We start from the raw sequence: 57671 nt of genomic DNA, 5'->3' as shown, positions 1-57671 counted from the left end.
GCCTGTTGCGCGCCGGACAGCTCGCGAGCTTCGTGCCGGTGCCGGTCATCAAGGGCATGCTCGCGTCGATCGGGCTGCTGCTGATCGTCAAGCAGGTGCCGCTGGCCGCCGGTCTTTCCGCGTCCGCGTCCGCAGCTTCCACCACTTCCGCGGCTTCGAACGCCTCGCTCGCCACGCCCTTCGGCACCGTGCTCGTGCCCGCGCTCGTGCTGGCCGCCGTCTGCGTGATCCTACTGTTCGTCTGGGAATCGCCGCGCGCGAAACGCTATGCGTTCGTGCGCATCGTGCCGGGACCGCTCGCGGTCGTGGCGCTCGGCATCGCGGCGACACTCGCCCTCGACGCCTTCGCGCCCGCGTTCGCCTTGCCCGGCGAGCAACGCGTGGCGCTCGACGCGCTGCAATCGTTCGACACGCTCGCGGGCGCGCTGGCGTTCCCGGACTTCACGCAACTCGTCGATGCCGACGTCTGGCGCGTGGCGCTCACGCTCGCCGTGGTCGCGAGCCTCGAAACGCTGCTGAGCCTCGAAGCCGTCGAGCAGATGGACCCGCAACGCCGCCGCGCGTCGCCCGACCGCGAATTGAAGGCGCAAGGCGTGGGCAATATCGTGGCGGGCGCGCTCGGCGGCTTGCCGATCACTGCCGTGATCGTGCGCAGCTCCGCGAATCTGAATGCAGGCGCCCGCACGCGGCTCGCGTCGTTCGTGCATGGCGTGCTGCTGCTCGCGAGCGTGTTTGCGCTGACCGCCGTGCTCAACCTGATTCCGCTCGCCTGCCTCGCTGCGATCCTGATCCAGACCGGCTACAAGCTCGCCAAGCCCGCACTCTTCGTTGCGATGATGCGCGAAGGCACCGACCGCGTCGTGCCGTTCGTGGCGACGATCGTGGGCGTGCTCGCCACGGACTTGCTGATCGGCATTGGCATCGGCATTGCGGTGAGCATGCTGCTGGCGATGCGCGCCAATCTCGACGACACCTTCGCGCTCGCCGAACACGACGACCATTACCTGCTGTCGTTCCGCAAGGACGCGTCCTTTCTCGCCAAGCCGATGCTGATGCGCTGCCTCGCGCGCATTCCCGATCGCGCCACGGTGCTGATCGACACGGAGCGCGCCGATTTCGTCGACCGCGATATTCGCGACACGCTCGAACGCTTTATCGCCGACGCGCCGCGCCGCAGTATCGCGGTTGAAAGCGTGCAATGGCCGCGCCTGAACGCCACGCCTAAAAAGCGTTTGCCGTGGGCGCGTTCGGCCAGCACGACGTCATAAAAAAAGGCCGGGTTTCGCCACCCGGCCTTTTTCGCTATTGACTGCCGTTATTGATTAACGCTATTCAAACCGCGCTTATTCGAAATTCTCGCGCAGCCATTTCTTGTTCAGTTTGCCGACGCTGGTTTTTTCCAGCGCCTCGACAAACTTCACCACTTCCGGCACGGCGTATTTCGAAATCGTGCCGTTCTCGCTGAACTTGAGCACGTGCTGTTTGATTTCGTCGGCGCTCACCGGATCGCGGTCGGCGCGCAGCACGACGAGCGCGGCCGGGCGCTCGCCCCATTTGTCGCTCTTGATGCCGATCACCGCGACTTCCGCCACGGAAGGATGCTGCGAAATCAGGCTCTCCACTTCCAGCGACGACACCCATTCGCCGCCCGACTTGATCACGTCCTTGATGCGGTCGGTGATCTGCAGATAGCCGTCCGGGTCGATACGCGCGACGTCCTGCGTATGCAGATAGCCGCCCTCCCACAGCGTCGCCGACGCTTCCGGGTTGTGCAGATAGCCCTGCGTGAGCCATGGCGCGCGCACGACCACTTCACCGCTCACGCTGCCGTCGTGCGGCAGATCGCGCATTTCCGCATCGACGATGCGCAGATCGACGAGCGGAATCGGCAAGCCCGTGCGGCAACGCAAGCTCACTTCCTCATCGAACGTCAGCGGCTCCTTCTGCGGCTTCAATTGCGCGAGCGTGAGCACCGGACACGTTTCCGACATGCCGTAGCCCGTGAAAATATCGATGCCGCGTTCGAGCGCCGCGCGCGCGAGCCCGTGCGGCAGCGCGCCGCCGCCGATCACCACTTTCCACTTGCTGAAGTCGGCGCTTTTCGCCTGCGGGCAATTCAGCAGCATATGCAGGATCGTGCCCACGCAATGCGAGAATGTCACGCCTTCGTCGCGCAGCAGTTCGACCAGACGATCGGGCACGTAGCGGCCCGGATACACCTGCTTCACGCCGAGCACCGTCGCGATATACGGCATGCCCCACGCGTGCACATGGAACATCGGCGTGATCGGCATATACACGTCGCCGCGATGAAAGCGCTGGCCCGATTCGGGGCTGGTGAGCGCCGCCATTACCGTGATCGTATGCAGCACCAGTTGGCGATGCGAAAAATACACGCCCTTCGGCAAGCCCGTCGTGCCGGTCGTATAAAACGTGGTGGCGCGCGTGTTTTCGTCGAAGTCGGGGAAATCGTAATGCGTGTCGCTGGATGCGAGCAATTGCTCGTATTCGCCCACGAATTCCAGACCGAGCGTATCGCTCACGTTGCCGTCGTCGTCGATCAGCACGAGCGTGCGAACGGTTTCCAGCTTGTCGCGAATCGCCGCGAGCACAGGCAGAAAATCGGCGTGCACGAGCAGCACTTCAGCGCCCGCGTGATTGATCGTATAAGCGATTTCGCTTTGCGACAGACGGATATTCACCGTTTGCAGCACCGCGCCCATCATCGGCACGGCGAAATACGCTTCCAGATAACGATGGCTATCCCAATCCATCACGGCCACCGTGGTGCCGAATTGCGTGCCCACGTTTTTCAACGCGTTCGCGAGCCGGCCCACGCGCTGACCGAATTGCGCATAGGTAATGCGCGTCTTGCCGCGATAGACGATTTCCTGATTCGGCGCTTGCTGCAAAGGCGTGAGCAGCAAACGTTTGATCAACAACGGGTACGAATACGCCGATGCCATCGTTTCGCTGGAATGGTCGTGCATCGCTGTCTCCATCTTGGGATAGTTCAATTCCGATAATGCAATTGCAAATGCGGTTGTAAACGCGGCTACGAACGCGGTGGCAATACGCTATGGCCTGTTTCGCCGGATGGGCCGAATCCGCCGCGTTTAAGCGAGGTTCTCGAAGATCGCCGCGATACCCTGGCCGCCGCCGATGCACATCGTCACCAGCGCATAACGGCCGCCGATGCGTTGCAGTTCGTGCAGCGCCTTCACCGTGATGAGCGTGCCCGTCGCGCCGATCGGATGGCCGAGCGAAATGCCGGAGCCGTTCGGGTTGACCTTGGCGGGATCGAGACCGAGTTCCTGCGTGACCGCGCACGCTTGCGCCGCGAACGCTTCGTTCGATTCGATCACGTCGAGATCTTCGACACGCAGCCCCGCGCGTTGCAGCGCGAGACGCGTGGCCGGCACCGGACCGATGCCCATGTACAGCGGCTCGACGCCCGCATGCGCATAGGCGACGAGGCGCGCCATCGGCGCGAGGCCGCGCTGCTCGGCGGCTTCGCGCGACATCAGCAGCACGGCGGCCGCCGCGTCGTTGATACCCGAGGCATTGCCCGCCGTGACCGTGCCGTTTTCCTTCGCGAACACCGGCTTGAGCTTCGAGAAGTCTTCGAGCGTGGCGTCGGTGCGCAGATGCTCGTCGGTGTCGAACACGACTTCGCGGCCCTTCACGGTGCGCGCGACCGGCACGATCTGGCTCGCAAAACGGCCTTCGGCAATCGCCTGCGCGGCGCGCCGATGCGATTCGAGCGCCAGCGCGTCCTGACGCTCGCGCGAAATCTCATAACGGCGCGCGACGTTCTCGGCAGTCACGCCCATCGGCACCGTATCGAACGGATCGTTGAGTGCGCCGAGCATCATGTCGACCAGACGCGCGTCGCCCATGCGCGCGCCAAAGCGCGCGTCGACCGCGAGATAGGGCGCGCGGCTCATGTTCTCCGCGCCCGCGCCGATCGCCACGTCGGCGTCGCCGAGCAGAATGGTTTGCGCCGCCGACACGATGGCCTGCAAACCCGAACCGCACAGACGATTGACGTTGAACGCGGGCGTCGATTGCGGAATGCCCGCGTTGATCGCGGCCACGCGCGAGAGATAGAGATCCTTCGGCTCGGTGGCGATCACATTGCCGAACACCACGTGGCCCACGTCCTCGGCCTTCACGTTGCTGCGCGCCAGCAATTCGCGCAACACGATGGTGCCGAGTTCGGTCGGCGCCACGTCCTTCAGACTGCCGCCGAACTTGCCGATGGCGGTGCGCACACCGCCCACTACGACGACTTCTTTGCTCATGTCCGTTCCTCGTTTGCTGGTTTGCGCAAGCGCGTTGCGCACGCGTTACATGTTCGGATAATTCGGTCCGCCGCCACCTTCCGGCGTGACCCAGACGATATTCTGCGTCGGGTCCTTGATATCGCAGGTCTTGCAGTGCACGCAGTTCTGCGCGTTGATCTGCAGGCGGTCGCTGCCGTCGTCGTTCTTCACGAATTCGTAGACCGCCGCCGGGCAGAAGCGCGCTTCCGGGCCCGCATAGGTACGCAGATTCACATCGACCGGCACCTTCGCATCTTTCAGCGTCAAATGCGCGGGCTGATTCTCTTCGTGATTCGTGTTCGAAATGAATACCGAAGAAAGCCGGTCGAACGTGAGCTTGCCATCAGGTTTCGGATACTCGATCGGCTTGCATTGCGACGCCGGACGCAGCATTTCGTTATCGCGATGCTGATGATGCAGCGTCCACGGCACGTTGCCGCCCATCACCTTCTGCTCAAGCGCGACCATCAGCGTGCCGAGGTACAGGCCCTTGCTCATCCACTGCTTGAAATTGCGCGCTTTATACAGCTCGGTGTGAAGCCACGACTGCTTGAACGCTTCGGGATAAGCCGTGAGTTCGTCGCTCGTACGACCGGCCTGCACCGCTTCGAATGCCGCTTCCGCAGCCAGCATGCCGGTCTTGATCGCCGCGTGGCTGCCCTTGATACGCGCCGCGTTCAAAAAGCCCGCATCGTCGCCGACCAATGCGCCGCCCGGAAACACGAGTTTCGGCAGCGACATCAGACCGCCCGCCGTCATCGCGCGCGCGCCATACGACACGCGCTTGCCGCCTTCGAGATATTTGCGGATCGCCGGATGCGTCTTGTAGCGCTGGAATTCCTCGAACGGCGACAGATACGGATTCGTATAAGCCAGGCCGACGACAAAACCCACCATCACCTGGTTGTTGTCGATGTGGTAAAGGAACGAGCCGCCGTACGTATCGTTTTCGAGCGGCCAGCCGGCCGTGTGAATCACGAGACCCGGTTGATGCTTCGCGGGATCGATCTCCCACAGTTCCTTGATGCCGATGCCGTAGACCTGCGGATCAGCGTCCTTGCCCAGCTTGAATTTCTCGTTCAGCTGACGGCCCAGATGCCCGCGCGCGCCCTCGCAAAACAGCGTGTATTTCGCGTGCAGTTCCATGCCGAGCTGGAAATTCTCGGTCGGCTCGCCATCCTTGCCGATGCCCATGTTGCCCGTCGCGACGCCCTTGACCGAACCGTCGTCGTTATAGAGCACTTCGGCGGCCGGAAAGCCCGGGAAAATCTCGACGCCCAGCGCCTCGGCCTGCTGACCCAGCCAGCGCGTCACGTTCGCGAGGCTGATCACATAGTTGCCGTGGTTCTTGAAGTTGTCCGGCAGCGCCCAGTTCGGCACAGCCTTAGCCCCGGTTTCGGAAAGAAAAAGGAACTTGTCCTCGGTGACGGGCACGTTCAGCGGCGCGCCTTGCTCTTTCCAGTCGGGAATCAGTTCGTCGATCGCGCGCGGATCCATGACCGCGCCCGAGAGGATATGCGCCCCGATTTCCGAGCCTTTCTCCAGGACGCACACGCCAATTTCGACGCCTTTTTCTGCTGCGAGCTGCTTCAGGCGGATGGCCGCGGAAAGCCCGGCCGGGCCGCCGCCGACGACCACGACGTCGTATTCCATCGACTCGCGTGGGCCGTATTGGGCGACCAGTTCATTCGCATTCATGCTGTGTCTCGCGGGTTTTCTTTTTCTGCCAGGCTCATTCGCGACGGCCAGTATCAGAACTGGTCCTCGGCGAGCGCGAGCACGCCTTCGCCGTCTTGCGCGCCCAGCACCGCCGTGGCGAGACCGCCCGCCTGCGAGAGCACGTGCTCGGCATAGAAATGCGCCATCGCGATCTTCGCACCGTAAAACGCGGGGTCTTCTTCATGCTTGCGCTGCGCCGCGAGCAGGCCGCGCCCGAGTTGCCAGCCGCACAACACGATGCCCGCGAGCTTCAGATACGGCACGCTGCCGACGAACACCGCGTTCGGATCGCGCTTGACGTTCTGCACCACGAAGTCCACGACATGCGCGAGCGCGTTCGCGCCTTGCTGAAGTTGCGCGCGCATCGATGCCGCCGCCGCGCCGCTCACGTTGCCCAGCGCTTCCACCGTCTGCGCGACTTCGTCGAGCAGCGCCTTCGCCACCGCGCCGCCGTCGCGCGCCGTCTTGCGGCCGATCAGGTCGTTCGCCTGAATGGCCGTCGTGCCTTCGTAGATCGCGAGAATGCGCGCGTCGCGATAATGCTGCGCGGCGCCCGTCTCTTCGATGAAACCCATGCCGCCATGCACCTGCACGCCGAGGCTCGTGACATCGTTGGCCATTTCCGTGCTCCAGCCCTTCACGATCGGCACGAGGAATTCGAAGATGGCCTGATGACGTGCACGCACCGCTTCGTCCGCGTGCTGATGCGCGATGTCGCCATGCGCCGCCGCCACGTAGGCGAGCGAGCGAGCGCCTTCGGTCAGCGAGCGCATCGTGGCCAGCATGCGGCGCACGTCGGGATGATGAATGATCGTGACCGACGCCTTCGCCGAACCGTCGACCGGACGGCTCTGCACACGGTCCTTCGCGTAGCCGAGCGCCTGTTGATAGGCGCGTTCGGCAATCGCGATACCTTGCGTGCCCACGCCGAAGCGCGCCGCGTTCATCATCACGAACATGTATTCGAGGCCGCGATTTTCCTCGCCGACCAGATAACCGATCGCGCCGCCGTTGTCGCCGTATTGCAGCACCGCCGTGGGGCTCGCCTTGATACCGAGCTTGTGCTCGATCGAGACGCAATGCACGTCGTTGCGCGCGCCCAGCGAGCCGTCTTCGTTGATGAGGAACTTCGGCACGATGAACAGCGAAATGCCCTTCACGCCTTCGGGCGCGTTCGGCACGCGCGCCAGCACGAGATGCATGATGTTCTCGGCCATGTCGTGCTCGCCCCACGTGATGAAGATCTTCGTGCCGAAGACCTTGTACGAGCCGTCCGCCTGCGGCTCGGCGCGCGTGCGCACCAGCGCGAGGTCGGAGCCCGCCTGCGGTTCGGTGAGGTTCATCGTGCCGGTCCACTCGCCCGAGATGAGCTTCGGCACGTAACGCTGCTTCTGTTCCTCGCTGCCCGCCGTGAGCAGCGCCTCAATCGCGCCGTCGGTCAGCAGCGGGCACAGCGCGAACGACAGGTTCGCCGCGTTGAGCATTTCGTTGCACGGCGTGCCGATCAGCTTGGGCAGACCCTGGCCGCCATACTCGCCCGGATGTTGCAAACCTTGCCAACCACCCTCGGCGAATTGCTTGAACGCCTCCTTGAAGCCGGGCGTGGCGCGCACTTCGCCGTCGTGCCAGCTGCTGGGATTGCGGTCGCCTTCCACGTTCAGCGGCGCGAGCACTTCGGCGCACAGCTTCGCGGCCTCTTCGAGCACGGCTTGCGCGGTTTCGAAACCGGCATCGTCGTAGCCCGGCAGTTCAGCGATGGTGTCGATGCCGGCGAGCTCTTTCAGCACGAACAGCATGTCCTTGACGGGGGCGTTAAAGCTCATGGCAAACCTTTCGATCACGCGTTGAATGAGAAAGACCGCGACGGCTGGGCTCAGCGCCCGGCGCAGGCCGGTCATGTTCATCGAATCGTAGCGTCAAAGGCGCAGGCGGGGACTGTCCGATCCGGCCCATCTAGTGACAAATCTTGCCACCGCGTGACGCAGCGCACCATGCAGCGCAAGACATCCCAGGGTCAACCCGGATGCGCTTCCATGCGGAATCGAGACTCAGGCGCGCCCGCGATAGGTGCCGGGCGTGCTGCCGGTCCAGTGGCGAAACGCGCGATGGAAGGCGCTCGGGTCGTCGAAACCGATATCGGCGCCGATGGCCGCGATGGTGTCCTGCGTGTCGGTCAGACGTTGGATCGCGATATCGCGGCGCAGTTCGTCCTTGAGCGCCTGAAACGCGGTGTCCTCGGCGGCGAGCTTGCGGCACAAGGTGCGCACCGAGCAATGCAGATGATCGGACGCCGCCTCGATGGTCGGCAGATCGGGCAGCGTGGTCGCGAGATACTGGCGCACCTGATGGCTCACGAGTTGTTCGCTGAACGACTCGAAGATCCAGTCGCCGGGCGAGCGCGCCAGAAATTTGCGCAGATTGCGCTTGCTCTGGCGGATCGGCATGTCGAGATAGGCGGCGCTGAAGCGCAGCAGTGGCGCTTCGCAGCCGAAGCGCACCGGCCCGGAAAAGAAGTAGCGATGATCGGCGGCGTGCGGCTGGCGCGCGCACGCCAGCTCGACTTGCAGCAGCGGAATCTTCTGCCCGATGAGCCAGGACGACACGCCATGCGCGAGCTTGAGCATCAGTTCCTGGCCGAGCGGGCCGATCGGCCCGAAAGCCGGATGCGGACGCAGCTCGACCTGGGCGACGAGTTCACTGCGGCGCGACTCGACGCGGAAATCGTCGAGCACGATATGGAAGAACTGGCCGAAGCGATGCAGCGCCGTTTCCAGATTGCGCGCGTCGAGCAGGCTCAGGCAGAGGAACTTGAGCGTGCCGCTGCGGAACGGACGGCTGAAGATGCCGGGCATTTCGTCGTCGAGTTCGATCGCGAGCATGCGATAGAGCGTCGAGAACTGCTCCTCGGTCACGCGCGCGCCGGGCTCGTCGAGCAATTCCTCGGGAATGCCCGCCTGGCGCAGATAACGCTCGACCACTTCCGGCCGCGCACGCGCGGCGGCGAGAAAACCGAGAACAAGCGAGATCGGGACGGTGGAGCCGGGTAATTGCATGCCTGGTCGATCCGGCGTGGGCGCCGGAGCGGAGTCGTTTCGAATCGTTCGGGTGGACGGTCGCGCCGGTGGCGGCGTCCGGCATCGATTTTACCTGTTGGCGCCCTTTTCGATGGGATACGGCCCTGATCCTGAGCCAGATTTAAGCGGACCGCTTCAAGGGCATGTAAGGCACACCAGGGCGACTGCCCCTAAAGAATTGGGCGCGCGCTGCCGTTATCGCACTTAGGGGTTTCTTATGCGCGCCGCAGACGATGCCCGGACACCTTCGCCGCATCGCTCAACGCCGAGGACAGGCCTTCATGCAGATCCAAGCCACCAGCTCCGCCATCGCCCCCATCGCGACGACCGCCAGCGGCTCCGCCACGACCGGTTCGAGCACGTCGAACGCCAATAACAGCGCGGCTTCGTCGAGTACGTCGAGCGCTACGAGCGATTCCTCGTCATCGGGCAGTTCGACGTCGAGCAGCACGTCGGGCACGACGTCGACTTCTTCGACGTCAAAAGGCGGTGGTGGAGGCGGCGGCGGTTCGTCGTCGTCGAGTTCGAGCAGCACCACGACGGCCATCGACCAGCTCAAGGCGCTGATCAAGGCGCTCGAATCGCAACTCGCATCGCTGCCGAAGAACGGCGGCGCGGCGCAAGCGGCGAGCAGTTCCAGCAGCGGCGCGAACAACAACACGAACAGCAGCACTAAAAACAACACGAACGCCGATTCGAACGGCGACACCTCCAGCAGCACCACCGGCGCATCGCCATCCACGAACGCCAGCGGCTCCGCCAAATCGAGCCAGGACGCGACGCTCAGCGCGGCCAACCAGATCGAAGCCGCGATCGAGACGGCGCAATCCGAACTGGTTCAATTGATGCTGGCGAGCGGCCAGAGCACGGGCGGACTGATCTCCACCACGGCCTGACCGCGCGACGGCACTCGCGTCAGCGTAACTTCATCGCCCCGCACCGCGCACGCCCATAAACAGCGCATACACCGACGACGTCGCCGTAATGAACAGCCGGTTGCGATTGAGCCCGCCGAACGTGAGGTTCGACACCACTTCGGGCAGCAGAATCTTGCCGAGCAATTCGCCTTGCGGCGAATAACAATGCACGCCATCTTCGGCACTGGTCCAGACGTTGCCCTGCTCATCGACGCGAAAGCCATCGGGCACGCCGTTCTGCATCGACATGAACACGCGCGAATTCGACAACGCGCCATCGCGCACGTCGAACACGCGGATATGGCGCGGCCCGCCGTCCACATGCGACGCGCCCGAATCGGCGATATACAGCAGCGATTCATCGGGCGAAAACGCAAGCCCGTTGGGCTTCACGAAATCGTGCGTCACGCGGCGCGCCTCGCTCGCGCCCGCATCGAGCGCATAGACGTGACAGCCGCCGATCTCGCCTTCCGCGCGAAAGCCTTCGTAATCGCTCATGATCCCGTAGTCGGGATCGCTGAACCAGATCGTGCCGCGCGAATCGACGATCACGTCGTTCGGCGAATTGAAACGGCGGCCCTGATAATGCGAGGCGAGCACCACCACGCTGCCGTCGTGTTCGGTGCGTGAAATACAGCGCCGTCCGTGCTCGCAGGTCACGAGGCGACCCTCGTTGTCGCGCGTATTGCCGTTGCTGAAATTCGCGTTGGCGCGAAACACGCCGACACCCACGCCGGGCGCCCAGCGCATCATGCGATTGTTCGGAATGTCGCTCCAGAGCAGATGATCGGCGGCCGGAAAATACACCGGCCCCTCGTTCCAGAGACAATCGCCCGCGATCTTCTGCAACGGTGCGTTCGCCTGAATCAGCCAGCGAAAGCGCGCATCGTGGATTTCATACTCGTTTTTATTCATTCGTCATCCTGACTGATTGCGCGCTTTCAAACAACGATGCGCGTCTAATGATGCCCGTGATCGCGTTTGGGCAGAATATGCAGTTCGTCTTCCAGATAGGTCTGCACGATGGCGCGGAACGTCGTCTCGCCGCTGAAGCCCAGCTTCTTCGCGTGGCGCTGATTCCAGCTCGCCGGCCAGCTGCTGACGATGCGCTCGATCGTCTCGTCCGGCGCCCATTCGATGCGCGCCACCGCCTTCGGTCCCGCGAACTGGCTCAGCGTCTCGACCATTTCGTCAACGGTCACGCACACGCCGGGCAGATTCACCACACGCGAATGGCCGAGCGCCGCCGCGTTGATTTCCGCACCCATCACGATGTTTTCGATCGCGATGCGCGGCGAGAGCAGCCAGACGCGCGTCGCGCCGCTCACCGGCACCACGCTGATCTCGCGATTGAGCGGCTCGCGGATGATGCCGCTCGCAAACGACGACGCCGCGCCATTCGGCTTGCCGGGCCGCACGCTGATGGTCGGCAGACGCAGCACGCGCCCATCGACGAATCCGCGCCGCGAATAATCGCTGAGCAGCAATTCGGCCATCGCCTTTTGCACGCCATACGACGATTGCGGGTTCAGCGCGGTATCGTCCTGCACTTCTTCGGGAATATCGCCGCCATAGACCGCCACCGAACTCGTGAACACGAGTCGCGGCGCATGACCGCGCGCGCGGCAGACTTCGAGCAGTTCGCGCGTGGCGTCGAAATTGATGCGCATGCCCTCGTCGAACGCCGCCTCCGCTTCCGCGCTCAGCATCGCCGCGAGGTGGAAGATCACGGCGGTTTCGCCGTCGATCACGCGCTCCAGCACGGCACGCTCGGCGATATCGCCCTCCTCGATGCGCACGCGCGGATCGTCGGGTCCCGTCGCGCGCGTCACGTCGAGCAGCACGATCTCGTCGATGCGCTGCGCCACGCCGCCGATCTTCAACGTCCCGCGCGTGAGCAATTCACCCGCGAGTCGTTGGCCGAGAAATCCTGCACCGCCGGTAATCAGCACTTTCATAGTCGAACGCTCCGTTCAAGCCTGATGGAATGCACCGCATACCGCGCACGCACGAACGACTGCCTCAGGCGCGCGCCTTCATCGCATATTCATCGCATTTTCATATAAGGCCGGATCCAGCCAAGACCGTCCGACGCCTTCGCGCGCGGCCAGTATTCGCAACCGATCCAGCCCGTGTAGCCCAGTTCGTCGATGAGCGAAAAGAGCCACGGATAATTGAGTTCTCCGCTATCGGGCTCGTGCCGCTCGGGCACGCCCGCCACCTGAATATGCCCGATTCCCGCGATATCGCGCTTGAGTTTGACCGCGAGGTCGCCCTCCATGATCTGGCAGTGGTAACAATCGAACTGCACCTGCAGATTCGGCGCGCCCACTTCGGCGCAGATCGCGTGCGCGTCGTCCTGGCGATTGAGCAGATAGCCCGGCATGTCGCGCGTGTTGATCGGCTCGATCAGGATCGTGATGTCCTCGCCGCGCGCGGCCTGCGCCGCGTAGTCGAGATGCTGGAGATACAGTTCGCGCTGCTGCGCGCGCGTAGCCTCCGACGCGACGATGCCCGCCATCACGTGCAGCTTGCGATTGCCGAGCACGCGCGCGTAATCGAGCGCCTTGTCGATGCCGCGGCGGAATTCGTCCTCGCGGCCCGGCAGCGAGGCGAGACCGCGCTCGCCCGCGGCCCAGTCGCCGGGCGGCGCGTTGAACAGCGCCTGCGTGAGCCCGTTTTCTTCGAGCCGCGCCTTCACTTCGGCGGCCGGATGGTCATACGGAAACAGATATTCCACGGCGTCGAACCCATCGCGCGCGGCGGCGGCGAAGCGGTCGAGAAACGCGTGCTCGTTGTACATCATCGTGAGATTCGCGGCGAAGCGAGGCATCTAGACACTCCGGTAACGGATGCGGGCGCAATCCAGCATGCTAGCGAGATTGGCGGCGTCAGTGAAGGCCTCGGCGCGACGGCGGAGCGAATGCACGAGCAAGGAAGCGGGGGCGGGAGTGAGCGTGTTCATGAGCCTGCGTTGCACCGCCACGCTCGACGCAGCAGCGGCGACTGCACAGCCGGAACGCATGGGCGGGAGCATCGGCATGTTCTGGCCCATCATACAAATCGGTGCGCGAACGCAGCCATTCGCGATAACCCTGAGACCGGTAACGTGCGCGCGAAACAGGTTCAACCCTGGCTCGCGAGACGGCGCTTTTACGTCCGCTTTTGCGATCGCCTTTTCAACGCTTCATGCGCCAATTTGCTGCGATATCGGCGGAAAAACGCGAAGAATGCGCGCGGCGGCGCGTTCTACCTGTACCATTGAGGCCTCACGCGCGGTGAAACGCCTCGCGTCGCGCCGCCGCGCTTTCGTTGTTTCTCATCGCTTCTCATCGCTTTTCGTCGTTTCTCGTCGCCCTCTTTCGAACTACCCGCCTCAATTTTTCTGCCGGTGATTTCCCTCTCTCGACTTTCGCTCCTCGTTTCCACGCTCGTGCTCGCCGGCCTGACCGCCACCGCGAGCTTCGCCGCCACCACGCATCGGCATCGCGCCGATCCGCATGTGCACGCAGTCGCCAAGAAGAAGAAAATCACCCGCAAGCCGCGCTCGGCGCAACGCACCGCGCCCGCGCTCGCCGCGACGAAAACGCCCGACGCGAAGCGCCGCGGCAAGCGCACGAAAGCGAAGCCCGTGCCGCATGGGCACGGCGCGCACAGCGCCCCGCACAGCGCTATCGCGCACGTGAAGCCGCACGCGAAGGCGCATGCAAAACCGCACGCGAAGCTGCACGCTAAAGCGCACGCGAAGTCGCATGCCACACCGAAGCCGAAAGCGCTGCTCAAGCAGCACACGAACCCGCCCGCAGCAAACGCGCAGGCCAGTGTCGCGAATGACACCCAGAATAACGCCGCGAATTTCACCCCGCAGATCATCCCTTACGTCGAGCCGCACACCGCCGCGTCGAACGTGAAAGGTCCGCATCTGCTGGCGCGCTGCGGCTACACGCCCGCCTCGCGCAAGCATCTGTTCTCGCACTCGGTGTTCATCGTCGACGAGCAGACGCACACGCCGCTGTTCGCGCGCAACGCCGATTCGGTCGTGCCGATCGCCTCGGTCTCGAAGCTGATGACGGCCGTGGTCTGGCTCGATCAGCGCGACGCGCCGCTCGCGCGCCGCCTCGACGTGACCGACGCCGATCTCGACACGCTCAAGTTCACGCACTCGCGCCTCACCGTCGGGTCGAGCCTCTCGCGCGCGAACATGCTGCATATCGCGCTGATGTCGTCGGAGAACCGTGCGGCCTCGGCGCTCTCGCGCGACTATCCGGGCGGCCAGCCCGCCTTCGTGGCGGCGATGAACGCAAAGGCCGCGAGCCTCGGCATGCCGAACACGCACTTCGTCAACGCAACGGGGCTTTCGCCGCAGAACGTTTCGACGGCGCGCGAACTCGCGCGGCTCGTGCGCGCGGCCAACGGCTATCCGCTGATCCGCCGCTATTCGACCGATCATCAGGAACGCGTGCCCACCGGGCGCGGGCAGCTTCAATATGTGAACAGCAATCGCCTCGTGCGCTACAACCGCGTGCAGGCGAGCCTGCAAAAGACCGGCTTCATCAACGAGTCGGGCCACAACATGGTCATGCGCGTGATGGTGCACGGCCACCGCCCCGTGATCGTCACGATGCTCGGCAGCGCCAGCGCCGAAGGCTCGCGCCTCGACGGCGAGCGCATCAATCACTGGCTCAACTGCTCGCTGCGCTAACTAGCCGGGTTGCGTCCGCGCACGAAAACCGGCGCGGACGCAGCGCATTCAACGCGCGCCGGCTGCGTTACTCGTTCGACCCCGTGTAACGCACCACTTCCACCCAGTTCGCGCCCTTACCCACCGGCACCTGCCCCGTCTCTTCGAGCGCGCCCGTTTTCGCGTCGATGCGGTACACGCTCATCTGCGGCGACAACTGGCCGACCGCGAACAGCCAGCGCCCGGACGGATCGATATTGAAGCCGCGCGGCTGCTTCTGCGTGGCATAGGTGCCGATGCGCGCGAGCTTGCCCGTGGCGCGATCGACGCGATACGCACCCAGCGTGCTCGACGTGCGCTCCGACGTATAGAGGAATTGCCCATCGGGCGTCAGATGCAGATCGGCGCCCCACGGTTTGTCGCCGTGAAAATCGGCGGGCAGGATCGAAATGGTCTGGATCGGCTTGACCGTATCGTGCGTGCGGTCGAACGCGAGCACGTGCAGCTTGCCGTCGAGTTCGTCGATCAGATAGACGAAGCGGCTGTCCGACGAAAACACGAAATGGCGCGGGCCCGACTTTTCGGGCAGCGCATATGCGGGCGCGGCATCCTCGGTCAATTGGCCCGTGGCGGCATCGAAGCGCAGACGCAGCCACGCGTCGGAACCCAGCACGGACGCGAACGCGTAACGGTTGTCCGCCGAGGTGCGGATCGCGTGCGCCATCGGCCCGGTCTTGATGGTCTGCTGCACGTCGCCCGCCACACCGTTTTCGCCGATGCGGTTCACCGCGAGCTGGTTGCCGCCATACGAGGCCGAGAGCAGATAGCGCCCCGTCGCGTCGGTCGAGAGATAGGCCATGCTTTCGGCAAGCGGCGCGCGGCCGAGTTCGGCGAGCCGCCCGTCGAGCGGATTGATCGCGAAGCTCACCACGCGGTACGGCTGCGAGCGCAGACCGGCGTACAGACGGCGATGATCGGGCGAGAACGTCATCGGCATGACCGTGCCGCCGACCGGCACCGTCTCGACCGCCGCGAGCGTGCCCGCGCTTTCGTCGACGCGGAACACCGAAATGTCCTGGCTATCGGCATTCGAGACATACACGAAGGTCGCCGCGTGCGCCGCAACCGCGCTCGCGATGCCCAGCACCGCGCCCATCATCCCTTGCACCATTTTCTTCCTGTTCAAATTCGCCTCCCCGGGCTTTCGTAGTCAGGGGCGCCGCTGTTAACATCTCGATCGCGGCGCCCGTCATGTTGTCGAACAACTTGGCGAACAATTCCATACTCGCGCGGCGCGCTCAATACCACGTTTACCCTGAATTCTAGCGAAACATGCGTCGAGACGATTGCTCCGCCGCCGTAAGACATTGTAGGATGCCTTCTGACAAGTTGGTTCGATGTCTGACAACTCGGGCCACTCGGAGACATTCCGCGGAAACGCTCACCCGTTCCTCCGCGCACGAACCAAGGTGAACCCATGCCGTTGAGCCGTACCGCCAGCCCGGCCGCCAGCGCAGCCGATGCCGCGAGCCGCACGAAAGTCCGCTACGTCATCCTTGCGCTGATCTTCGTCATCACCACCCTCAACTACGCGGATCGCGCGACGCTCTCGGTCACCGGCTCGGCCATGCGCGCGGAGTTCGGCTTCGACGCCATCCGCATGGGCTATATCTTCTCGGCGTTCAGCTGGGCCTATGTGCTCTCGCAGCTGCCCGCGGGCTGGATTCTCGACCGCTTCGGCGCGCGCCGCGTCTACGCCACCAGCATCTTCCTGTGGTCGCTGTTCACGCTGCTGCAAAGCACGATTGGCGTGCTCGGCAGCACGGCGGCGGCCGTCACGGCGCTGTTCGCGCTGCGCTTCGTGATGGGCGCGGCCGAAGCGCCCGCCTTCCCGGCCAACGCGAAAGTGGTGGCGAGCTGGTTCCCGACCCAGGAGCGCGGCACGGCGTCGGCGATCTTCAATTCGGCGCAGTATTTCGCGGCCGTCGTCTTCACACCGCTGATGGCCTGGGTCACGCACGCCTACGGCTGGCATCACGTCTATCTGATGATGGGCGTGGCCGGTCTCGCGCTGGCCTTCGTCTGGCTCAAGGTCATGAAGAATCCGGCCAACCATCCGGGCGTGAATCCGCAGGAACTGGAGTACATCGAACAAGGCGGCGGCCTCGTGAACGGCCATCAGCGCAAGTCGCGCGATGGCGGCGCTGTGCAGGCGAAGGGCAACGGCTGGCGCATCATGCGTCAACTGCTCTCGAACCGCATGCTGCTGGGCGTGTATCTCGCGCAGTACTGCATCAACGTGATCACGTACTTCTTCCTGACGTGGTTCCCGATCTACCTCGTGCAGGCGCGCGGCATGACGATCCTGCAAGCGGGCCTCGTGGCGTCGCTGCCCGCGATCTGCGGCTTTCTCGGCGGCGTGCTGGGCGGCGTGATCTCCGATTCGCTGATCCGCGCGGGCTGCTCGCTCACCCTCGCGCGCAAGGCGCCGATCGTCGGCGGCATGGCGCTCTCGGCGTGCATCGTCGGCTGCAATTACGTGCACAGCGACTGGCTCGTGGTCCTGCTGATGTCGCTCGCGTTTTTCGGCAAGGGCATTGGCGCGCTGGGCTGGGCCGTGGTCGCCGACACCGCGCCGAAGGAAGCCATCGGCCTCTCGGGCTCGATCTTCAACATGTTCGGCAACGTGGCCGGCATCGTCACGCCGATCGCGATCGGCTACCTCGTGGCGAAGACCGGTTCGTTCGACAGCGCGCTGGCCTTCGTGGGCGTGAACGCGCTGATCACCGTGATCAGCTATCTCGTGATCGTGAAAGAGATCAAGCGCGTCGAGCTGGTTTGAACGCGCTTCCCGTGACGATCGTGACGATCAGGACGATCAAGAAAGCCGCGCCGCGCGCGCAAGCAGCACTTCGCGGTCGCGCGCGTTCTGCGTGAGCGCGGCGGCGCGTTCGAATTCGGCGCGGGCTTCGGGCCTGCGTCCGAGCTTGTCGAGCAGATCGCCGCGCGCGGCGGGCAGCCACGGATACTGCTGAAGCACGGCTTCGCCGCACAACCCATCGACGATATCGAGCGCCGCCTGCGGACCCTGCGCCATGCCCACGGCCACCGCGCGATTGAGCCGCACGATGGGCGACGCGTCGATCAGCAACAACGCATCGTAAATGCCGACGATGCGCGCCCAGTCGGTTTGCGCCGCGCTCGGCGCGCGCGCGTGGCACGCGGCCAGCGCGGCCTGCAACACATACGGACCCACCGCCCCGCCGTCGAAGCGCCGCGCGCATTGCTCGGCGCGCACGAGCGCCGCGAAGCCGCGGCGGATCAGCAAAGCGTCCCAGCGGCTGCGGTCCTGATCGGCGAGCAACACCGCGCGGCCTTCGCGGTCGATACGCGCGGGCAGACGCGACGCCTGCAATTCCATCAAGGCGGCAAGGCCGTGCGCTTCGGCGTCGTCGGGCGCGAGTTCGGCGAGCATGCGCGCGAGACGCAACGCTTCCTCGCAGAGCGCGGGACGCATCCAGTGCGCGCCCGACGTGGCCGCATAGCCTTCGTTGAAGATCAGATAAATCACTTCGAGCACCGAGGCGAGACGCGGCGCGCGCGCCGCCGCGTCGGGCACCTCGAACGGCACGCGCGCCTGCGCGAGCGTGCGCTTCGCGCGCACGATGCGCTGCGCGACGGTCGCCTCCGGCACCAGAAACGCGCGCGCGATTTCGGCCGTGCTCAAGCCGCCAAGCAAACGCAGCGTGAGCGCGACGCGCGCCTCGCGCGCCAGCACCGGATGACACGCGACGAACACGAGGCGCAGCAGATCGTCGCCGATATCGTCGTTGCGCGCGGCTTCCAGGGCTTCGGCGATATCGGGCACGACATGCGCGCCGAGCGCATCGAGATCGGCACCCAGCGCGTCGTGCGCACGCGCGTGCGTGGCCGCGCGGCGCAGCCGGTCGAGTGCGCGATGTTTCGCGGCGGTCATGAGCCAGGCGCCCGGGTTCTCGGGGATGCCGCTCGCGGGCCAGCTTTCGAGCGCGGCGAGCAGCGCATCCTGCGCGATGTCTTCGGCGAGTCCCACGTCGCGCACGATGCGCGCGGCGTGGGCGATCACCTTCGCGGACTCGATGCGCCACACGGCCGCAATGGCGCGGCGCGTGGCGTCACGGACGTCGTCGCCGCTGTCGTCGCCGGCCGGCTCGAAACGCGTATCGCACGTCACGAGCCGTGCGCGCCCTTCTCGACCATTTCGGGCGACATCCACATCAGTTCCCAGATATGGCCGTCGGGGTCTTCGAAGCTGCGGCCATACATGGCGTCACCGTATTCGGTGGGCGGCCGCTTCGACGTGCCGCCCGCCGCGAGCGCCTTGTCGGTCAGCGTGTTCACTTCGTCGCGCGACTCGCACGACAGGCAGACCAGCACTTCGGTCTGCTCGCGCGCGTCGACCAGCGGTTTATCGGTGAAGCCGCGCATGAAGTCGGGCGTCAGCAGCATCGCGAAGATGTTCTCGCCGATCACCATGCAGGCCGCCTGCTCGTTGGTGAATTTCGGCTCGAACGTGAAGCCGACCTGGCCGAAGAAGTCCATCGAGCGCTTCAAATCGCGCACGCCCAGATTGACGAAGATGTGCTTGTGCATGATCGTGTCCTGTGAGGTTTGAGTGCGTTTGAACAGGCCTTAATTCGACGATGAAGCGTTGCGCTCGGCTTCGAGTTTGCGAAAGCGCTCGATCTCGGCGGAAGGTTCGAAGTCCTCCAGTTCGTAGAGCTGACGCACTTCGATCGCGCCGTCGATCTGCTTGCCGAACGGCGCCGGAAAACGGCGCGCCCATTCGAGCGCTTCGTCGCGCGTGCGCACCTGAATCAGTGTGTAGCCCGCGATCAATTCCTTGGTTTCCGCAAACGGGCCGTCGACGACGGTCGGCTTGCCGTCGTGGTAATGCACGCGAAAGCCGCGCGAACTCGGCTGCAAGCCGGACGCGTCGAGCAGCACGCCCGCCTTCGCCAGTGCCTCGTGATAACTCGCCATCGCGGCGAAAAGAGATTCGTCGGGCTGCATCTCGCCCGATTCGCTCTGCGCGTTCGCGCGCACCATGATCATGAATCGCATTGCGGGCTCCTGGTGTGGATCTTCGATTAGGATTGAAGCGGCATCGGATGACGCGCTCATCAAGACGACGCGCGAGGCGCGTGCAAATCGACAAGCCGCGATCACTTTTTTCGCGGCCTGGGGTAAGTCCCAGGCCACGCGCTTCATTCAACGAAAGCACGGCCCCGTTTCGCGCACTTCCACGCTCGCCCACTGCGCCGCCGGGCAATCGCGCGCGATCGCGAGCGCTTCTTCGCGCGTCGCGCAGTCGAGCAGAAAAAAGCCGCCTATCATTTCTTTGGCTTCTGCGAATGGGCCGTCGGTCACGCTCGACTGGCCTTCGCGCACCTGCACGCGCACGGCATGGGTATCGGAGAGCAGCGATTGCGCGTCGATCAGCACGCCGCGCGCGGCAAGGTCGTCGGCGAAACGCAGCATGCGCGCGTAGAGCGCCTCGCCTTCGGCGGGCGTGCGCGTGTCGCGCTGGCCGCGCGGCTCGGCGATGAGCAGCATGAATGCCATGGGTGACGTGTCTCCGCTAAGCGAGTCGGGGATGTTTGTCTGGAGCGGCGAAAGGCAACGAAAGGATAGCGCAGGAGAAGGCTTCCAACGGGCGCCCAACGCGACGCGCGATGCGCCGTGAATAGCAACCGATGCAGCAACCGATGCGCCGCAAAACCCAGACAAAAGCGACGCCGCGGCCCGACAAAGCCCATGCCCGCCCCGCGCCGGGATTTCCCCAGGCTGACACGGCGCAGAATCCGGCATTAAATAAATCAACTTGATTTATTTAGTCGCCGACGAAAGCAGCACACCCGTTCGGTCGGCAAGCATCGGCACCACCTCGACATTGACGGAGGAGACGCGTGAGAAGTCCGCATGTCGGTCAGGGCAGCAACTCGGCCAATGTCCGCCGCTTCAACGAGCGCCTGCTGCTGCAAGCGCTGCGGCGCGCCGGCGAGGCGTCGAAGGCCGACCTCGCGCGCCTCGCCAATCTCACCAGCACGGCGGTGGGCAGCATCATCACGTCGCTGATCGACAATGGTCTGATCGAAATGAGCGGCCGCCGCCTCGACGGCGGACGCGGCCAGCCCGCTTCGCTGCTGCGCCTCTCGCCGCGCGGCGCGTTCGCCATCGGCGTGCGTCTGGACCGGACCAATATCGAAACCGTGCTCGTCGACTTCGCGGGCCAGATGATCGGCCGCCGCTCGCACGACATGCTGCTGCCGCAACCCGCGCAAGCGCAGGAAATCGTGCAGCGCGACATCGCAGAATTATCAGGACTGCTGGACAAGGACGAGCGCCGCCGCCTCGCAGGCATCGGCGTGGCGCAGCCGTATAACCTCGGTAGCTGGCTGCGCGAACTGGGCCTGCCCGCCGACACCTTCCGCGTCTGGAGCGACGTCGATTTCGCGGCCGAACTGGGCCGCGCGACCGGCCTGCCCGTGTTCAGCGAAAACGACGGCAACGCCGCCGCCATCGCCGAAATCTTCTACGGCTGCGGGCGTCAGCGCGACGACTTCCTCTATCTGTTTCTCGGCCCGGCGATCGGCGGCGGCGTCGCCATCGACGGCGACTGCGTGCGCGGCCTGACCGGCAACGCGGGCGATTTCGCGGTGATGCCGGTGCCGCCGGGCAACCTGCCGTCGGCGCACAAACCCGAGGGCAAATGGGACATCCTGCTCTCGCGCGCCTCGCTGATCGCGCTGCGCCGCCATCTGCAATATTGCGGCGAGACCGTCGACAGCCGCGCCGATCTCGAAGCCTGCATCGCGCGCCAGCATCCGGCCGTGGAGGAATGGCTCGACGACTGCATCGACGCGCTCGCGCCCGCGCTGCGTTCCGCGCTCTGCGTGCTCGACGTGCCCGCCGTGGTGCTCGACGCCGACGTGGACGCGGGCCTGATCGACACGCTCATGCAGCGCCTGCGCGTGGCGGTCGCCGCCACCGCGCCCGAGGCGCGCGGCACGCCCGCGCTGGTGCGCGGCACCTTCGGCCCCGACGCGGGCGCGCTGGGCGCGGCCACGCTGCCGATGTTCTTCAACTTTTCGCCGCGTGCGGGCATCCTGATGGGCGCCGGCGCACAAACCAACGTACAAGCGCAGGAGGAGAGCCATGTCGAGCTCTGAAACGACGCCGCCGCTGCTGGAAATGCGCGGCATCAGCAAGACCTTTCCCGGCGTGCGCGCGCTCGATAACGTGCGCCTCTCGGTCTGGCCCGGCGAAGTGCATTCGCTGATGGGCGAAAACGGCGCGGGCAAATCCACGCTGATGAAGATTCTCTCGGGCGCGTATCAGGCCGATCCGGGCGGCGAAATTCTCATCGAAGGCCAGCCGGTGACGATCGACGGTCCGCTCGCCGCGCGCGAACTCGGCGTGGCCGTGATCTATCAGGAACTGAGCCTCGCGCCCAATCTCTCGGTCGCCGAAAACATCTATGCGGGCCGCGAACTGCGGCGCGGCAACTCGCGCTTCGGCATGGTCGATCGCGCGGCGATGGAGCGCGGCTGCGAGGACGTGCTGCAACGCCTCGGCGCCACGTTCGGCCCGACCACGCTGGTCGGCTCGCTCTCGATCGCCGAACGCCAGCTTGTGGAAATCGCGCGCGCCGTCCACACCGAAGCGCGCATCATCGTGATGGACGAACCCACCACGCCGCTCTCATCGCGCGAAACCGAGTTCCTTTTCAAGCTCATTCTGCAATTGCGCGAGGAAGGTCTCGCGATCATCTACATCAGCCATCGCATGGCCGAAATCTACGAGCTGTCCGATCGTGTTTCGGTGCTGCGCGACGGCAGCTACGTCGGCACGCTGATGCGCGACGCACTGAGCGCCGAGAGCCTCGTCGGCATGATGGTGGGCCGCGATATTTCGGGCTTCTACAAAAAGGCGCACGCGCCCTACGATCCGGGCAAGGCCGTGCTCACCGTGCGCGACGTCGCCGACGACAAGCGCGTGCGCGGCTGCAGCCTCGACCTGCATGCAGGCGAAGTGCTCGGCATCGCGGGGCTTGTGGGCGCGGGCCGCACGGAACTCGCGCGTCTGATCTTCGGCGCGGAACCGCGCGTGCGCGGCGAGATCGCCATCGACGGCAAGACGCTGCACGTGCATACGCCGCGCGACGCGATCAACGCGGGGCTCGTCTATCTGACCGAGGACCGCAAGCATCAGGGCCTCTTTCTCGACATGAGCGTGCGCGACAACATCAACGTGTCCGTGGCGGGCCGCGATGCGCGCTTCGGCGTGCTCGATCTCGCGCGCGGTTCGTCGCGTGCGAAGGAGTCGATCCGCGCGCTGACGATACGCGTGCCGAGCCCGCGTGTGAACGTGGGCGCGCTCTCGGGCGGCAATCAGCAGAAGGTGCTGCTTTCGCGTCTGCTCGAAACGAAGCCGCGCGTGCTGATCCTCGATGAACCGACGCGCGGCGTGGATATCGGCGCGAAGTCGGAGATCTACCGCATCATCAACGACCTCGCCAAAACCGGCGTGGGCATCATCGTGATTTCGAGCGAGCTGCCCGAAATCATCGGCGTGGCCGACCGCGTGCTCGTCATGCGCGAAGGCCAGTTCGCCGGAGAACTGGGCGGTTACACCGGCAAACCCATCAGCCAGGAAGCCATCATCGAACTCGCCACCGGCTCGCAAGGCGCGCTGGACGAAGCCGCGTAAGCGCCGCGCTCGACGCGCATCGCCACCGTCAAAGAGATATTGAGGAGCACGACATCATGAAAAGCATTCTTCCCCACCACCCGGTCGAGGCCACGTCCACCCAGGGCACGCAATCCACGCGCGGCCAGACCGTCGACGGCCATCGCGCCCGCATGAAGTCGATCATGCGTACGGCGGGCATGCTGCCCGTGCTGGTGCTCTTGTGCATCGGCTTCGGCCTGCTCAACGACGGCTTTTTCACGCTCGAAAACCTGTCGATCGTCACGCAGCAGGCGTCGATCAACATCGTGCTCGCAGCGGGCATGACCTTCGTGATTCTCACGGGCGGCATCGACCTTTCGGTGGGCTCGATTCTCGCCGCCTCCGCCGTGGCCGCGATGCTCGGCTCGACCATCGTCGGCTGGGGCTGGCTCGGCATTCCCGCCGCGCTCGGCGTGGGTCTCGGCTTCGGCCTCATCAACGGCGCGCTGATCTCGCTGCTGCGCCTGCCGCCCTTCATCGTCACGCTCGGCTCGCTGACCGCCGTGCGCGGCGTGGCGCGCCTGATGGGCCACGACACCACTCTCTTCAATCCGCAGCTCTCGTTTGCCTTCATCGGCAACGGCACGGTGCTCGGCGTGCCCTGGCTCGTGATCATCGCGCTCGTGGTGGTGGCCGCGTCGTGGTTCGTGCTGCGCCGCACGGTGCTCGGCCTGCATATCTACTCGGTGGGCGGCAACCCGGAAGCGGCGCGCCTCTCGGGCATCAAGGTGTGGGCGATCGAAATGTTCGTCTACGCGGCCTCGGGCCTGCTCGCGGGACTCGGCGCGGTGATGTCGGCGGCGCGCCTCTACGCCGCGAACGGCCTGCAACTCGGCCAGTCGTATGAACTCGATGCGATCGCCGCAGTGATTCTGGGCGGCACAAGCTTCGTGGGCGGCGTGGGCTCGATCGTCGGCACGCTGATCGGCGCGCTCATCATCGCGGTGCTCTCGAACGGCCTCGTGCTGCTCGGCGTCTCGGACATCTGGCAATACATCATCAAGGGCCTCGTGATCGTCGGCGCCGTGGCGCTCGACCGCTATCGCCAGCGCGGCTCGGCACGCACCTGATACATCGGTTTCCCCTGCAACACGCAGCACGCTGACATTACTCACGACATAACTCGAAGGCACCCTCAGGAGACGTCATGTTCAAGAAGAAAACCGCCGTTGCCGTCGCCGCTCGCGCCGTTGCCGCCCTCGCGCTCGGCTGCGCCCTGCAGGGCGCGCATGCCGCCGACAAGCAGCTGAAGTCGATCGGCGTCACCGTGGGATCGCTTGGCAATCCTTACTTCGTGACCATCGTGCAAGGCGCGGAAGCGAAGGCCAAACAGATCAATCCGAACGCGAAGGTCACGGCCGTGTCCGCCGACTACGATCTGAACAAGCAGTTCACGCAGATCGACAACTTCATCTCGGCGCACGTGGACATCATCCTGCTGAACGCCTCCGATCCCAAGGCGATCGAGCCCGTCGTGCGCAAGGCGCGCGCGGCCGGCATCGTGGTGATCGCCGTAGACGTGAGCGCCGCGGGCGCCGACGCCACCGTGCAGACCGACAACGTGAAAGCCGGCGCGATCTCCTGCGAATACCTCGCGAAGAAGATCAACGGCAAGGGCAACGTGATCATCGAAAACGGTCCGCAGGTCTCGGCGGTGATCGACCGCGTGAACGGCTGCAAGCAGGTGCTCGCGAAGTCGCCGGGCATCAAGATTCTCTCCGACGATCAGGACGGCAAGGGTTCGCGCGAAGGCGGCATGAACACGATGCAGGGCTATCTCACGCGCTTTCCGAAGCTCGACGGCGTGTTCACCATCAACGATCCGCAGGCGATCGGCACCGACCTCGCCGCGAAGCAGCTGCATCGCAGCAATATCGTGATCACCTCGGTGGACGGCGCGCCCGATATCGAAGCGGCGCTCAAGGGCGACACGCTCGTGCAGGCGTCCGCGAGCCAGGACCCGTGGAAGATGGCGCAAACCGCCGTGGAAGTGGGCTACGGCATCATGAACGGCAAGAAGCCCGCCGATCCGATGATCCAGATGACGCCCGCGCTGATCACGCGCGACAACGTCGGCAGCTACAAGGGCTGGACCTCGCCGCATTGATTCATGCGCTGAAGGTCAACACGCGAACGGGCGGCCTGTCGAGGCCGCCCGTTTTTTTACGCGCCTCAAAAGCGGTTCAGGTTTGCGCATGCGCGTGCGCCGCCGACGCGGGAAACGGCTCCATGCCGGGGCCGCGATACCAGTGCGCGAACGCGTCGGCGGGCATCGGCTTCGCGTAGAAAAAGCCCTGTATCCAGTGCGTTCCGCGCGCGCATAAATAATCGAATTGCGCCTGCGAAGCCACGCCTTCCGCGACGAGTTTCGCATCGAGACTGTGCGCGAGCCCGATGATGCTGTCGAGCACCACGGCACTGCGTTCCTGCGCGTCGATCGTCAGCACGAATCCGCGATCGATCTTCAGGATATCGAACGGAAATTTCTCCAGATACGACAGCGAGCAGAAACCGGTGCCGAAGTCGTCGATCGCCACGCGCACGCCTTCGCTGCGCAGCGCCACGAGATTGCGCTGCGCCACGTCGGTATTGCGCACCAGCGAACGCTCGGTGATTTCCAGCACGACCTCGATGCCGCGCCCGCCGATCGCGCGCGTGAAGGCGCGCACATCGGGCAGCAGCGCCTCGCTCGACAGATGCTCGGGCGCGAAGTTGATGCCGAGATGAAAACCCGGCAGCGTCGGCCATTTCATGACATCGCGCGCGATCAGCTTCAGCAGATGCTGGGTGAGCGGCACGATCACGTGTTCCTCTTCGGCGGCCTGGATGAACTCGTCGGGCCGCACCGTGCCGATGCCGGGACGCACCCAGCGCAGCAGCGCTTCCGCGCCCTCGCAACGGCCGCTGGCGACGCCGAACAGCGGCTGATATTCGACATGGAATTCGCCCGCGCGGATCCCGCGCAGTAGTTGCTCGCGACGCGAACGGCGGCTTTGCTGCACGCGATGCACGAGCCAGACGAGCAGCGCGGCGAGCACCGCCGTCCACGGCAGATAGCGCAGCAGCAGCAGGCGCCACGTCGCGTTCAGGCGTTCGGGCAGGCCTTGCAGACGCAGTTCGATCACGCTGCCGTCGAGCGTGCGGCGCACGTCGGCGAGCAAGGGCGCGGACTCCATCGGGCTGTCGTCGTTCGTCTCGCTGCTCGCGTGGTCAGCCGTTCCATTGGGAATTTCGTGCAGCGCCGGGCCGGTGCCCACGCGCAGCGTCGCCTGGCGAAACTCGGTATGCGGCGCGGCCGCGTGCAGCAGATCGAGCAGATATTGCGAGTCCACCACCGCCATCACCTTGCGCCCGCCCGACGCGCGCACGGCCACCAGCAGCGCGGCCCGGTTCGCCACCATCGGCGTGCCCGGCACGATCATCAGCCAGTCGCCGCGCGGCGCACGCGCGTTGCCGTTCATGAACGCCTCGATCGAGAACGACTGATTGCCGAACGCCGACGAACACGCCACGCGGTCGCCGTCGACGATGCTGAGCGTGCGGACGTAAGGCTGCATCGCGGCGGCAAGCGACAACTCGCGCGACAGCGTCTCGCAGGGCAAGGCCGCGTGCGGCGCGACCGAACGCGCCGCCTTGCGCGCCTGCTCGACGATCGCGATCACCTGATTGACGACGAAGTTCGAGGCCAGCGCGGCCTCGCTGCGCCCGATGCGCACGGCTTCGTAACGCGTCAGCAGCGCGCAGACCAGCAGCGGCAACGCGGCCGCGAGCGCAATCACGGCCGCGCGCGCGGCGAGCTTCGCCAGCCTCGCGAGCATGCTGGGTGCATCGGCGGAACGGGTGGACTGGAACAGCGGCACAGGCCTCTCCACCGCGCGCGCGGCTCGCCAGCGAGCCTGCGTGCGCGAAAAAGCGTGGATCTTGCCGGAACGTTACACCAAGGGACCGAATGAGGAGCGCACGATGGCACGCGGCGGTTGTGCGCGCAATCTCAGCAAGCGCCGCTCACGCGCATTCGATGCGGTTGCGGCCGCCCTTCTTGGCGCGATAGAGCGCCACGTCGCTGCGCGAGAGCGCGGCTTCGGCGGCGCTGTCGTCGGCGTTCATCTGCGTGATGCCGATGCTCACGGTCAGCGCGACCGGCCCTTCGGCGCTTTGCAGCGGCTCGGCGGCGATGCGGTCCTGAATGCGGCGCGCCACGCGGCTCGCGCCGTCGACATCGGCGCCGTCGAGCAGGATCGCAAACTCCTCGCCGCCGATACGCCCCGCCACGTCGCCCGCGCGCAGATGGCGGCGCAGGATCTCCGCGAAATGGCGCAGCGCGTCGTCGCCGACTGCGTGGCCGAAGCGGTCGTTGATCGACTTGAAGTGATCGAGATCGCACATCATGATCGCCGCCACACTGCCGACGTTGCTCATGCCGCTCATGCCCGTCACGCTGGCCGCGCTCGCAACGCGGCGCAGCAGCGCGAGCTTCGCCTCCACGCGCGCCATGAAATGACGCCGGTTCGCGAGCCGCGTGAGGCCGTCGGTGGTGGCGAACTCCTGCAATTCGGCTTCGATGCGCTTGCGCTCGGTGACGTCGGTGATAAAGCCATGCCACACGGTCGCGCCATCGGCGAGACGCTGCGGCTTCGCATCGCCCTGACGCCAGCGCAAGCCCTGTTGCGGCAGGCACACGCGGTATTCGAGGTGCCACGGCGCAAGCACGGCCGCCGACGCCTCGAACGAGGCGCGATATGCATCGAGATCGTCGGGATGCACGAGCGCTTCGATGCCGCTCGCGTCGGCGCCGACTTGCGCGGGCGTGAGTTCGTAAATCTCGGCGATGCCCGCGCTCGCATACGGAAACGACACGTGGCCGTCGCTCGCCTGATGACACTGGAACACGAGGCCCGGCACTTCGTTCGTGAGATTGGTGACGAGATTCACCGACTCGCGCAGACGCTCGGCCATTTCGCGCATCGACGTAATGTCGGTCGTGGTGCCGATCATGCGCAGCGCGCGGCCTTCGCTATCGCGCGCGGTGACCTTGCCGCGGCTGCAGATCCACTTGTAGCTGCCATCCTTGCAGCGGATGCGGTGCTCGACTTCGTAGTGCGCCGTGCGGCCTTCGAAGTGCGCCTGCATGGTCGCTTTCACGTAGTCGCGATCGTCGGGATGCAGGCGCAGGATGCTGTCTTCGATGCGATTGGTGACTTCGTCGTCCTCATAACCGAGCATCGCTTTCCAGCCCGTGGAATAGCGGATCTCGCCCGTCACGACGTCGCGGTCCCAGATGCCCGTGCCGCTGCCCGCGATCGCAAGCGCCAGCAGACGCTCGCGCGCGCGCAGCGCGTCGAATTCCTCGTACGAGCGCGGCCCCTGCTCCGCGAGCGTGGCGATCACGCGCGCGAAATCGTCGAGGCTCGCGCGCTCGGCGGCATGCAGTTCGCGCGGCGCATGATCGATCAGATAGAGCGTGCCCGGCGAGTCACCGTTTGTTCCGTTCGCTCCGTTCGCGCCCGCCAGCGGCCACGCGGCGACGAAGCGGAACGGCAGCGCGCTCGCGCGGTTCAGGCACGCTTGCCAGGCCGGATCGCTGTCAACATCGCTGACGACGATGGGACCGTTTGCGAAAGCGCCCGCTTGCGCGCGTCCGATACGTTCGACGCGTTGCAGTTCGAGCAGCGCTTCGCGCAACGACGCATCGACGCTCTCGCCCAGCCACGACGACTCGCGCGCGCCGGAGGCCGCATCGCCGGGCAGCACGCAGGCGGCGGCCACGTTGAAATGCCGCGCGATCACGCGCAACAAGGCGTCGAGCGGAGTTTCGTCGGAGGATTGCGGGGGCGCGTTCTTGTGCGCGCTCTTGTGCGCGGTTTTGTCCAATTCGTCGGCTGAATCGGCGTGCGGTCCGGCGCTCGATTCGTCGTATGTTTGCGGCGCGCGATGCGCGTGCACACTGCCGTCCGCCGTGGCGTGAACGCGTGCGTCGTCGCCCGTCTCGGGGGTGGACAAAGTCGCGGGTTCGGCGGATGGCGGAGGCACGGCCATGACGTCAATAGACTGGCTGGAGAGCGCTAAAAAAAGGGGCAAAACGGCATGGCGCCGCGTATCGAGCGCGTAGTATATAGCGTGGTTTTTTGACCGCTAGCCCCTGCGACGCGAAACGTGTCGCGCGTTGCGAATTACGCCACGGATTGCGCTACGAATGACGCTACGAATGACGCCGCTAGTTATCGCCGCGCCGCCGGAACACCCACCAGCCGAGCAGCGCCGTGAAGCTCGCGACCACCAGCACCATCAGCCAGAAACCGTGATGGTTTTCCGCGAGCGGAATGCCGCCCACGTTCATGCCGAAAAAGCCCGCGACGATGTTGATCGGCAACGCGAGCACGGTCACCAGCGTGAGCGTGAAAAGCGTGCGGTTGTTCTGTTCTTCGAGGCGCGCGGCGATCTCTTCCTGCAACAGCTTGATGCGCTCGACCAGCCCGGCCATGTCGCCGAGCACGAGCGAGAACTCTTCGGTCGCCTCGCGCAGATCCTGCACGTCGGGCGGTTGCAGCCAGCGCGGCGGACGCGCGAGCAGACGGAAAATCGAACCGGGCTCGGGCGCGAGCATGCGCTGCAATCGCACGAGAATACGCCGCATCGCGGCGAGTTCGTGACGGCTTTTCGAACTGCGCGAGGCGAGGAACTGGTCTTCGGCGCGGTCCACGTCGATGCTCGTGCGGCGCACGATTTCCACCATCAGGTCGGCCTGATCGCGCATCAGATGGATCAGCAGTTCGGCGGGCGAGCGGAACGTCTCGCCGTTGCGCACGTCGCCGCGCAAACGGTCGATCGAGCGCAGCGGCTTCATGCGCGCCGTCACCAGCAGGCGTTCGTGCGTATAGGACCAGAGCGTGGCGATCTGCGAAGGCGTGAGCTCGAAGTCGAACATCACGTCGTTGACGACCGCGAACAGCGCGCCGTCCATGTGCTCGATACGCGTGGAGTGCGAGCCTTCGACGAGCATTTCGAAAAAGCCATCGGGCAGGTCCAGATGCGAGCGCATCCACGAGGCGCTCGCGGCGTGCGCGAGATTGAAGTGCAGCCAGTAGAAGGCGCCGTCGTCGGCGGGGATCGGCTGGGCTTGCGCGGGCTCGGCTTGCGCCGACTCCGGTGAAGTCGGGGCGCAATCGGGCGTGAGCGCGTTGGCGTTGCGCCGGGCGGCCTCGGCCGCTTCGGCGGCTTCAGCCGCCTGGGCGCGCGCGTGCTGAAGCCCGCGCAGCACCTCGGCGCCCGTGACGGACTGGCCCGGCTGGCCGGGCGTGAAGCGGAATCCGCATATCAGGCCCGACATGTCGGCGCCATAAGTTGCAATGGACGAAGCGAGATCCATGGTCGTGTGGCCGTTTGATCGCCGCAAGCATGCCATACCGGTGCTTTCGCGGGCAAGCTCGCACGCGCGGTTCGACACAAAATCGTCATATTGGGCCGATGCCGGGCCGCCATCGCGCGTATCGGTTCGCCCGGGGCCGACAGGCGCCCCGCTTACATCGCTACACGAAGATACACACGCGCACGGAATAGCGCGGCGCGCCGTGTGTTCATCCTCATGCAGGCCGACATGAATCCACCACGATCGATTCCGGCCACGCAAACAATCTACTCATCAGGAGTTCGAAATGTCTATCCGCCGCGCCATGTTCGCCACCTTCATCGCTCTCGCTTCCGTGGGCGCCGCCGCTCAAGCCTCGGCACAGGGACTCACGCGCGAGGAAGTGCGCCAGCAGTTGATCGAGGCCGAAGCCAACGGCTCGCGCTTCGTCACCGATACGTCGTATCCCGATGTGAGCCCGGTGTTCGCGCATCAAGTGGCCGCGCAGCAACCGACGCAACAACGCGCGCAACAACGCGTCGCACAGACCCAGGCCGATCCCGCCGCGCAAAGCGGCATGGGCATGCCGATGCACGGCACGAGCGAGTCGGGCGCGCCGCAAGTGTGCGTCGGTCCGGCGAGCTTCTGCAATATCTACGCGGGAGGCTAATCTGCATCATTCGCCGATGCCGTATTGTTCGACGTGCAACGCCGACGCCCCGCTCGCAATGAGCGGGGCGTCGGCGTTGGCATGAAGAAAAAAGCGGCGCGCACGGCTCGAACCGTGCGCGCCGCTTGCGCGATCAATGCCCCCTCAACGCGCCATCAACGTGACGTCAATGCGGCGTCAACTGCGAATAAACATCGTGCGCGAGTTGCAGCATCACCTTATGGTCGATGCCGCCGGACAGCGCATAGCCGAAGTCGCCGTCGATCCAGTAGAACACGCTCACGGGGCCGTCCTCGTAGAGCTTGAACGCCGTAGTGTTGCTGCTGGTCTTGCGGTGCGAGATGCACAGCGTCACGCGCTCACCCTGGGCGTTGTGATACATGAACTGCGCGACTTCGCCGTCGGGGCCGGGCAGCAGACGCCCGCCCGCCAGTTCGAAGCCGCTCCTGGATAGCATCGGCGGATGCACGTCGGTGCCGAGCCGGTTCGAGAGCCATTGCACGAAGTCCTGCTCCTGATGGCCGCTCAGCGTGCCGGGACGCGCGACTTCGGGCATGTAGACCACATGGGCGAGCGCGGCTTCGTGCACGAAGTTCATCGTCGAATCGGCGCTCGCCGTGTGCAGATTGCCGCGATCGGGCGCGCCCGGCAGGAAATCCGCGCCGTAATGCGTGCCCCAGCCGATACCGACGCCGAGCACCAGCGCCGCCGCCATGCCCGCATACTTCGGCCAGTTCGCGGCCGCGCGCGCGGGCGCTTTCACGACGCTCGCCGCTTGCGCGGGTTCCTCGCGCGCCACGCGCAGACGCGCGGGCACCGGCTCGCTGAGCAGGCTGTCGAAGCGCTCGTGCAGCAGGCTGTTCAGCGAAAAGAAGTCGCCCACGCGCGCGGCGAGTTCGGGATTGCGTTCGAGCTCGCGCTCGACGTCGGCGCGGCGCGCTTCCGAGAGCGTGCCGTCCACGTAGGCGTGAATTTCGTCTTCGGTCACGGGAATTTGTTGCTCGCTCATCGCACCACCTTCAGATTCGCACGCGGCGTCGCGCCGGCCATGAGCGCGCGCAGGCGCTCGCGTCCTCTCGACAGCCGCGACATCACCGTGCCGATGGGGACGTCCAGCGCGAGCGCCACATCGGCATAACTCATTTCTTCGAGGCCCACCAGCAGCACCACTTCGCGCTGCTCGACCGGCAGCCGCTGCAACGCGAAGTCGAGGTCGCGCACTTCGAGCGCGCCGGTCTGCGTGGCGGCGACGGCGTAGTCGGTTTCGGGCACGCTGTCGTCGTCGACGGAAACGTGCGTGCCGCGCGCCGCCGACTTGCGCACCTGGTTCACGAAGATGTTGTGCATGATCGTGAACAGCCAGGCGCGCAGGTCGGTGCCCGCGCGGAACAGCTCGGTGCGCGCGAGCGCGCGTTCGAGCGTGTCCTGCACGAGATCGTCGGCGAGCTCGCGGTTGTTGATCAGCGCGCGCGCGTATCGCCTCAGGCGCGGCACGTGGTCGATCAGTTCGTCACGGATGTCCATGTTGCATCCTTGTCTGCCCTCTTTACTCGTGCGTGCGGCGCGGTTCACGCGCGCCGCCGCCCTGCTGCTGCGTGGCGATGTCGGCGGCGCGCATCAGGCCATGCGTCGCGGCGTTGCCCGCGAGCACCCAGCGCGTGCCGTGCGACGTCCAGCCCAGCAGACGCAACGCGCCGACGCGGCGCGCGCTCCACTGCGGCTCGTCGGCGGCGAACCAGGCGCGCGCGCCCAGCAGCACGACCGGCGCGCCATCGCCGTTTTCGTAGACGTAGCGCGCGGCGCGCGCAAACGGACCCAGCTCCATCGTGCCCGCCGACACGAGCCGCAAGCCCGCCGAAGCGAGATCGAACGGCACGGCACGGACCTCGCCGACGTTGAGCGAACCGGCGAAACCAGCGGCATCGGCGGCGCCAAGGGACGCGACCGGGGCGACCGGGGCGGCCGGGGCCGCTTCCATCAGCGCCATGACGGCGGCGTTGTTGAGCGCGTGCTCGTCCGGTTCGGTCAGCGCCAGCCAGGCCGCGCCTGCCGCGAGCATCGCACACAGAAGCGCGAACGCGGCGGCACGGCGTCGCCAGACGCCCGGCAGGCGGAATCGGGCACGCCGCGCCGACACGCCATGCGCGGCGTCCGGCGCGGCGTCCTCAGCAGCCTGAAGCGACGCATCGCCGGCCTGAAACGAACGGCGCATCTGCGCGTTGAGACGCCGATAGAACAGGATCCGATGCCACTCGCCGGGCCGCCGCGCCAGATAGCGGCGCACGCGCGCGGCGTGCTCGCCGGCCAGCGAGCCGTCAGTGTAGGCCTGAATATCGGCCTCGGACACCGGCCGCTCGTCGGGCGGCCCCTGGGAAATCATGATCGTCGGCCTGCGTGGATGGAGACGAAGGGCTAACAGGCTGCCCGGCGATTTATTCCACGCGCGAGATCGGGAGAGCGATAAGGAGAGAGATAAGGAGGAAGGTCAGCGCGTAAAAGCGAACACCTGTTCGGCAAACAGCACCACCGCGACGACGATCATCGCCACGCCGGACAACTGGCTCACCCGGCGCGCCGCGGCGGGCCGCGTGCCGAGCACGGCCTTCGAGCCGAAGCCGACCACCGAGTAGACGGACGCGCAATTGATCATATGCAGCACGCCCAGCGCGACGATCTGCGCCGACACCGACCAGCCCGCATCGGGGCGCGTGAACTGCGGCAGCAGCGCGACGAACAGCAGGATCGCCTTCGGATTGAGGCCGCTGATCGCGAAACCGCGCATCGACCAGCCCCAGCGGCTCTGCTGTCCCTGTTCCTGCCCCGCCGAGAGTTCGGCCGGACGCATCAGCGTGCGCACGCCGAGCCACAACAGATAGGCGCCGCCGACCACCGTCAGCACCGAGAGCAGCGCGGGCACGCTCGTGACCAGTGCGCCGATGCCGGCCGCGACCACCAGCGTGATCGCGAGATAACCGAGCAGCATGCCGCCGACGGCGGGCGCGATCACGCTGCCGCGCAGGCCCGCCGAAATCGCGTAGGCCCAATCGGCGCCCGGAACCATGACGAGGGAAAACGAGACGATCCAGAACGCCGTCAACAAACTGACTTGCACTGCTGTACTTCCGGTAGAGCGGGCGCCACCGCCCGAGGGCGCAAATCTTACGGTTTGCGCCCCGGAATGTGCTCCCTATTTCTTGCCAGTCATGGCGCTTGCACGCTAATATTTCTTGCATGGACGCCATTGACCGCAAGATTCTTGCTGAGATTCAGCAAGATGGACGACTTTCAATCACCGAACTCAGCGAACGCGTGGGGCTGAGCCTCTCGCCGTGCCAGCGCCGCCTGCGCGCGCTGGAGAGCGCCGAGGTCATCAGCGGCTATCGCGCCACGATCGATCCGGCCACGGTCGGGCTGAATTTTTCGGCCATCGTCTTCGCCACCCTGCGCGAAGGCAGCAGCGAGAACGTGCAGTCCTTCGAGGACGCGCTCATCGACATTCCCGAGATCACGCGCGCCGAGCGCCTGTTCGGCGAGCCCGATTACATGCTGCATGTGGTGACGCGCGACCTGAAGGCGTTTCAGACGCTCTATGACCGGCGTTTGCTGCCGCTGCCCTGCGTGCTGCGGCTCACGTCCACGCTCGTCATGAAGAGTATTTTTCAGGACCGGCCGCTGCCGCTGTGAGGCGGTTCGCTGATCAATACGCGATCGATCGGGCGCAGCGCACCAGCAGCAACAGGATTTTGTCGAGCCTGAGCGCCTGCGCGGGGTTGGCGGCATAGTTCGTGGACCACGCGGCCACCCCGCTCGACGCGAACTCCGTCGACGACCAGTAGACGGTGTTGTTCGTCGCGGCGAAATTGCCGAATCCCAGCTGATGCAGATTGGTGTCGATATTCGGCGTGCCGACCGGGCAAACCGCGTTGTCGCCCTCGCCGGCCTCGCACACGGCCGGCAGATACCACGTGCCCGCCGGCACGCCGCCCCGCGTGCTGCTGTAGCACACCTGCGCCGCGTAGACCGCGCCGGAGCCGAGCGCGTAGACGGTATTGACCGTGTTGGTCGCGCCGTCGGTCAGGCTCTGGGCCCCCGCTCCGACCGTCGTCGAGCTGATACCCCACGCGACGAGATTGCCGATGTCGTCCGTGTCCACCACCGTGGCCGTGTTTGCGGCGGGCACCGCGAACACGAGATAGCCGCCGACCGTGAAGGCGAGCGCCGTAGTCGGCGGCGAGCCGACGTTATCGCCTGAAATGGCGATGCCGCCCTGCGCCACGTAAGCCGTGTTCGATGTGAAATTCAGCGTGCAGGTCGCACCGGGAGCGAGCGCGGCGCAGTGGCTCGCGTCCTGCGTCACGCCCGTCCAGGCGGACGGCAGCGCGGCGCTCACGTTCGTCGCGGTATAGCTGCCGGTGTTCGTCACCGTCAGGCTGACCGTGCCGCCGTTGACGGGAATCGTGCCCGTGGCCGTCACCGAAAGCGTGGTCTGGTTCGCCACGCAGATCACGCCGATATTCGTCACGCTGGCCGCCCCCACCGTGCCGCTGCCGTTCGTGACCGTGCAGGTCTGCGCGGCGGGCTGCGTCAGCACCGTCACGGCGTATGCGCCGCCCTGCGCGACCGGCGTGGCGAACGTGAACGCGCCGTCGCTCGACAGGCTCAGCGTATCCGCGCCGTTGTCCTGAAGCTGGAGCGTGCCGGACAAACCCGACACCGTGCCGCCCACCGTCCGCGTGATCGCCGAACACACGATCGACACGTTCTGCACCGCCGCGCTGCCCATCGTGCCCGAGCCGTTGCCGACCGTGCAGGTCTGGTTCGCGGGCATCGACAGCACCGTCACGGCGTAGGCGCCGCCTTGCGCGATGGCGGTGGGGAACGTGAACGCGCCATCGCTGGAAATCGCGAGCGTGTCGCCGCCGTTGTCCTGAACGCTCAACGACCCCGCGAGCCCCGAGACCGCGCCGCCGACCGTATGGACGTTCGTCGAACAGACGATGCTGACGTTCTGCACCGCCGCCGCGCCGATCGTCGCGATCGTGCCCGTGCCGTTGCTCACGCTACAAGTCTGCGTGGCGGGTTGGGTTTTGATGCTCACCGAATACGCGCCGCCCGCAGCGATCAGCGTCGGGAACGTGAACACGCCGTCGCCGGAAAGGGTGAGCGTATCGCCGCCGTTGTTCTGCAACGCGACCGAACCGACGAGCCCGGAGACGCTGCCGCCCACGCTCTGCGCATGGTTCGGAATCGTATAACTGCGGGTCCAGAGCGCGCCCTTCTGGCCGATCGCCGTGGCGAAGCTCGCGCCGGTTGGATCGAGTGTGAGCGTCAAGGTCTGACCGGCATTGCAGACGCCGCCCGACAAGGTCACGGTGACGATCTTGCCCGTTGCATCGAGCGTCGATTGCGCGGTGGGCGGCGTGGTGCAGGTGCCGCCGGTCTGGAAAAAGCCTGCGGCCAGCGACGTGACTTGCGCCTTGAAGGTCGCGACGATTTTTGTCGGCGGCGTGGTGGTGGTGTTCGAATCGGCGGCGACGGAAACTAGCGCGGACCCAGATGTAGCAGATGTTGCGGATGCTGAATCCGTGCTGCCGCCACAGGCGTTCAGCATGGCGACCAGGCCCGCGAGCATAAGCAGGCGGACAACCCCTACGGTGTGTCTCATGACCGTTCCTTTTTCTTGTTTATTTATGTCGACGATCGGATAGGGATGCCAGGTGGCATCTGCCGATGTCGGTGGCCGGTTCTTTATTCCCCGTTCTTTTGTTTGATACTCATGCGCGAGTCATTTGGTTGACTGCGCAACGGTGTAACGCGCCGCGACCACAACGGCGGATCGTATTATGCGGTATTGAATTGCAGCGCGGTGTATTTTTGTTTTTTGATTTTTTATTCGCAATCCTGGTGGAGTTGGTTAGCTATCCTTTATCGATGGCGTATTTATCGAACGCGTGTGCGATCGCTCGCGCTGTATGAATCGCAGATAAACACGACGTGGGTTTTTTACGTCCCCGCAGCCGCACAGGGACGCAACGCAACCAAACGCTCAAAACCTCCACGCCAACCGTCCAGAAATCGCATTGTCATGCGACCCGCCCCCATACTGCCCGCTATACGCCACGCCCAGCGTCAGATTCTTCGCGACACTCGCATCGACGCCTAATTCAACCACCGCCGTATCTCTCGCAATCGGCACCCCGGCCACTGAAAACGTCGAGCCGCCACCGTCGATAAACGCCAGCGTCGAAGTCGGCTGCGCATTCCCGAACGCATGCCGCCAGCCCGCCATCGCATGCGCGCTCACGCTCGCGAGCGGCAGTTCACCCAGCCGCGTCGCGACCCGCAAACCCAAGGTCGAAAAACCGATATTCTCCGTATCGCCCTGGGCATGCAGCGCGCTTTGTCCGCCGCTCTCCGAAAACCCGTCGGTATGCAGATTCACATACGCCAGCCCGGCAAACGGCTCGACCGCGAAGCGATCGAACGGCACCGCATACCCCACCTCGCCGAACACCTGCGCGGCCTTCGCGTCGTAGTTCGCGCTGTCGTGATCGGAGAAGCCCGTGAAGGCCGGATAGCGGTCCTCGCTCACATCGTTCCAGGTGTACGCCGCGCCGAGCCGCACGCCGATCGGCCCATATTGCGCGCCGCCGTACATCGCCACGTGATACGTATCGACCGACGCCGACGAGTTCAGCCCGTTCTCCAGCGAGCTATGCGCGAAGCCGCCCGCCACGCCCACGCGCCACTGGTCGTTCAGCGCCATATCCGCGCCGCCGATGAAACCGGCCGTGGTGCGGTCGAGGCCGGCGACATTGTCGTTGCCCGCGAGACGGCTATCCGCGCCGTAACCCTGCGCCCAGACCGCCGGCTGATACGGCGTGCGGTTCGTGCACGCGCTCTGCGAGCCGCCGTGCACGCCGTCGCCCGACATCGCGCCTTGTGCGAGACGCGAATCGCACAGCGCCGGTCCCGATGACAGCGCCGCAAGCGGCCCATCGGCCGGCGCGAGGCCCTGGCGCAAGCGGTCCGTAACGGCGTCGCGCAGATAGCGCGAATCGAGCAGGAACACGGTCTTCGCATCCGCCACCAGCTGGCCGTCGATCATGTTGAAGGCCTGGCGCGCGGTCGCGGCATCGGTGGCGAGGATCGATTGATAGAGCGCGCCCGTCGTCGAAAGCGAGGCCACCGCCGTCGCCACGCTGCTCTGGTTCGGCGTCACCGCCACCGACGTGAAGGGCTGGTCGTTGCGCGTGAGCGTCAGGTTGACGGCATTCGGCGTATAGCTCAGCGACGGCGTGAGGAACGCGAGGTTCGAGCTGACGCTCTGGAACGCGCCGTTCACGCCGCCCGCCGCCGTGAGGATCGGATACTGCGTCTGCGGCGACCAGGCGCCCTGTCCTGCGAGCACGCTCACCGCGCCGCCGTTGAGCGTCGCCGTGCCCGTCGCCGCGATCTTGCCGGCCTGGGTCGGCGTGGCCGCGACCTGGTAGTTCGATCCCGATTCGAAGGTCACGTTGCCCGCCACGTTCAGGCTCTGGCCTGGCGTGAGCGCCGCCGCGGTGCCGCCGTTCTGCACGATCAGGCCGCCGACGGTGCCGGTGCCCGTGAGCGTGCCGCCGTTCTGCACGGTGGCCGTCGAGTTGGCCGTCGAGCCGCTCACGTCGAGCGTGCCGCCCGCGACCGTGGTCGGGCCGCTATAGGTGCTGGTGCCGCCGAGCGTGAGTGTGCCGCTGCCCGACTTGGTCAGCGAGCCCGCGCCCGTGAGCGCGCCCGCGTAGCTGCCGCCGCCGTTCACGGTGAGGCTCGAATCGCCGAGCGCGACGCTCGAACCCGACGCGCCGTCGAGCGAGCCGACCGTCACGGCCAGCGGCGCGCCGCCCGCCGTGCCGAGCGCGAGCGTGCCGCCGTTCACGGTCAGGCCGCCCGTGCCGAGCGCGCTGTTCGAGCCGACCGTGAGCGTGCCGTCGTTGAGCGTCGTGCCGCCGCTGTAGGTGTTCGCGCCCGTCAGCGTGAGATTGGCCGCGCCGTTCTTGACCAGCGCGCCGGTGCCGGAGACCACGCCGGACAGCAGCGTATCGGCGCTGCCGCCGATCGTCAGCGTGTCGTCGAGCACGACGGCGTTGGCGAGCGAGACCGCCGTCGAGGCGTCGAGCGTCGCGGGCGCGGCGACCGTCAGCGCACCGGTGCCGAGCGCCGCGTCGTTGCCCGCCACGAGCGTGCCGCCTTCGAGCGTCGTGCCGCCGCTGTAGGTGTTCGCGCCCGTGAGCGTCTGCGTGCCCGCACCCGCCTTGACGATGCCGCCCGCGCCCGAGATCGTGCCGCCGTAGTCGCCGTCCGAGCCGCCGCCGAGTGTGAGCGTGTTGCCGCCCAGCGCGACGCTCGTGCCGCCGACGCCGGAAAGCGAGCCGATCGTCGGCGTGGCCGTCGGGTCGCTGCCGCTGATGTCGAGGCTCGTGCCCGCGTTGGCGAGATTCACGTTGGTCGAGTCCGAGAGCGTGCCGCCGCCCGCGAGCGCGAGCGTGCCGTCGTTGACGGTCGTCGCGCCCGTGTAGGTGCTCGTGCCCGTGAGCGTTTCGGTGCCGCTGCCCTGCTTGACGATGCCGCCGCCCGCGCCCGCGATGCCGCCCGTGAAGGTGCCGTCGGTGGCGCTGCCGAGCGTCAGCGTGTTCGCGCCGAGGTTGATCGTGCCGCCGCCGACGAGCGTGCCGAACTGCTGCTGACCGTTGCCCGCGGAGATGTCGAAGGTCGCGCCGTTCGCCACATCGACGATGCCGCTCGCCGCGAGGCTCGCGTTCGCGCCGAGCGCGAGCGTGCCCGCGTTGATCGTCGTGCCGCCCGTGTACGTGTTCGCGCCGTTGAGCGTGAGCGTGGCCGCGCCGTCCTTGGTCAATCCGCCCGCGCCGCTCAATGCGCCGTTCAGCGTGAGGTCGTTGCTGCCGAGCACCGTGAGGCCATTGTTCAGCGTGATGTCGTTGCCGAGCGTGACGGGCGCGGTGCTGTCGAGCGTCGACGCGCCGTTCACGGTCACCGCGCCGGTGCCAAGCGCAGAGTCGTTGCCGACGACGAGGCCGCCCGCGTTCAGCGTCGTGCCGCCGCTATACGTGTTCGCGCCGGTCAGCGTTTCCGTTCCCGTGCCTTGCTTGACGATGGCGCCCGTCCCCGTGATCGTGCCCGCGAGCGTCTGATCGCTCGCGTCGCCGAAGGTCAGCGAATTCGCACCGAGCGACACCGTCGTGCCATCGACGCCGCTCAATGCGCCGATGGTCTGCGCGCCCGACGCGCCGCTGATGTCGAAGCCCGCGCCTGCGTTCGCGAGATTGACCGCGCCCGTCGAGGCCAGCGAGCCGCCCGCGCCGAGCGCCAGCGTGCCCGCGTCGATCGTCGTGCCGCCCGTGTACGTGTTCGCGCCCGTGAGCGTTTCCGTGCCGCTGCCTTGCTTGACGATGCCGCCCGTGCCGTCGATCGTGCCGCCGAAGGTCTGATCGGTCGTGTCGCCGAAGGTCAGCGAATTCGCGCCGAGCGTGACCGTGCTGCCGCTCACGCCCGCCAGCGCGCCGATGGTCTGGCTCGTGTCGGCGCCGCTGATATCGAAGCCCGTTCCCGAGCTGGCGAGCGTGACCGCGCCCGTCGAGGCCAGCGAGCCGCCCGCGGCCAGCGCGAGCGTGCCCGCGTCGATCGTCGTGCCGCCCGTGAAGGTGTTCGCGCCCGTCAGCGTTTCGGTGCCGCTGCCCACTTTCGTCAGGCCGCCCGTGCCCGCGATGCTGCCGGTGTAGGTGCCGTCGGTGGCGCTGCCGAGCGTGAGGTCGTTCGAGCCGAGGTTGACGGTGCCGCCGCCGATCAGCGTGCCGAATTGCTGCTGGCCGTTGCCCGCCGAGAGATCGAAGGTCGCGCCGTTCGCCACATCGACGATGCCGCTCGCCGCGAGGCTCGCGTTCGCGCCCAAAGCGAGCGTGCCCGCGTTGATCGTCGTGCCGCCCGTGTACGTGTTCGTGCCGTTGAGCGTGAGCGTGGCCGCGCCGTCTTTCGTCAGTCCGCCCGCGCCGCTCAATGCGCCGTTCAGCGTGAGGTCGTTGCTGCCGAGCACCGTGAGTCCGTCGTTGAGCGTGATGTCGTTGCCGAGCGTGACGGGCGCGGTGCTGTCGAGCGTCGATGCGCCGTTCACCGTGACCGCGCCCGTTCCAAGCGCAGCGTCGTTGCCGACGACGAGACCGCCCGCGTTCAGCGTCGTGCCGCCGCTATAGGTGTTCGCGCCAGTGAGCGTCTGCGTGCCGCTACCCTGCTTGACGATGCCGCCCGTGCCTTCGATCGTGCTGCCGACGGTCTGATTGCTCGCGTCGCCGAAAGTCAGCGAATTCGCGCCGAGATTTACCGTGCTGCCCGTCGCGCCCGCCAGCGCGCCGACCGTCTGCGCGCCCGACGCGCCGCTGATATCGAAGCCCGCGCCTGCGTTCGCGAGATTGACCGCGCCCGTCGACGCGAGCGAGCCGCCCGCGCCGAGCGCGAGCGTGCCTGCGTTGATCGTCGTGCCGCCCGTGTACGTGTTCGCGCCGGTGAGCGTTTCCGTATCCGTACCGTTCTTGACGATGCCGCCCGTGCCGCCAATGCTGCCCGCGAATGTGCCATCGTTCGCACTACCGAGCGTCAGCGTGTTGCCGCCCAATGCAACCGTCGATCCGCTCACGCCATTCAATGCGCCGATGGTCGGCGCAATGGTCGAAGCGCTCACGTCGAGCGACGCCCCCGCGTTCGCCAACGTGACGTCGCTCGATGAAGACAACGTGCCGCTCCCTGAAAGCGCCAGTGTGCCGTCGTTGATTGTCGTGCTGCCGGTATAAGTATTCGCGCCCGTGAGCGTTTCCGTGCCGCGGCCCTGCTTGACGATGCCGCCCGTGCCGTTGATCGCGCCCGCGAAAGTCTGATCGCTCGCATCGCCGAAGACCAGCGCATTGCCGCCGAGCGAAATCGTCGTGCCATCGACGCCGCTCAACGCGCCGATCGTCTGCGCGCCCGTCGCGCCACTGATATCGAAGCCCGCGCCCACGCCTGCGAGCGCAACCGATCCCGTCGAAGCCAGCGAACCGCCCGCGCCGAGCGCCAGCGTGCCCGCGTTGATCGTCGTGCCGCCCGTGTACGTGTTCGCGCCGGTGAGCGTTTCGGTATCCGCGCCGTTCTTGACGATGCCGCCCGTGCCGACGATGCTGCCCGCGAACGCGCCATCATTCGCACTACCGAGCGTCAGCGTGTTGCCGCCCAATGCGACGGTCGATCCGCTCACGCCATTCAAGGCGCCAATCGTCGGCGCAATCGTCGAAGCGCTCACATCGAGCGACGTCCCGACATTCGCCAGCGTAACGTCGCTCGACGAAGACAACGTACCGCTCCCTGAAAGCGCCAGTGTGCCGTCGTTGATTATCGTGGTGCCTGTGTAGCTGTTCGTGCCGGTGAGCGTTTCCGTGCCGCTGCCCTGCTTGATGATGCCGCCCGTGCCGTTAATCGCGCTCGCAAGCGTCTGATCGCCCGCATCGCCGAACGCGAGCGAATTCGCGCCGAGCGACACGCTCGTGCCATCGACACCGCTCAGCGCGCCGATGGTCTGCGCGCCCGACGCCCCGCTGATATCGAAGCCCGCGCCCACGCCCGCGAGCGCCACCGATCCCGTCGAGGCCAGGGAGCCGCCCGCGCCGAGCGCCAACGTGCCCGCATCGATCGTCGTGCCGCCCGTGTATGTATTCGCGCCCGTGAGCGTTTCCGTGCCGCTGCCTTGCTTGACGATACCGCCCGTGCCAGCGATGGTGCCGCCGAACGTCTCGTTGCCCGCGTCGCCGAACGTGAGCGTATTGCCGCCGAGCGTCACCGTGCTGCCGCCCGCGCCGCTCAGGCCGCCGATGGTCTGATTCGCGCCCGCCGCGCCGATATCGAAGCCCGTCCCCGCGTTGGCGAGATCGACCGCGCCCGTCGCCGCCAGCGAGCCGCCGAGGCCGAGCGCGAGCGTGCCCGCGTCGATCGTCGTGCCGCCCGTGTACGTGTTCGCGCCCGTCAGCGTCTCCGTCCCGCTGCCGATTTTCAGCAGCCCGCCCGTGCCGCCGATCGAGCCGCTGAAGGTGCCGTCGACGTCGCTGCCGAGCGTGAGCGAGTTGCCGCCGAGCAGCACCGTGCCGCCGCCGATCAGCGTGCCGAACTGCTGCTGGCCGTTGCCCGCAGAAAGATCGAAGGTCGCGCCGGTCGCCACATCGACGATGCCCGTCGCCGCGAGGCTCGCGTTCGCGCCGAGCGCGAGCGTGCCCGCGTTGATGTTGGTGCCGCCGGTATAGGTGTTCGCGCCGTTGAGCGTGAGCGTGGCGAGGCCGTTCTTGGTGAGGCCGCCCGTGCCCGCGAGCACGCCGTTCAGCGTGACGTCGTTGCTGCCGACCACCGTGAGGCCGCTGTTCAGGACGAAGTCGTTAGCGAGCGTCGTGGCCGTGCTGCTGTCGAGCGTCGATGCGCCGTTCACCGTGACCGCGCCCGTCCCCAGCGCCGCATCGTTGCCGACGACGAGACCGCCCGCGTTCAGCGTCGTGCCGCCACTATACGTGTTCGCGCCCGTGAGCGTTTCCGTCCCCGTGCCGTTCTTGACGAGGCCGCCCGTGCCGTCGATCGTGCCCGCGAAGGTTTGATTCGTCGCGTCGCCGAAGGTCAGCGCATTCGCGCCGAGCGTGACGGCCGTGCCGCCGACGCCGCTCAACGCGCCGATGGTCTGCGCGCCCGACGCGCCGCTGATATCGAAACCCGCGCCCGTGCCTGCAAGATTGACCGCGCCCGTCGAAGCGAGCGAACCACCCGCGCCGAGCGCGAGCGTGCCCGCATCGACGGTCGTGCCGCCCGTGTACGTGTTCGCGCCCGTGAGCGTCTGCGTGCCGCTGCCCTGTTTGACGATGCCGCCCGCGCCGCCGATCACGCCCGCGAAAGTCTGATCGCTCGCGTCACCGAAAGTCAGCGCATTCGCGCCGAGCGTGACGGTGCTGCCCGCGACACCGTTCAACGCGCCGATGGTCTGCGCCCCCGATGCGCCGCTGATATCGAGGCCCGCGCCGATGCCCGCGAGACTCACCTCGCCCGTCGAAGCGAGCGAGCCGCCCGCGCCCAGCGCCAACGTTCCCGCGTCGATCGTCGTGCCGCCCGTGTAGGTGTTCGCGCCGCCTAGCGTGAACGTCGCCGCGCCGTTTTTCGTCAGCGCGCCCGCGCCCGAGAGCACGCCGTTCAACGTGAGCGCGTTCGAGCCGCCCACGGTCAGCGTGTTGTCGAGCGTGAAGGCGTTCGCGAGCGTCGTCGCCGCGCTGCTGTCGAGCGAGGCCGGACCGGCCACCGTAACCGCGCCCGTGCCGAGCGCCGCATTGTTGCCGACGACGAGACCGCCCGCGTTCAACGTCGTGCCGCCGCTGTACGTGTTCGCGCCCGTCAGCGTTTCGATGCCCGCGCCGTTCTTGACGAGACCACCCGCGCCCGTAATCGCGCCCGCGAAGGTTTGATTGCTCGCATCGCCGAAAGTCAGCGTGTTCGCGCCGAGCGCGAGCGTGCTGCCCGCCACGCCCGCGAGCGCGCCGAGCGTCTGGTTGCCGCCCGCGCCGCTGAGATCGAGCGTTGCGCCCGTGCCGTTCAGCGCGACGTTGCCGCCGAGCGTCGCGCCCGCGCCGAGCGCGAGCGTGCCCGCGTTGACCGTCGTGCCGCCCGTGAAGGTGTTCGCGCCGTTGAGCGTGAGCGCGGCCGCGCCGTTCTTCGTCAGGCTGCCGGTGCCACTCAGGCCGCTCGCGAGCGTCAGCGCATTCGAGCCGAGCACCGTGAGCGCGCCGTTGAGCACGACGCCGTTGGCGAGCGTGATCGCGCTCGTGTTGTCGAGCGAAGCCGGGCCGCCGATGGTCAGCACGCCCGAGCCGAGCGCCGACGCGTTGCCGAGCACGAGTCCGCCCGCGTTGAGCGCCGTGCCGCCGCTGTAGGTGTTCGCGCCGCTGAGTGTTTCCGTGCCGCTGCCGTTCTTGACGAGGCCGCCCGTGCCGCCGATCGTGCCCGCGAAAGTCTGATTCGACGCATCGCCGAAAGCGAGCCCGTTCGCGCCGAGCGACAGCGCCGTGCCGCTCACGCCGCTCAGTGCGCCGATAGTCTGCGCGCCCGTCGCGCCGCTGATATCGAAGGCCGCTCCCGCCGTCGCGAGATTCACCGCGCCCGTCGCGGCGAGCGAGCCGCCCGCGCCGAGCGCCAGCGTGCCCGCGTTGACCGTCGTGCCGCCCGTGTAGGTATTCGCGCCCGTGAGCGTTTCGACGCCCGCGCCCTGCTTGACGATGCCGCCCGTGCCGTTGATCGCGCCCGCGAACGCGCCGTTCGCCGCGCCGCCGAGCGTCAGCGCATTCGCGCCGAGGTTGATCGCGCTGCCCGTCACGCCGTTGAGCACGCCGATGCTGCGCGCGCCGTTCGCCGCGCTGAGGTCGAGGACGCTGCCCGCGTTGGCGAGCGTGAAAGCCGAGTTCGCCGCCAGCGCGCCCGCGCCGGAGAGCGCGAGCGTGCCCGCGTTGATCGTCGTGCCGCCCGTGTAGGTGTTCGCGGCGGTGAGCGTTTCCGTGCCGCTGCCGTTCTTGACAAGGCCACCCGTGCCGCCAATCACGCCCGCGAAGCTCTGATTCGACGCATCGCCGAACGTCAGCGCATTCGCACCGAGCGCGAGTGTCGTGCCGCTCACGCCGCTCAATGCGCCGATGGTTTGCGCGCCCGTCGCGCCGCTGATATTCAAGCCCGCGCCGCTGGTCGCGAGATTGACCGCGCCCGTCGATGCCAGCGAGCCGCCTGCGCCGAGCGCGAGCGTGCCCGCGTTGATCGTCGTGCCGCCCGTGTAGGTGTTCGCGCCCGTGAGCGTCTGCGTGCCGCTGCCTTGCTTGACGAGCCCGCCCGTCCCGCTGATGAGGCCCGCGAAGGTCTGGTTCGTCGCCGTGCCGAACGTCAGCGCATTCGCGCCGAGCGCGAGTGTCGTGCCGCTCACGCCGCTCAATGCGCCGATCGTCTGCGCCCCCGACGCGCCGCTGATATCGAAGCCGGTGCCCGCGTTCGCGAGCGTGAGCGCGCCCGTCGAGGCGAGCGAGCCGCCCGCGCCGAGCGCGATCTTGCCCGCGTTGACCGTCGTGCCGCCCGTATAGGTGTTCGCGCCGCTGAGCGTCTGCGTGCCGCTGCCTTGCTTCACAAGCGCACCCGTGCCGTTGATCGCGCCCGCGAAGGTCTGGTTCGTCGCATCGCCGAAGGTCAGCGTGTTCGCACCGAGCGCGAGCGTGCTGCCCGCCACGCCCGCGAGCGCGCCGACCGTGCGCGCGCCCGTCGCGCCGCTGAGGTCGAGATTCGCGCCGCTCGCGCCCAGCGTGAGCGCGCCCGTCGACGCCAGCGCGCCCGCGCCCGAGAGCGCGAGCGTGCCCGCATTGATCGTCGTGCCGCCCGTGTAAGTGTTGACGCCCGTGAGCGTCGCCGTGCCGCTGCCTTGCTTGGTCACGCCGCCCGTGCCGCCGATCACGCCGCTGAAGGTCTGCGCGGTCGCGTCGCCGAACGTGAGGTTGCGCGTGCCGAGCACGACGTTGCCCGAACCGGACAGCGCGCCGATCGTCTGATTCGCACCCGATCCGCTGATGTCGAGCGCCGCGCCCGTGCTCGCCAGATTGACTGCGCCGGTCGACGCCAGCGCGCCGCCCGCGCCCAGCGCGAGCGTGCCTGCGTTGATCGTCGTGCCGCCCGTGTAGGTATCGAGGCCCGTGAGCGTGACGGTGGCCGCGCCGTTCTTCACCAGCGCGCCGGTCCCGGCGATGACACCGCTAAGCGTCGCCGCGTTGCTGCCGCCGAGCGTGAGCGTGTTCGCGCCCAGATTGATCGCGTTGCCGAGCGTGAGGCCCGCCGCGCTCGTGTCGAGCGTGGCCGCGCCGCCCACGTTGAGCGCGCCGCTGCCGAACGCTCCCGCCGTTCCCGCGACGAGCGAGCCGCCGTTCAGGTTCGTGCCGCCCGAGTACGTGTTCGTGCCCGTGAGCGTGAGCGCCGACGTGCCGCTCTTGGTCAGCGCGCCGCTGCCCGAGAGCACGCCCGAGAGCGTGAACGCATTGCTGCCTTGCGCGACGAGTCCGCCCGTGCCGAGCGAAATCGTGTTCGCGATAGTCAGTCCCGCCGCCGCAGCCTCCAGCGCGCCGCCCGTCGCAGTGATCGTGCCGGTGCCGAGACTCGCGGCGTTATCGACGATGGCCGTCGCGCCGCTCGCGAGCGTCGCGTCGAGCGCGCCCGAGGGGCCGTTGAGCGTCCACGTGCCGCTTTCGAGCGCGAGGTGATTGAAGTTGATGTAGTTCGAGAGCGTGACCTGCCCGGCCGCCGGGCCGCCCGCGACCTGCGCGAGATGCAGCGTGTTGTTGCCGCCGCTGCCGCCATCGACGTAACCGGCCTGCGCGAAACCCAGATTCACGCCGACGACACCCAGCACGCCCACAGACGCGCCCGCGCCCGCCGACACCGACGAACCCGTGTACGCATAGAAGTTGTTGGTGCTGCCCGCGCCCATCGAGACGCTGCCGATCACGCTGCCCGTGTTCTTGAAGGTGTTGCCCGCCGTCGACGCCTGAAAACCCACGCGGCCCGAGATCGTGCCGTTATTGGTGAAGTTGACCTGACCGCCGCCGTACACCGCCGCCGTGACGCGATCGGCGGGCGCGACCGTCACGCCCGCGATGGCGCTCGAACCGATCGTGCCGTTATTGACGATCGTGCTCACGCCGCCCGCGCCGTTCTGCACGGCGAGCGCGAGCCCGGTGAGATTCGACAGATTGACCGTGACGAGCTGTGCGGTGCCGTTCATCGTGCCGTTGTTGGTCACGTTGATCGTGCTCGCGCTGCTGTTGCCGATCACCGTGCCGTTCGACAACACGCTCAGGATGCCTAAAAGAGAAGGATCAATAACGCCGCTGTTGTTGAAGGTGACGTTGCTGCCCGTGAGTGAAACCGCCGTGCCGCCCACGCCGAGCAGGACGCCGAAGGTACTGGTGGAATCGGCGTTGACGGTGATGTTGCTGTTCGTATTGGTATAGTTCGGCGCGAGCGGATTGGCGGCGCCGGTGCAAGACACCGTGGAGCCAGCGGTCGTGCAAGTCGTCGCCTGCGCGCGGCCTGGCGCCATCAGGCATAAAAACACCGCCATCGCGGCAACAATAACGCCATATAAAACAGGCCAGTTAATTGCGCGTGGCGCGCCAATACCGTTCGATTCCCTCACGCCCTTTCCCCTTAGAAGATCGTGAATCGGCCTCTGCCTTGTTCAAGCGGTCTTGTTCAAGCATCCGCGTCGATATCCGTTTCGCGAGCGCGTGCCAATCCACCCCGCACAGGCGGCAGGCGCGAGTCGATCTGAAAGCCGATGGTTGCGCGCGCAAGCTTCAGCCATCAAGGCGACGCGCGCGGGCACCCGGCGCAAGGCGCACGGGCGCTTTGCGGGCGAACGACGATCGGCGATCGGGACGAACGGATAGCGGGCGGCGAGCGAGGAACAAGCGTGCAACGAGCCTGCAACACTCGCCGCGCGAATCAGGATGGGCTGGTGCGCGGTTTCATGGAGGACGCCTCCCGGTGTATTCTCATGGATGATTTGTTCACATCATTGACTGTCATCCAGAGCATAGACAAAAGCTTGCTTACTTCAAGCTTTAAATCCAGATTTAAATGTTTTTTTGCGCACTGGATTAAAAGACGGTAAAAGCGCCAATATATAAATCCGCGCCCTGCAAAATTGACAGGGCACGGCGTATGCGAAACGCTTGTTTATCGCGTGAAAGAACGGCTTTGAATGGCGCTGAATGACAATATGCACCGGTAAAAAATTCGGAGAATGCGCGGGCAATGCGAAAGCCTAACCGCCCGCGCGGGTGCAGTGTTTCAATCAGCCTGGAATTGTCGCGCCACGCGCGCCGTTATCCAGCAGCGTCGTGCGGAAGTGCTCGACGAGTGGCCGCAGATTGACCCGATGCCACGCGGCCCACAACGCCGTGCGATAGCTGAACCACGACAGCTCGCGCAGCACGACGCCGGCCGGCGCCTGATGCCGCAAGCTCTGCTGGATCATCGTCAAACCCAGTCCCGCCGCCACCAGCCCGAGCGCCGCCAGCGGCTCCGTCGCTTCGAGCGCGATCGTGGGCGTGAAGCCCGCCTTCGCGCAGGCCGCGACGAAGTTGTCATGACGCAGCGCGCCTTCGGTATGCGTCACGCCAATCCACTGTTGCGCGGCCAGATCGTCGGGCGTGATCGCTTCGGCATGCGCGAGCGGATGCCCCTGCGGGATCGCGAGCAGCATCGGATCGTCGAGCACCTGCGCGGCTTCGAGATCGGGATCGTCCGCGGCGGGCGGATCGCAGACTAGTGCCACGTCGAGACTGCGCTGACGCAGCCCCGTCAGTTGCTCCTCCGAATGCTGGTTGTAGAGCGCGATATGCACGTCGGGCCGCTGCGCACGCAGATGCCGCAACGCATCCGGCAACACGCCCGAATGCATCGCGTTCTCCAGATAGCCGATACAGAGCCCGCCCTCGTCGCCGCGCCCAAGCCGCCGCGCGAGCGATTCGAGCCGCTTCGCGTGCGTGAGGAACGCCTGGGTCTCGGCGAGAAACGTGCGCCCGTCGGTCGTCAAACGAATGCGCTGCTGCGAGCGCTCGAACAGCGTCAGGCCCAGGTTCTCTTCGAGCTGGGCGATCTGGCGGCTCAGCGGCGACTGCGAAATATGCAGCCGTTCGGCCGCGCGGCCCACGTGTTCTTCCTCCGCGACCGCCACGAAATAATGCAACTGGCGAATGTCCAACATATCAGACCTCTCAGGACTCAACTGTGTCGAATTATGTCTTAGACAGACTCAACTCGCCAACCTAGACTTGCCCTACCGACTCGAACACAAGGAGCAAGTCGATGAGTATCAAGGATAAATTGCCGGCGGGAACCCTTCTGGGCTTTGGCGCGGCGCCGCTGGGCAACATGTTCCGCAACATCCCCGAAGACGAGGCGCTGGCGACCGTCAAGGCCGCCTGGGACCAGGGCGTGCGTTATTTCGATACGGCCCCGCTTTACGGCGCGGGCCTCTCCGAAATGCGTTTGGGCGACGCGCTCGCCGCCTACCGTCGCGACGACTACGTGCTGAGCACGAAAGTGGGCCGCGTGATTCTCGACGAAATCGAGGACGCGAGCGCACGCGATCTCGGCGAAAAAGGCGGCGTCTTTGCATTTGGCCGTCCTAACAAAATCGTCAACGACTATACGGCCGATGCCACGCTGCGTTCGGTCGAAGACAGCCTCAAGCGCCTCAAGACCGACCGGCTCGATATCGTCTGGGTACACGACGTTGCGCAGGACTTCTACGGCGACGAATGGCTGAGCGTATTCGAGACCGCGCGCAAGGGCGCATTCCGTGCGCTGTCCCGTCTGCGCGACGAAGGCGTCATCAAGGCGTGGGGACTCGGCGTAAACCGCGTCGAACCGTGCGAACTGCTGCTCGATCTCGCCGAAACGAAACCCGACGGCTTCCTGCTCGCGGGCCGCTATTCGCTGCTCGATCACGAACGCGCGCTGCAACGCCTGATGCCGGCCGCCGCCGCGCAACATGTGGAGATCGTCGCGGGCGGCCCGTATAGCTCGGGCGTGCTCGCGGGCGGCGCGAACTTCGAATATCAGAAAGCGTCGCCGGCAATTCTCGCCAAGGTTGCGAAGATCAAGGCCATCGCCGAGCGGCATCAGGTGAGTGTGAAGGCTGCCGCGCTGCAATTCGTGCTGGCGAATCCGGTGGTCGCCGCCGTGATTCCGGGCGCGAGCAAGCCCGAACGCATCGCGGAAGATCACGCCGCCGTGAAGGAAGCGATTCCCGCCGGTTTCTGGCGCGATCTGCGCGAGCAAAACCTCGTGGCGGCGAACGCGCCGCTGCCGGGCGATGCCGATGCAAACATCAACGCCCACGCCCACGCATAAGGAGCGCGCCATGGCACAAGCCCAATCGTCCATCCGCATTGCCGCCACGCCCGACGCCGTGTGGCAGTTGATCGGCGGCTTCAATTCGCTGCCCGACTGGCTGCCCTATATTCCGTCGAGCGAATTGAGCGAAGGCGGCCGCGTGCGCCGTCTCGCGACGCCGGGCGGCGACGTGATCGTCGAGCGTCTGGAAGCGTTCGATCAGCGCGCGCGCAGCTACAGCTATTCGATTCTCGAAGCGCCGTTTCCGGTCACCGCGTATCGCTCGACCTTGCAGGTGCGCGAGATCGAAGACGGCCGCGCCGCGCAGGTCGAATGGTCGGGCGAATTCACGCCCGTCGGCGTGAGCGACGCCGAGGCCAGCGCGCTGTTCGAAGGCATTTATCGCGATGGCTTGCAGGCGCTCGCGAAGGCATTCGCGGTCAAAGCCTGACACGCGCGCGAGCACTTCGCGCAAGCACCCAGCGCAAACAGAAAAGCCCGCAAAATGCGGGCTTTTCTTTCAACGCAATGTCTCGTTGCCAACGCAATGAAACAAAGCAACGAAACAACGCAACGTCGATCAACGCATCATCCGCGCCCCGCCCCGCCCGTCGAAAACACCACACGGTTGCGCCCTTCGCGCTTGGCGCGATACAGCGCGGCGTCGGCTTCCTCGATCAGCGCGGTCTCGGCGATACCCGCCGTCGGCGTCAGCGTCGCCACGCCCACGCTGATCGTCAGATGCTCGCTCACCTTCGAGCCGACGTGAGGCAGTTGCAGCGCGGCCACGTCGCGGCGCATTTTCTCCGCGACCATGCGCGCGAACACGCTGCCCGCGCCCGGCAGCACCACGGCGAATTCCTCGCCGCCGAAACGCGCCACCAGATCGCGCGGCTGCTTCACCTCGCGGCGGATCGTCGTGGCCACGGAACGCAGCACGTTGTCGCCGGCCACGTGGCCATAGGTGTCGTTATAGGGCTTGAAGTAATCGACGTCGATCATCAGCAGCGACACCTCGGTGCTCTCGCGCTGCGCGCGGCGCCATTCCGCGCCGAGAAATTCGTCGAGATAGCGGCGGTTCGACAGCCCCGTCAAACCATCGGAATGCGTGAGGCGGCGCAGTTCGAGATTCGCCTTCAGCAGTTCCTGCTGCGAGCGGCGCAGCGCGCGATACGCCTCGTCGCGCTGAAGCATGTTCACAAACGAGCGCGAGTGGTGCTTGATGCGCGCGATCAGCTCGATGCTGTCGGGCAGCTTCACGAGGTAATCGTTCGCGCCCGCCGCGAACGCCGCGCTCTTGATCGCGGGCTCCTCCTTGGTCGAGAGCACGATGATCGGCACGTCGCGCGTGGCGTCGTTGGCGCGGTAGGCGCGCACGAGCGTGAGGCCGTCGGTGCCCGGCATCACGAGGTCCTGGAGGATCACCGTGGGGCGCACTTCCTCGGCCATGCGCACGGCCTGGTCGGGATGCGCGCAGTAGTGGAAATCGATCTCGCGCTCGGCGGCCAGCGCGCGCCGCACGGCCTCGGCGACGATCGCCTGGTCGTCGACGAGCAGCACCATCATCGGCACGTCCGCGTTCGGCAAGGGCTGCGCGAGCGCGTTGCGCACGGCGTCCAGCGCCCGTTCGAGCGAAGCCTCGTCGGGGCCGCCATCGGCCAGTGCGGACTCGGCTCCGGGTGTCGGGTTCGGCTTCTCGGTCATGATTTCGGTCGCATGAATTGGGTCGAGTCAGGCATCGATACGCGCCTCGGCTCCGGTTCTCTCGTTACTCGGGGCGCCCCGCGCCGGGCAACCCGACGCAATGGCGCAGTTCGGCGGCGATGGCGGGCAGCGGCAGGATCGCGCGCGCGGCATCGAGCGCGGCGGCCGCCTTCGGCATGCCGTAGACGGCGCTCGTCGCGGCGTCCTGGGCGATCGTGTAATAGCCCTTGGCGCGCATGGCCTTCAGGCCGATCGCGCCGTCGCGGCCCATGCCGGTCAGCAGCACGCCGATCGCGGTCCCGCGCCAGTGCTCCACCACGCTGTGAAAGAAGGTATCGACGGAAGGCCGGTACGGCGTGTCCGCCGGCTCGCGAGTGTAAGCGAGCTTGCCGACCGCTGTCATGCACAGATGGTCGTTGGTGGCCGCGAGCAGCGCCTCGCCGGGCGTGGGCCGGTCGCCTTCGTTGGCGACGCGCACCTTCAGCGTGGTCTGTCCGTCGAGCCAGTCGGCCATGCCCGCCGCGAACGACTGATCGACGTGCTGCACGATCACGATGCCCGCGTTGAAGCCGGCCGGCAGCGCGCCGAGCACCGTCGCGAGCGCCGTGGGCCCGCCCGCCGACGCGCCGATCGCCACCAGCGGCGTGCGCGCGTCCGTGCCGACGACGCCCGCGCCCGGCGCGCGCGCCACGTCGCTCACCACGTTCACGCGGCCGATCTGTTCGATCTTCGCGAGCAGCAGGTCCATCGTGCGGCGCGCATCCGGGCCCGCGAGCGTGGGCGTATCGACCGCGTCGAGCGCGCCCGCGCCCATCGCCTCGTAGACGCGCCACGCATTCGCGCCGACGCTGCTCGTGACGATCAGGATCGGGCACGGCGAGCGCGCCATGATGCGACGCGTGGCTTCCACGCCGTCGAGCTTCGGCATCACGAGATCCATGAGGATCACGTCGGGCGGCTGCGCGGCGCAGAAGTCCGCGGCCTGCTCGCCGTCCTGCGCCACCCACAACACACGATGCCCCGGCCGCCTGGCGATGGCGTGACGCAACGCCTCCACGGCCAGCGGCATGTCGTTCGCGATGCCGATGTTCATCAGGTCGCCTCTCCGATCAGGTCGTTCACAGCGTCGAGCAGCGCCTCGTCGTGGAAGCTGCCCTTGGTCAGGTAATAGTCGGCGCCCGCGTCGAGACCGCGCCGGCGGTCGTCCTCGCGATCCTTGTACGAGACGATCATCACGGGCACCGCGCGCTGCTGCGCATCGTTGCGAATCATCGTGACGAGTTCGATGCCGTCCATGCGCGGCATGTCCACGTCGGTGATGACGAGATCGAACTGGCCGTTGCGCAGCGTGTTCCAGCCGTCCATGCCGTCCACCGCCACGGTCACCGCGTAGCCGCGTTTTTCGAGCAGCTTGCGCTCCAGCTCGCGCACGGTCAAGGAGTCCTCAACGACCAGAATGCGCTTGCGTTCGCGCGCCGTGGCCTGGGCGCCGCGCGCCACGCCCGCAAGCTGCCCGTCGCGCACGAGCCGACCGACCGACGCGACGATATCCTCGACGTCGACGATCAGCGCCACCGTGCCGTCTTCGAGCAGCGACGCGGCGGCCACGTTGCGCACCTTGCCCAGGCGCGCGTCGAGCGGCTGCACCGCGAGCGTGCGCTCGCCCGCGAAGGCGTCGACAGCCACGCCGTAGAGCGCGGCCTCGTGGCCCGCACCGTCGCCGACCAGCACGACGCTCACATCGTCGGCGTCCGTTTCGGCGATGCCGCGGCCATCGGCGCCGAGCAGTTGACGCGCGGTCACGAGGCCCACGGGCCGTCCTTCGTAGGCGATGTGCTGCTGGCCTTCGAGCATTTCGATCGCACTGCGCGGCACGCGCAAGGCGCGCCGCACGTGCGCGAGCGGAAACGCATAGGCCTCGCCCGCGACATCGACGATCAGGCTGCGCACCACCGACAGCGTGAGCGGCAATTGCAGCACGAAGCGCGTGCCGCGCCCCGCCGCGCTTTCGATGCGCACCGTGCCGTGCACGGCCTTGGCGAAATTCTGCACGGCGTCGAGACCCACGCCGCGCCCGGACACATCGGTGACGCGCTCGCGCATCGTGAAGCCCGGCAGCAGCAGGAAGTCGAGCAACTCGGGCTCGGACATCACCGCCACGGCCTCGGCCTGCGCGAGCCCGCGCGCGACGATCGCGCGTTTGAGCGCGTCGAGATCGACGCCCGCGCCGTCGTCGGCCACGGCGATCAGCAGCTTGCCCGCGCTGTGACGCGCTTCGAGCGTGAGACGCGCTTCCTCGGGCTTGCCCGCGCGCGCACGCGTGGCCGGATCTTCGATGCCGTGATCGAGCGCGTTGCGCAGCAGATGGCCGAGCGGCGCGTCGAGCAGTTCGAGGATGTCGCGATCGACCTGGGTGGTTTCGCCATCGACGACAAAACGCACGCGCTTGCCGAGCGAACGCGCGAGGTCGCGCACCATGCGCGGCCAGGCGTGGGCCGCGTCGCCGAACGGACGCATGCGGCATTGCAGGGCTTCGTCGTAGAGACGCTGCGCGAGCTGGGTGCCGCGCCGGTCGATGCGGTCGAGGTCGTCGAAACGTTCGGCGAGCTGGCGTTCGAGCGCGCCGAGCGCCGCGCGCACGTCGGCGAGCGAGGCGCGCGCGTCGGCGTCCAGCGTGTCGCCGTGGCGTTCGTGGAACTGGCCGAGCGCGGCCAGCACGCCGTTCTGCGCGCGGCGCACGCGCAGCAGGCCGTCGGCGAACGGACGAATGCGGCGCGACTCCACCAGCGACTCGCCCGCGAGCCCGAGCAGCCGGTCGAGCGTGCCCGCGCGCACGCGCAGCATGCGGTGGCTTTCGTGGGGCGCGCCAGACGCTGCATTAGATGACGATGCCGACGGCGACGCGGTTTCTATCGTTGCCGTGTTCGTTATGGCGTGTGCTGCATCGGGCGGCGTCGGCGCCTGTTCATCCGCTTGTTCGGCTTGCGTCGATTGCAGCGCCGCGATGCTCGCCGCCAGCAGCGCTTCCGCATCGCCGGGCGCGGCGGCCTTCGGCGCTTGCGCTTCTTGCGCTTCTTGCGTTCCTCGCGTTTCGGTTTGCGGCACGTTCGAAGCCCGCGCCTCCGGCTGAACCTGCGCCGCGCTCACGAGCCGCGTCACGAACGCCTCGACCGCGTCGCGCGCGAGCGGCGGCGCATTCGGGTCGCCCGCCGCGAGCAGCATGTCGATGCCGACCAGCAGCGCGTCGATGTGCGCCGCGCCGATCGTCAGCACGTCATGCTGAGCCGCGACGAAGCAATCCTCCATCGCGCTCGCCACCTCCACCGCCTCGGGCAGCCCGACGATGCGCGCCGCGCCCTTGAGCGAGTGCGTCGCGCGCATGCAGGCTTCGAGCGTGGACGCATCCGTGGGCGCCGCTTCGAGCGCGAGCAGACCGGCGGACAGCGTGCGCGTCTGCGTCTGCGCTTCCTCGTGAAAGAGGTCGAGCAGCGAGCGCCGGCTCAGGTCGTCGGCGCTGTCGTTGTTCGGATCGTCGTGGTGGCCGCTCATCGCAGACTCCTCGCAAGCGCGCCGAACAGCGCGTCGGGTTCGAGCACGCCCACCGAGCGGCCGCGCCACACGAACACGCCGCGCACGTGGCGGCCCGCCGCGTGCGCGAGCGTGGCGGGCGCGGGCAGCAGTTCCTCCGCGCCGAACCACGCGACGCCGTCGACATCGTCGACGGGAAACGCCGTGGTCTCGCCGCCCCATTCCGTCACGAGCAGACGGGGCGTCGCCGCGCGCGCCGCGGTTGTCGACGTCGTCGCCGATGCGCTGGCGTCGATATGCAGCAACTCCGCCAGCGACGCCGCGAGCGTGAGCACGCCGCGCACGTTCACGACGCCCAGCACGGCCGGGCTGCGCCGATGCGGCAACGAATGCACGGGCCGCGATTCGCCCACGTAACGCAGCGCCTGCGCGGGCAGCGCGAGCCATTCCGCGCCGACGCGGAACACCAGCGATCCGGTCTGCCCCGCGCTGCTGCGCGACGCATGATTATTTCGCAATCCCGATGATTCGCCCTGCCGATGACTGTCGTGTACATCGCGTACATCGTCGCGCAGATCGTGCCGCGCGGGCCGGTCGAGCATGCGCGCGGCGGCCTGTTCGAACACGGGGCAATTGAGGCAGCGAATGTATTCCGCGAGCTTCGGACACGAGTTGTCGCCGAGCACGCCGATACTTTTCCAGCAGGCGTCGAACGGCACGCGCTGCGACGCGTCTTGCGGCGCGTTCAGATCGTTCACATCGTCCATCGCGTGTGCTTCACGCATCGGCGTCTCCTCGGCCCGGCGCGCGCTGCGCGGCGCGTTCGGCGCGGCGCATCAGGCGGCGCGCGCCCTCGGCGTCGCCTTGCACTTCGAGCAGCGCGGCCAGATGCGTGAGCGCTTCGTAATGACCGGGTTCCAGATAAACCGCCTTGCGATAGTGTTCCTGGGCGAGCGCGCCGTTGCCTTGCG

The 57671-nt window shown here is 66.7% G+C and carries 40 protein-coding genes (1 of these 40 running past the window's edge); 11 read left to right on the top strand and 29 right to left on the bottom strand.

What is annotated here, in order from left to right:
* On the top strand, positions 1-1268 hold the 3' portion of the coding sequence (locus LDO54_RS10365) for a SulP family inorganic anion transporter (RefSeq protein WP_224009884.1). The gene continues 310 nt to the left of window position 1, outside the view; 1268 of the gene's 1578 nt are visible here — the last part of the coding sequence; its start codon lies off the left edge, out of view; it ends in the stop codon at positions 1266-1268.
* 75 nt (positions 1269-1343) lie between these two features.
* On the opposite strand, the gene LDO54_RS10360 is transcribed toward LDO54_RS10365, so the two are convergent.
* From LDO54_RS10360 to otnI, 9 genes are all read right to left on the bottom strand, one after another.
* Positions 1344-2990: a fatty acid--CoA ligase gene (locus tag LDO54_RS10360; RefSeq protein ID WP_224009883.1), complete on the bottom strand. Its 1647-nt coding sequence runs from the start codon at positions 2988-2990 to the stop codon at positions 1344-1346.
* Between the two features lie 126 nt (positions 2991-3116).
* Positions 3117-4304, bottom strand: a complete 1188-nt coding sequence (gene bktB / locus LDO54_RS10355) for a beta-ketothiolase BktB (RefSeq protein WP_224009881.1) — start codon at positions 4302-4304, stop codon at positions 3117-3119.
* 45 nt (positions 4305-4349) lie between these two features.
* Entirely contained in the window at positions 4350-6023 is a 1674-nt protein-coding gene (locus LDO54_RS10350; protein ID WP_224009879.1) for an electron transfer flavoprotein-ubiquinone oxidoreductase, read from the bottom strand.
* Between the two features lie 53 nt (positions 6024-6076).
* The gene (locus LDO54_RS10345; RefSeq protein ID WP_224009877.1) at positions 6077-7867 is read right to left on the bottom strand and encodes an acyl-CoA dehydrogenase; all 1791 of its coding nucleotides are present in this window, start codon (positions 7865-7867) and stop codon (positions 6077-6079) included.
* A 225-nt stretch (positions 7868-8092) separates the two neighbouring features.
* Positions 8093-9097 (bottom strand): AraC family transcriptional regulator, encoded by a 1005-nt coding sequence (locus LDO54_RS10340; RefSeq protein WP_224009875.1) that lies wholly within the window; start codon positions 9095-9097, stop codon positions 8093-8095.
* A 280-nt stretch (positions 9098-9377) separates the two neighbouring features.
* Positions 9378-9914: a hypothetical protein gene (locus tag LDO54_RS10335; RefSeq protein ID WP_224009873.1), complete on the bottom strand. Its 537-nt coding sequence runs from the start codon at positions 9912-9914 to the stop codon at positions 9378-9380.
* Positions 9915-10044: 130 nt separating this feature from the next.
* Positions 10045-10950 (bottom strand): SMP-30/gluconolactonase/LRE family protein, encoded by a 906-nt coding sequence (locus tag LDO54_RS10330; protein WP_224009871.1) that lies wholly within the window; start codon positions 10948-10950, stop codon positions 10045-10047.
* 44 nt (positions 10951-10994) lie between these two features.
* Complete coding sequence (denD, locus tag LDO54_RS10325; RefSeq protein WP_224009869.1) at positions 10995-11993, bottom strand: D-erythronate dehydrogenase; 999 nt, start codon at positions 11991-11993, stop codon at positions 10995-10997.
* 89 nt (positions 11994-12082) lie between these two features.
* Positions 12083-12868 (bottom strand): 2-oxo-tetronate isomerase, encoded by a 786-nt coding sequence (gene otnI, locus LDO54_RS10320; RefSeq protein ID WP_224009867.1) that lies wholly within the window; start codon positions 12866-12868, stop codon positions 12083-12085.
* 558 nt (positions 12869-13426) lie between these two features.
* On the opposite strand from otnI, the gene LDO54_RS10315 reads away from it, so the two are divergent.
* Positions 13427-14737 (top strand): serine hydrolase, encoded by a 1311-nt coding sequence (locus tag LDO54_RS10315; protein WP_224009865.1) that lies wholly within the window; start codon positions 13427-13429, stop codon positions 14735-14737.
* Between the two features lie 67 nt (positions 14738-14804).
* Here the strand turns inward: LDO54_RS10315 and LDO54_RS10310 are convergent, their stop codons facing one another.
* A complete protein-coding gene (locus LDO54_RS10310) occupies positions 14805-15887 on the bottom strand; it encodes a lactonase family protein (RefSeq protein ID WP_224010122.1) in 1083 nt (360 codons plus the stop codon).
* A gap of 306 nt (positions 15888-16193) precedes the next feature.
* Here LDO54_RS10310 and LDO54_RS10305 point away from each other — a divergent pair, with 306 nt between their 5' ends.
* Entirely contained in the window at positions 16194-17558 is a 1365-nt protein-coding gene (locus tag LDO54_RS10305; protein ID WP_224009863.1) for an MFS transporter, read from the top strand.
* A 36-nt stretch (positions 17559-17594) separates the two neighbouring features.
* Here the strand turns inward: LDO54_RS10305 and LDO54_RS10300 are convergent, their stop codons facing one another.
* The 4 genes from LDO54_RS10300 to LDO54_RS10285 all read right to left on the bottom strand — a co-directional run bounded on the left by LDO54_RS10300 (position 17595) and on the right by LDO54_RS10285 (position 20320).
* On the bottom strand, positions 17595-18929 hold the full coding sequence (locus LDO54_RS10300; protein ID WP_224009861.1) for an RNA polymerase sigma factor: 1335 nt from the start codon (positions 18927-18929) through the stop codon (positions 17595-17597).
* Complete coding sequence (locus tag LDO54_RS10295) at positions 18926-19348, bottom strand: VOC family protein (RefSeq protein WP_224009859.1); 423 nt, start codon at positions 19346-19348, stop codon at positions 18926-18928. The genes LDO54_RS10300 and LDO54_RS10295 overlap by 4 nt, the downstream gene beginning before the upstream one ends.
* Positions 19349-19387: 39 nt before the next feature.
* Positions 19388-19819, bottom strand: a complete 432-nt coding sequence (locus LDO54_RS10290; RefSeq protein ID WP_224009857.1) for a YciI family protein — start codon at positions 19817-19819, stop codon at positions 19388-19390.
* Positions 19820-19966: 147 nt separating this feature from the next.
* Positions 19967-20320, bottom strand: a complete 354-nt coding sequence (locus tag LDO54_RS10285) for a YciI family protein (RefSeq protein WP_224009855.1) — start codon at positions 20318-20320, stop codon at positions 19967-19969.
* A 344-nt stretch (positions 20321-20664) separates the two neighbouring features.
* Between LDO54_RS10285 and LDO54_RS10280 the strand changes: the two genes are divergently transcribed.
* The 4 genes from LDO54_RS10280 to LDO54_RS10265 all read left to right on the top strand — a co-directional run bounded on the left by LDO54_RS10280 (position 20665) and on the right by LDO54_RS10265 (position 25595).
* Complete coding sequence (locus tag LDO54_RS10280) at positions 20665-21927, top strand: ROK family transcriptional regulator (RefSeq protein ID WP_224009853.1); 1263 nt, start codon at positions 20665-20667, stop codon at positions 21925-21927.
* Complete coding sequence (locus LDO54_RS10275) at positions 21914-23467, top strand: sugar ABC transporter ATP-binding protein (protein ID WP_224009851.1); 1554 nt, start codon at positions 21914-21916, stop codon at positions 23465-23467. The genes LDO54_RS10280 and LDO54_RS10275 overlap by 14 nt, the downstream gene beginning before the upstream one ends.
* Positions 23468-23523: 56 nt before the next feature.
* Positions 23524-24558, top strand: a complete 1035-nt coding sequence (locus LDO54_RS10270; protein WP_415774525.1) for an ABC transporter permease subunit — start codon at positions 23524-23526, stop codon at positions 24556-24558.
* A gap of 77 nt (positions 24559-24635) precedes the next feature.
* Positions 24636-25595: an ABC transporter substrate-binding protein gene (locus LDO54_RS10265; protein ID WP_224009849.1), complete on the top strand. Its 960-nt coding sequence runs from the start codon at positions 24636-24638 to the stop codon at positions 25593-25595.
* A gap of 76 nt (positions 25596-25671) precedes the next feature.
* Here the strand turns inward: LDO54_RS10265 and LDO54_RS10260 are convergent, their stop codons facing one another.
* The 3 genes from LDO54_RS10260 to LDO54_RS10250 all read right to left on the bottom strand — a co-directional run bounded on the left by LDO54_RS10260 (position 25672) and on the right by LDO54_RS10250 (position 30854).
* The gene (locus LDO54_RS10260) at positions 25672-27348 is read right to left on the bottom strand and encodes an EAL domain-containing protein (RefSeq protein WP_224009847.1); all 1677 of its coding nucleotides are present in this window, start codon (positions 27346-27348) and stop codon (positions 25672-25674) included.
* Positions 27349-27493: 145 nt separating this feature from the next.
* Positions 27494-29488, bottom strand: coding sequence for a sensor domain-containing diguanylate cyclase (locus LDO54_RS10255; protein WP_224009845.1), 1995 nt, complete (start codon positions 29486-29488; stop codon positions 27494-27496).
* 214 nt (positions 29489-29702) lie between these two features.
* Positions 29703-30854, bottom strand: a complete 1152-nt coding sequence (locus LDO54_RS10250; protein ID WP_224009843.1) for a transporter — start codon at positions 30852-30854, stop codon at positions 29703-29705.
* 286 nt (positions 30855-31140) lie between these two features.
* Between LDO54_RS10250 and LDO54_RS10245 the strand changes: the two genes are divergently transcribed.
* On the top strand, positions 31141-31503 hold the full coding sequence (locus LDO54_RS10245) for a DUF4148 domain-containing protein (protein ID WP_224009840.1): 363 nt from the start codon (positions 31141-31143) through the stop codon (positions 31501-31503).
* 166 nt (positions 31504-31669) lie between these two features.
* Here the strand turns inward: LDO54_RS10245 and LDO54_RS10240 are convergent, their stop codons facing one another.
* The 4 genes from LDO54_RS10240 to LDO54_RS10225 form a co-directional block, all read right to left on the bottom strand.
* The gene (locus LDO54_RS10240; RefSeq protein WP_224009831.1) at positions 31670-32512 is read right to left on the bottom strand and encodes an anti-sigma factor family protein; all 843 of its coding nucleotides are present in this window, start codon (positions 32510-32512) and stop codon (positions 31670-31672) included.
* On the bottom strand, positions 32509-33027 hold the full coding sequence (locus LDO54_RS10235; protein WP_224009830.1) for a sigma-70 family RNA polymerase sigma factor: 519 nt from the start codon (positions 33025-33027) through the stop codon (positions 32509-32511). Before LDO54_RS10235 ends, LDO54_RS10240 begins: the two co-directional genes overlap by 4 nt.
* Before the next feature lie 22 nt (positions 33028-33049).
* Complete coding sequence (locus LDO54_RS10230) at positions 33050-33883, bottom strand: transcriptional regulator (protein ID WP_224009828.1); 834 nt, start codon at positions 33881-33883, stop codon at positions 33050-33052.
* Positions 33884-33988: 105 nt separating this feature from the next.
* Positions 33989-34615 carry a LysE family translocator gene (locus LDO54_RS10225; protein ID WP_224009826.1) on the bottom strand — a complete coding sequence of 209 codons (627 nt, stop codon included), beginning with the start codon at positions 34613-34615 and terminating at the stop codon, positions 33989-33991.
* 119 nt (positions 34616-34734) lie between these two features.
* Between LDO54_RS10225 and LDO54_RS10220 the strand changes: the two genes are divergently transcribed.
* Complete coding sequence (locus LDO54_RS10220; RefSeq protein WP_065063530.1) at positions 34735-35187, top strand: Lrp/AsnC family transcriptional regulator; 453 nt, start codon at positions 34735-34737, stop codon at positions 35185-35187.
* A 13-nt stretch (positions 35188-35200) separates the two neighbouring features.
* On the opposite strand, the gene LDO54_RS10215 is transcribed toward LDO54_RS10220, so the two are convergent.
* From LDO54_RS10215 to LDO54_RS10195, 3 genes are all read right to left on the bottom strand, one after another.
* Positions 35201-37168, bottom strand: coding sequence for a beta strand repeat-containing protein (locus LDO54_RS10215; protein WP_224009824.1), 1968 nt, complete (start codon positions 37166-37168; stop codon positions 35201-35203).
* A gap of 381 nt (positions 37169-37549) precedes the next feature.
* Positions 37550-48613, bottom strand: a complete 11064-nt coding sequence (locus LDO54_RS10200) for an autotransporter-associated beta strand repeat-containing protein (RefSeq protein ID WP_290371071.1) — start codon at positions 48611-48613, stop codon at positions 37550-37552.
* An 807-nt stretch (positions 48614-49420) separates the two neighbouring features.
* Positions 49421-50335 carry a LysR family transcriptional regulator gene (locus LDO54_RS10195; RefSeq protein WP_224009822.1) on the bottom strand — a complete coding sequence of 305 codons (915 nt, stop codon included), beginning with the start codon at positions 50333-50335 and terminating at the stop codon, positions 49421-49423.
* Positions 50336-50436: 101 nt separating this feature from the next.
* Here LDO54_RS10195 and LDO54_RS10190 point away from each other — a divergent pair, with 101 nt between their 5' ends.
* The gene (locus tag LDO54_RS10190) at positions 50437-51486 is read left to right on the top strand and encodes an aldo/keto reductase (protein ID WP_224009821.1); all 1050 of its coding nucleotides are present in this window, start codon (positions 50437-50439) and stop codon (positions 51484-51486) included.
* A 10-nt stretch (positions 51487-51496) separates the two neighbouring features.
* On the top strand, positions 51497-51919 hold the full coding sequence (locus tag LDO54_RS10185; RefSeq protein ID WP_224009819.1) for an SRPBCC family protein: 423 nt from the start codon (positions 51497-51499) through the stop codon (positions 51917-51919).
* A 137-nt stretch (positions 51920-52056) separates the two neighbouring features.
* On the opposite strand, the gene LDO54_RS10180 is transcribed toward LDO54_RS10185, so the two are convergent.
* The 5 genes from LDO54_RS10180 to LDO54_RS10160 form a co-directional block, all read right to left on the bottom strand.
* Positions 52057-53172, bottom strand: coding sequence for a diguanylate cyclase (locus LDO54_RS10180; RefSeq protein ID WP_436975543.1), 1116 nt, complete (start codon positions 53170-53172; stop codon positions 52057-52059).
* A 64-nt stretch (positions 53173-53236) separates the two neighbouring features.
* Positions 53237-54265 carry a chemotaxis response regulator protein-glutamate methylesterase gene (locus tag LDO54_RS10175; RefSeq protein ID WP_224009817.1) on the bottom strand — a complete coding sequence of 343 codons (1029 nt, stop codon included), beginning with the start codon at positions 54263-54265 and terminating at the stop codon, positions 53237-53239.
* On the bottom strand, positions 54265-56721 hold the full coding sequence (locus LDO54_RS10170; RefSeq protein WP_224009815.1) for a hybrid sensor histidine kinase/response regulator: 2457 nt from the start codon (positions 56719-56721) through the stop codon (positions 54265-54267). Before LDO54_RS10170 ends, LDO54_RS10175 begins: the two co-directional genes overlap by 1 nt.
* Positions 56718-57485 carry a chemotaxis protein CheW gene (locus LDO54_RS10165; protein WP_224009813.1) on the bottom strand — a complete coding sequence of 256 codons (768 nt, stop codon included), beginning with the start codon at positions 57483-57485 and terminating at the stop codon, positions 56718-56720. The genes LDO54_RS10170 and LDO54_RS10165 overlap by 4 nt, the downstream gene beginning before the upstream one ends.
* The coding region (locus LDO54_RS10160; protein ID WP_356789473.1) for a tetratricopeptide repeat protein at positions 57478-57671 on the bottom strand (194 nt) is incomplete at its 5' end. The genes LDO54_RS10165 and LDO54_RS10160, both read right to left, overlap by 8 nt.

The sequence above is a fragment of the Paraburkholderia tropica genome (genome assembly GCF_914484835.1).
GTDB classification, from domain to species: Bacteria; Pseudomonadota; Gammaproteobacteria; order Burkholderiales; family Burkholderiaceae; genus Paraburkholderia; species Paraburkholderia tropica_A.
The sequence above is the reverse complement of the archived record's forward strand: the minus strand, read 5'-3'. Positions and strand labels throughout refer to the sequence as shown.

Excerpts from the sequence above, each read along its gene's own strand:
- LDO54_RS10360 (WP_224009883.1), bottom strand. The coding sequence starts at position 2,990 with ATGCACGACCATTCCAGCGAAACGATGGCATCGGCGTATTCGTACCCG.
- bktB (WP_224009881.1), bottom strand. The coding sequence starts at position 4,304 with ATGAGCAAAGAAGTCGTCGTAGTGGGCGGTGTGCGCACCGCCATCGGC.
- LDO54_RS10350 (WP_224009879.1), bottom strand. The coding sequence starts at position 6,023 with ATGAATGCGAATGAACTGGTCGCCCAATACGGCCCACGCGAGTCGATG.
- LDO54_RS10345 (WP_224009877.1), bottom strand. The coding sequence starts at position 7,867 with ATGAGCTTTAACGCCCCCGTCAAGGACATGCTGTTCGTGCTGAAAGAG.
- LDO54_RS10340 (WP_224009875.1), bottom strand. The coding sequence starts at position 9,097 with ATGCAATTACCCGGCTCCACCGTCCCGATCTCGCTTGTTCTCGGTTTT.
- LDO54_RS10330 (WP_224009871.1), bottom strand. The coding sequence starts at position 10,950 with ATGAATAAAAACGAGTATGAAATCCACGATGCGCGCTTTCGCTGGCTG.
- denD (WP_224009869.1), bottom strand. The coding sequence starts at position 11,993 with ATGAAAGTGCTGATTACCGGCGGTGCAGGATTTCTCGGCCAACGACTC.
- otnI (WP_224009867.1), bottom strand. The coding sequence starts at position 12,868 with ATGCCTCGCTTCGCCGCGAATCTCACGATGATGTACAACGAGCACGCG.
- LDO54_RS10310 (WP_224010122.1), bottom strand. The coding sequence starts at position 15,887 with ATGGTGCAAGGGATGATGGGCGCGGTGCTGGGCATCGCGAGCGCGGTT.
- LDO54_RS10305 (WP_224009863.1), top strand. The coding sequence starts at position 16,194 with ATGCCGTTGAGCCGTACCGCCAGCCCGGCCGCCAGCGCAGCCGATGCC.
- LDO54_RS10295 (WP_224009859.1), bottom strand. The coding sequence starts at position 19,348 with ATGCACAAGCACATCTTCGTCAATCTGGGCGTGCGCGATTTGAAGCGC.
- LDO54_RS10290 (WP_224009857.1), bottom strand. The coding sequence starts at position 19,819 with ATGCGATTCATGATCATGGTGCGCGCGAACGCGCAGAGCGAATCGGGC.
- LDO54_RS10285 (WP_224009855.1), bottom strand. The coding sequence starts at position 20,320 with ATGGCATTCATGCTGCTCATCGCCGAGCCGCGCGGCCAGCGCGACACG.
- LDO54_RS10275 (WP_224009851.1), top strand. The coding sequence starts at position 21,914 with ATGTCGAGCTCTGAAACGACGCCGCCGCTGCTGGAAATGCGCGGCATC.
- LDO54_RS10270 (WP_415774525.1), top strand. The coding sequence starts at position 23,524 with ATGAAAAGCATTCTTCCCCACCACCCGGTCGAGGCCACGTCCACCCAG.
- LDO54_RS10265 (WP_224009849.1), top strand. The coding sequence starts at position 24,636 with ATGTTCAAGAAGAAAACCGCCGTTGCCGTCGCCGCTCGCGCCGTTGCC.
- LDO54_RS10250 (WP_224009843.1), bottom strand. The coding sequence starts at position 30,854 with ATGGATCTCGCTTCGTCCATTGCAACTTATGGCGCCGACATGTCGGGC.
- LDO54_RS10245 (WP_224009840.1), top strand. The coding sequence starts at position 31,141 with ATGTCTATCCGCCGCGCCATGTTCGCCACCTTCATCGCTCTCGCTTCC.
- LDO54_RS10240 (WP_224009831.1), bottom strand. The coding sequence starts at position 32,512 with ATGAGCGAGCAACAAATTCCCGTGACCGAAGACGAAATTCACGCCTAC.
- LDO54_RS10235 (WP_224009830.1), bottom strand. The coding sequence starts at position 33,027 with ATGGACATCCGTGACGAACTGATCGACCACGTGCCGCGCCTGAGGCGA.
- LDO54_RS10230 (WP_224009828.1), bottom strand. The coding sequence starts at position 33,883 with ATGATTTCCCAGGGGCCGCCCGACGAGCGGCCGGTGTCCGAGGCCGAT.
- LDO54_RS10220 (WP_065063530.1), top strand. The coding sequence starts at position 34,735 with ATGGACGCCATTGACCGCAAGATTCTTGCTGAGATTCAGCAAGATGGA.
- LDO54_RS10215 (WP_224009824.1), bottom strand. The coding sequence starts at position 37,168 with ATGAGACACACCGTAGGGGTTGTCCGCCTGCTTATGCTCGCGGGCCTG.
- LDO54_RS10195 (WP_224009822.1), bottom strand. The coding sequence starts at position 50,335 with ATGTTGGACATTCGCCAGTTGCATTATTTCGTGGCGGTCGCGGAGGAA.
- LDO54_RS10190 (WP_224009821.1), top strand. The coding sequence starts at position 50,437 with ATGAGTATCAAGGATAAATTGCCGGCGGGAACCCTTCTGGGCTTTGGC.
- LDO54_RS10185 (WP_224009819.1), top strand. The coding sequence starts at position 51,497 with ATGGCACAAGCCCAATCGTCCATCCGCATTGCCGCCACGCCCGACGCC.
- LDO54_RS10180 (WP_436975543.1), bottom strand. The coding sequence starts at position 53,172 with ATGACCGAGAAGCCGAACCCGACACCCGGAGCCGAGTCCGCACTGGCC.
- LDO54_RS10175 (WP_224009817.1), bottom strand. The coding sequence starts at position 54,265 with ATGAACATCGGCATCGCGAACGACATGCCGCTGGCCGTGGAGGCGTTG.
- LDO54_RS10170 (WP_224009815.1), bottom strand. The coding sequence starts at position 56,721 with ATGAGCGGCCACCACGACGATCCGAACAACGACAGCGCCGACGACCTG.
- LDO54_RS10165 (WP_224009813.1), bottom strand. The coding sequence starts at position 57,485 with ATGCGTGAAGCACACGCGATGGACGATGTGAACGATCTGAACGCGCCG.